The organism is Streptomyces sp. NPDC002577 (assembly GCF_053594815.1).
In genome coordinates this window covers 567,780-625,450 of sequence record NZ_JBSFWK010000001.1, presented here as the reverse complement: position 1 = coordinate 625,450, position 57,671 = coordinate 567,780, and the positions used below count along the sequence as shown (strand labels likewise).

Below are 57,671 nucleotides of genomic sequence, written 5' to 3'. Positions count from 1 at the left end.
AGGGTGAGCAGTCTCCGTGGGGAGAGTCATGCGGGGTTCCTCCCGGCCGTGCTTGCAGATGGGTTGTTCGTGGTCTGTGGGGTGTGCGGGGCCTGTCCCACGCTCTGCCCTGGTGGATCGCTCCGCGGGATGAACGTCGTGCAGACGCCGTCACCGTGGGCGATGGTGGCCAGCCGCTGGACGTGCGTCCCGAGCAGCTGCGAGAAGACCTCGGTCTCCGCCTCGCACAGCTGCGGGTACTGCTCCGCGACGTGGGCCACCGGGCAGTGGTGCTGGCACAGCTGCTCGCCGTTGGCCCGACCGGGTGCGCTCCGCGCCGTTGCAGCGTACCCGTCGACGCTCAGAGCCTTGGCCAGAGCCTCCGTGCGCTCCTCCGGGGCCGCCGCCTCGATCGCCTTGCGGTAGGCCTCGGCCTGCGCCGCGAGCCGGGCCCGGGCGAAGGCCACGACCGCCGCCTGACCTCCCGCGTTCCGCTCGATCCAGCGCAGCGCGTCCACCGCGAGCTTGTCGTACGACTGGTCGAAGGCGTCCCGGCCGCAGTCCGTCAGCGCGAACACCTTGGCCGGCCGCCCGCGCGTACGCGCGCCGTAGACCCGCTGCTCACGCGCCTCCACGACATCATCGGCGACGAGTGCGTCGAGGTGGCGGCGCACAGCCGCCTGGGTGAGGCCGAGCCGCCCGGCCAGGTCGGCCACGGTCGAGGGCCCGTGATCCAGGATGGACCGCGCGACCCGGTTGCGGGTGGACCGCTCCCCGGTCGCGAGCTCCTCCTGTGGAGCCTCAGTCGATCGCGTGCCGTTTTTCACAACGCCATTGTTGCGTAATTCCCGAGAGCCTGACAACCCACGTCCGGAACACTCGCGGTGCCGTGCGTCACTTAGGCATACCTAAACTGACCTGCGGAAATGATCATTGATCGATCAAACCGATGGCGGCGCGAGCGGCGGTCCTGCACACTCCCGGAGCATGACGAAACCCCCTCCGACCGGCCCACTCTGCCCATGTCACGGCGGCTTCCCCTGGCGGATCGCGGGTGGCGCCGACGTCTTCGGCGAGCCGGAACCGGGGTCGGACCGGGCAGACCCCGCCCGCCGGGTGCCCTCGGGTCACTCCCTAGACTTCCCGGCATGCGAGTAGAGCCCGTCGTGCAGGTCCATGGCCTGACCAAGCGGTACGGCACGAAGACCGCGGTCGACGGACTCGACCTGGCGGCCGGGCCGGGCATCACCGCCGTCCTCGGCCCCAACGGTGCCGGCAAGACCACCACCGTCGAGACCTGCGAGGGATACCGGAAGCCGGACTCGGGGACCGTGCGCGTCCTCGGCCTGGACCCCGTACGGCAGGCCGCCGCGCTGCGGCCGCGGATAGGCGTGATGCTCCAGTCCGGCGGCGTGTACTCGGGCGCCCGGGCCGACGAGATGCTGCGCCATGTCGCGAAGCTGCACGCGCAGCCGCTGGACGTGGACGCGCTCATCGAGCGCCTCGGACTCGGCTCTTGCGGCCGTACGACCTACCGCCGACTGTCCGGCGGCCAGCAGCAGCGTCTCGCACTCGCCATGGCCGTCGTCGGCCGCCCGGAACTGGTCTTCCTCGACGAGCCGACCGCGGGCCTCGACCCGCAGGCGCGCCGGGCCACCTGGGACCTCGTACGCGATCTCCGGGCGGACGGCGTCTCGGTGATCCTGACCACCCACTACATGGACGAGGCCGAGCAGCTGGCCGACGACGTCGCGATCATCGACGCCGGCAAGGTCATCGCGCAGGGCTCCCCCGAGGAGCTCTGCCGCGGCGGCGCCGAGAACACCCTGCGGTTCACCGGGCGCCCCGGCCTGGACGTCGCTTCGCTGCTCAAGGCCCTCCCGTCGGACTGCGCCGCGGCCGAGCTGACGCCGGGCGCCTACCGCGTGTCCGGCAAGGTCGACCCGCAGCTACTGGCCACCGTCACGTCCTGGTGCGCCCAGCACGGTGTGATGCCGGACAAGATCTCGGTCGAGCGGCACACCCTCGAAGACGTGTTCCTGGAATTGACCGGTAAGGAGCTGCGCGGATGAGCGCCGGAACCGAAGCGCGGCCGACGAGCGCCGGCACCTACACGCCGAGGCCGGGAGCGGCTCCGCTGTCGCGGATGATCGCGGCCCAGGCGGTGCTCGAGACGAAGATGCTGCTGCGCAACGGCGAGCAGCTGCTGCTCACCGTCGTCATTCCGACGCTGCTGCTGGTGCTCTTCAGCTCGGTCGACATCGTCGACACCGGGAGCGGCAAGGCCGTGGACTTCCTGGCTCCCGGCGTCCTCGCGCTCGCCGTGATGTCGACGGCGTTCACCGGGCAGGCCATCGCGACCGGCTTCGAGCGGCGGTACGGCGTCCTGAAGCGGCTCGGCATGTCTCCGTTGCCGCGCTGGGGCCTGATGACCGCGAAGACGCTGTCCGTGCTGGTCACCGAGGTACTGCAGGTGGTCCTGCTCACGGTGATCGCCTTCGCGCTGGGCTGGTCGCCGCAGGGCAACCCCCTCGCCGTACTGCTCCTGCTGATCCTGGGCACGGCCGCCTTCTCCGGCCTCGGCCTGCTGATGGCCGGCACGTTGAAGGCGGAGGCGACCCTGGCCGCCGCCAACCTGGTCTTCCTTCTGCTGTTGGTCGGCGGCGGCGTGATCGTCCCGCTCGACAGGTTCCCGGACGCGGCGCAGTCGGTGCTCGGCCTGCTGCCGATCTCGGCCCTGTCGGACGGGCTGCGGGACGTGCTGCAGCACGGGGCCGGGATGCCATGGGGCGACCTCGGGATCCTGGCGGTGTGGGCGGTCGTGGGGCTGGGGGCGGCGGGGAAGCTCTTCCGCTGGGAGTGACCCTATTTCCTCAGCCGTCTGGGGGCACCTCCCGGCGTTAGCTGGGGGAGTTCGCGAGCACGAAGGGCGACATCAGCCCCGGCGCGCCGGGATCGCCAGCAGCGCCACAGCACACACCAGCGCGGCCGCCGCGAACACGTAGAACACGGTGGTCGGCCCCATCGCGGCGTCCAGGATCCAGCCACCCAGCAGCGGCGCCACGATCGCACCGCCGCGCCCGAAGCCGGAGACACAGCCCAGCGCGGTGGCGCGGGCCGAGGCCGGGTAGCTGGACGCGACCCAGTCGTTGAGCATCGTCAGCGCCGACTGGGCGCCGACACCCGCGAGCGCCGTGACGCCGAGGATCACGGCCGTGCTGCCGCCCTGCGACAGGGCGAGGACGGCGAGCGCGGCGAGCACGGCGCTGCCTGCGGTGACCAGCCGCGGTCCGATCCGGTCGGCGAGGAGGGCGAGCGCGAACGAGCCGACGACGGCACCGAGGTTGAGGACCAGCGTGAAGCGCAGGGCCGAGCCGAGCGGATAGTCCATCTCGCGCATCAGCTGCGTGAGCCAGGTGTTCAGGCCGTACCAGGCCAGCAGGACCGCGAAGTTGCCGACGGTGAACAGGACGGTGTGGCGCGCGTACGCGCTGGAGAGCACGGTCCGGACACCGGCCGCCTCGCCGTCGGGAGAGACCTCGCGAACGGCAGCGGCCTCGCCGGCGGGCGCGGAGACAGGGCGGGAGCCCGGCAGCAGCAAGTAGGCGGTGGCGAACACGACCGCCGACAGGGCGCCGCCGACGCCGAAGAGGCCGCGCCAGCCCAGGGTCTCACCCCAGGTCGTGGCGGTCAGCGCGGCCAGGACGCCGCCGATGGGGATGCCGGCCAGCACCACGGTCGCCACCAGCGCGGAACGGCCGCGCGGCGCGTGCTCCTTGCTCAGCGCCACGCAGGACGGCATCACACCGCCCATGCCGATGCCCGCGAGCAGCCGGAACAGGCCGAACTGCCAGGGCTCGGCGGCCAGCGCGCAGGCCACCGTGAACACGGTGAAGACGCTGCCGGAGGCCAGCAGGAGACGGCGCCTGCCGAGGCGGTCGGCGAGCGGTCCGCAGACGACGGCGCCGATGAGCATGCCCGCGTAGGCGAGGCTGCCGAGGGTGCCTGCGAGGGATTTGTCAAGCCCCAGGGGGCCGTCGTCGAGCATCGCGGGCAGTGCCACGCCGTAGACGATGAGGTCGAAGCCCTCCACCGTGATCGCCGCCGTACACAGGGCGACCACGGCCCAGGTCAGTGCGGATGAGCGGGGTGGGGCGGTGGGGCGGGTGGCGGGAGCCTGAGCGTCGATGGTCATGCGGCCACGTCCTGTCGCGGGGGAGGCAGGTGAACCCTCGGGCCGCCTCTCGCGTGCGCCGGTGTCCCTCCGGCGGTGCGCGGGCGACCTGTCGGTGACCGGGATGGAACCAGCGCGGTTACGCAAGGAGCAACCACTCTCGACAGTCGGTTCCGCAGAGCGGAATTGCCTCCCGGCCGCCCTCCACCGCACGCACCGCACGTCACAGGGCGCCCTCCACCGCAGGTCAGAGGGCGGCCTCCATCCGCCGCACGGCCTCCAGCAGCACCCCCGCCGCCTCGTCCAGGTGTGCCCGGGTGAAGCGCAGCGAGGGCGCGGACACGGTGAGCGCGGCGACGGCGCGCCCGCCGGGCTCGCGGACGGCGGCGCCCACCGCGTTGACGCCCCGCTCGGTGCCGCCGATGTTGATCGCGTAGCCCCGGCGGCGCACCGCGGAGAGACTGCGGTGCAGGGTCTCGGGGTCCGTCTCCTCGCCCTGGTCGCCCTTCGCTCCGTAGATCTCGGCGAGTTCGGCCACGTTCAGATCGGCGAGCAGCGCCTTGCCGCCCGAGGCGAGATGCGCGGGCAGGACGGCACCCGCGCGGCTGCCGACGCGCAGCGCGTGTGTGCCCTCGATGCTGTGCATGAAGCGCGCCTCGGCCCCGGAACGCACCACGAGGTGCACCGTTTCACCCAGTTTGCCGTTGAGCCAGAGCATGTGGGGCCGGGCGGTCTCGACGAGTTCGTAGTCGGAGCGCTGCGACATGCCGAGGCGATAGAGGGCGGGCCCTGGCCGGTACGCCTTGTCGGCGCCCTGCACCGCGAAGCCGCGGCTGCGCAGGGTGGCGAGCAGCCGGTGGGCGGTGGAGCGGGCGACGCCGAGGTGGTCGGCGGCGTCGCTGAGCCGGAGGCGGCCGTTCTTGCGGAGCAGGAGAAGCAGCGTCAGGGCGTTGTCGACGGATTCCAGGCCGGGGCCGTGGCTCGCGCCGGAGGCCTTCGGCGCGCCGGTGGACGCGTCGGAAGCGTTCGGCTCGCCGGTGCCCGCGCCGGTCGCCGCGGCTGCTGCGCCCGCTGTTGTGCCGTTCGATGCGTCATTCGATGCGTCAGCGGATGTCCGAGAGTTCCTCACAGAGGAATTCTAACCCGCTATGTGTTCCGCAGAAGAAAACTCCCCCTATGGTCATCGACATGCGAGACGGCGCCGTCCACAACCCGGCGGCGCCCGTAGGAGAAAGGGACGTGCTCCTCATGTCCGGACAGGAAGCGGCCGCAGAGCCGCAGGACCCCAGACTCACCGAGCTCTACAAGGAGTTCGACGCCCTCGGGCTGATCCCGCTGTGGACCGAGCGCGAGGACCTGATGCCGCTTCACCCCAAGCCGGCCGCGGTCCCGCACCGCTGGCGCTGGGAGGAGCTGTACGCCACCGCAGTCAAGGCGGGCGAGCTGGTGCCGGTCGGCCGGGGCGGCGAGCGCCGTGCGATCTCCCTCTCCAACCCGGGGCTGCACGGCCTGCCGCACGCGACCCCGACACTGTGGGCCGCGATCCAGTACCTCGGCCCGAACGAGGTTGCACCGGTCCACCGCCACGCGCAGAACGCGTTCCGCTTCGTCCTGGAGGGCGAGGGCGTGTGGACGATCGTCGACGGCGACCCGGTCGCGATGCGCCGCGGCGACCTGCTGCTGACGCCGGGCTGGGCCTGGCACGGCCACCACAACACCACGGACAAGCCGATGGCGTGGCTGGACGGCCTCGACATCCCGCTGTCCTCGGCGCTGAACACTGAGTTCTTCGAGTTCGGCCCGAACACGCTGGAGGACCGCTCGACGCCCGAGCGCTCCAAGGCGGAGCGGATCTGGGGCCACCCGGGTCTGCGCCCGCTGTCCGGCCTCGCCGACACCCCGAAGTCGCCGCTCGCCGCCTACCGCTGGGAGCACACGGACGCCGCGCTGACCGGCCAGCTGGAGCTGGAGGCCGAGGGTCACGAGGGCGTCACCGCGCACCCGGGCCACGCGGCGATCCGCTTCTCCAACCCGACCACCGGCGCCGACGCGCTGCCCACGATCCGTACGGAGATGCACCGGCTGCGCGCCGGGGCGGCCGTCCCCGCATCACGCGAGGTCTCCTCGTCGGTGTGGCAGGTCTTCGAGGGCGAGGGCGCGTTCGTCGTGAACGGCGAGCGGTTCGACGTCACGCACGGCGACCTGGTCACCGTCCCGTCCTGGGCCGAGGTGTCCGTCGAGGCGGGCGCGGACCGGCAGCTCGACCTGTTCCGCTTCAGCGACGCCCCCGTCATGGAGCGCCTCCACTTCCACACCCTTCCCGCCTCGGTCGCCGAAAGGACCACCCACTGATGAAGCTCGCCACCATCCGCACCGCCGGAACCACCGCTGCCGTACGCATCGAGGGCGACACCGCGTTCGAGACCGGCCACGCCGACCTGGGCTCGCTGCTCGCCGACCCGAACTGGAAGGAGACCGCCGCCGCGGCCTCCGGCGCCGCGCACGCCGTCGACTCGCTCGACTACGCGCCGGTCGTCCCCAACCCGGGCAAGATCATCTGCGTCGGCCTCAACTACCGGAACCACATCCTCGAGATGGGCCGCGAGCTGCCGCAGTACCCGACGCTGTTCGCGAAGTACCCCGAGGCGCTCGTCGGCCCGTACGACGAGGTCGTGCTGCCCGCCGCGTCCGACGCGATCGACTGGGAGGCCGAGCTCGCCGTCGTCATCGGCACCACGGTCCGCCACGCCGACAAGGAGACCGCGGCCGCCGCGATCGCGGGCTACTCGGTCCTCAACGACGTGACCGCCCGCGACTGGCAGTACCGCTCCCCTATGTGGCTGCAGGGCAAGACCTTCGAGGCCACCACGCCCTTCGGCCCGGTCCTGGTCACGCCGGACGAGGCCGAGCCCGCCTCGGGTCTCACGCTCACCGGCGCGGTGGACGGCGAGACCGTGCAGCAGGCCGACACCTCCGACCTCGTCTTCGACGCGGCGACCCTCGTCTCGTACATCTCGACGATCCTCACCCTGAAGCCGGGCGACGTGATCGCCACCGGTACGCCGGGCGGTGTGGGCCACGCCCGCAAGCCGCAGCGGTACCTCGCGGACGGCCAGACCCTGACGACCTCGGTGTCCGGCATCGGCGAGCTGCGCAACGTGTGCCGTGCGGAGAAGACCGATGGCTGAGCGCGGCTTCGCGCGGACGCTCGGCTGGGTGCACGAGGGCTCGGCCCTGTTCCACAAGCGCCTGGACGAGCTGGGCGACGCGGCGGCCGAGGGGCCGTCGCTGCTGCCCGGCTGGTCCCGGGCGCACGTCCTGACGCATCTCGCCCGGAACGCGGACGCCCTGGTCAACCTGCTGACCTGGGCCCGCACCGGCGTCGAGACGCCGATGTACCCCAACCCGGAGTCGCGCCTGGACGACATCGAGCAGGGCGCCCGCCGCCCGGCCTCCGTGGTCCTCATGGACTTCCGGGACGCCGACGCCCGGCTGCTCGCCACCATCGACGCGCTGCCCGCCGGCTCCTGGGAGTCCATCGTCCGCAGCGCCCTGGGCCGCACCATCCCGGCGAGCGAGGTGCCCTGGATGCGGACCCGCGAGATCTGGGTGCACCTGGTGGACCTGGGCGCGGGCGACGACACCGACGCGTTCCCGGCGGACCTGGTCGACGCGCTGCTCGCCGAGGTGTCGGCGGCGGTCGGGGCCAAGGACGACTGCCCGGCGGTGCTGCTGCGGCCCACCGACCGGGACGGCGCCGAGTACCGGCTGGGCCCGGACGGCACCAAGCCGGAGGTCGTCGCCGCGCCCGCGGCCGGGCTGTGCGCCTGGCTGCTGGGCCGCGACACGGCGGGCGCCCGCGCGGCGCGGGGCTCCGCCCAGGCGGTACTGCCCCGCTGGCTCTGAACGAGCGCGCGAACGAGCCGAACAGCGAGGGCTCGTACCCCTCAAGAGCCGGCGAGCGTCAAGCTCGCGGACGAGCCCTCGCATGATCTTGCATAAGGAGCAAGCAATGAGCAGCCAAGACAAGCTCATCGTCATCGGCGGCGGCATCGGCGGCGTGGCGACGGCCCTCGCCGCCCGTCGCGCGGGCCACGAGGTGACCGTGCTCGAGCAGGCACCCGCCTTCACGGAGGTCGGAGCAGGCCTGCAGATGGCGCCGAACGCGACCCGCGTCCTGCGGGACCTCGGCGTACTCGACCAGGTCGTCGAGGCGGGCGTGCTGCCCGAGCACCTCGTCTTCCACAACGCGGTCGACGGCAAGGAGCTGACGCGGCTCCGCCTGGACGCCGCATACGTGGAGCACTTCGGCGGCCCGTATGTCGTCGTCCACCGCAGCGACCTGCTCGACATCCTGGTCCGGGCCGCCGGCGAGGCCGGCGTGGAGCTGCTGACCGGACAGCGTGTCGAGGACGTCGAGCAGCAGCCGGGCTCGGTCATGGTCCGCACGGCCGACGGGACCGAGTACACGGGCGCCGCGCTCATCGCCGCCGACGGTCTGCACTCGCGCACCCGCGCGCTGTTCAGCGACGACGAGCCGATCCAGTCCGGCTACGTCGCCTACCGCGGCACGATCCCCATCGAGGACGTCAAGGGCGGCGAGAACCTGCGCGACGTACTGGTGTGGATGGGCCCCAAGCTGCACCTGGTCCAGTACCCGCTGCGCTCCGGTGCCCTCTACAACCAGGTCGCCGTCTTCCGCAGCCCCGGCTTCGACCGCGGCGAGGAGAAGTGGGGCGGCCCGGAGGAGATGGAGCAGGTCTTCGCGGCCGCGTGCGAGCCGGTGCGCCGCGCCCTGCCCGGCCTCGGCCGGCAGCGCTGGTGGCCGATGGCCGACCGCGAGCCGATCTCCTGCTGGACGAAGGACCGGATCGCCCTGCTCGGCGACTCCGCCCACCCGATGCTGCAGTACCTGGCGCAGGGCGCCTGCCAGGCCCTGGAGGACGCGGCCACGCTGGCCGCCACCGCCACCCGGCACACCGCCGGCAACGGCACGGTCGCCTGGCCGTCCGCCCTGGAGGAGTACGCCGCGGTGCGCGCGCCGCGCACCGCCCGCGTGCAGTCCACCGCCCGTGTCTGGGGTGAGATGTGGCACGTCGAGGGCGTCGCCGCGCTGCTGCGCGACGAGGTGTTCCGCGGCCGCGCCGACGACGATCTCAGCCCGGCCGAGTGGCTGTGGGGCCACCGAGCTGCGTGAACTCGGCCCCGAGCGGGGTCCGGCGTCTGCCGGGCCCCGCATTCCGCTGCCCGCAGGCGGTCTGTCCCGACATGCACACCCGCGTGAATTCATGCACAAGCTCGGCTCTAGCATGGTGCGCGTGCCAAAAGTGACCCGAGCCGATGCCGCCCGAGCCGTGCGCAACCCGCTGGCCTTCATCGCCGACCGCTGGACCCCGCAGCCCCGGACCGTTCAGCGTGCAGCCCTGTCCACCGTCGTCATGATGGCGGTCATCGTGGTCACCGGCGGTGCGGTGCGGCTGACCGGTTCGGGCCTCGGCTGCCCGACCTGGCCCAAGTGCACCGACGACTCGCTCACCGCGACCAGCGCCATGGGCGTCCACGGCGCCATCGAGTTCGGCAACCGCATGCTCACCTACGTCCTGTGTGCCGCGGTCGGCTGGGCGATCATCGCGGCACGCTCGCAGAAGCCGTGGCGGCGGAGCCTCACGCGGCTCGGCTGGGCGCAGTTCTGGCTGGTCATGAGCAATGCGATCCTCGGCGGCATCGTCGTACTCGTGGGCCTCAACCCGTACACGGTCGCGGCGCACTTCCTGCTCTCCTCCGCACTGATCGCCGTCGCCACGGTGATGTGGCAGCGCACCCGCGAGGGCGACGCGGCGCCCCGCCCCCTGGTCGGCAAGCCGGTCCGGCAGATGGTGTGGATCCTGGTCGCCGCCTCCGTACTGCTGATCATGGTCGGCACGGTGGTCACCGGCGCGGGCCCGCACGCGGGCGACTCGAGCGACGTGGAGCGCATGCCGGTCGACTGGGAGTCCGTCGCCAAGCTGCACGCCGTGCTCGCCTGGATCGTGGTGACCCTCACCTTCGCCCTGTGGTTCGTCCTCAAGGCGGTCGACGCCCCCAAGGGCCCGCTGCACCGCACCCGCGATCTGTTCCTGGTCCTGCTCGCCCAGGGTGTGATCGGCTACGTCCAGTACTTCATGGACCTCCCCGAGGCCCTGGTGGGGCTGCACATGCTCGGCTCGGCCGTCATGTGGATCGCGGTCCTGCGTGTCCTGCTGTCGGTGCGGGAGCGGCCGGTCGATGAGCCGGCGGCCGTGGCGCCGCCGCAGCGGCACGCGGTGGCGTCGCCCGCCTCCTGACAGGTCCGGTCCGAGGCCGGGCCGCCGGGAGCATCCCGGATCGGCTCCGGTGACGATCAACCCACCCCGTACACCCGCCGCGCATTGCCCGCCGCGATGAGCCCCGCCACGCGCTGCGCATCGGCCAGCGACCACGCCCCGTCGGCGACCCACCCGCCGAGCACCCTGCTCAGCGCCTCCCGGAAAAGGCGTGCTCCCACCACATGCAGTTCGGGCAGGGCACCTGCGCCGCTGGAGAACAGGAGCTTGCCGAAGGGGGCGAGTTCCAGGATCTCGGCGAGTACGGTCGCAGCCCGCGCCCCGGTGCGGACGAGAGCCGCGCCCAGGTCGGCGTAGACGTGCGGGAAGACCGCGGCGAGGTGGGCCGTGTGCCGGTGGTACGGGTAGCCGTGCAGCAGCACCAGGTCGGTGCCGAGCCCGGCCGTCGCCCGGACGAAATCCGTGAGCAGGGCGGGATCGGTGCGGTCGACGCGCAGGCCCGGCTCGGCGAGCCCGGCGTGCAGCTGCAGCGGGCGGCCCGAGGCGACGGCCATCCACAGCAGATGCCGCAGCAGCACCTGGTCGGTGAGGCTGCCGCCCGCCCGGCGGCCGGCGAGCCACCGGCCGGCGGCGCCCCGCACCTCTCCGGGGCCGGGCGGTTCGGGCGCGAGCGCCAGGCCGTCGCGTACGCCCGCGACCGAGGTGAACGCGACGGCGTGCGCGGCGGCCGCGTGCACCGACTCGGCGAGATTGGCGAGGAACGACGCCACGCTGCCGGAGGTGTCCGCGACCTGCTCGGCGAGCAGCTCCAGGCGGATGATCTCGTGTGCTTCGGCGTCCCCGGCCGTGGCCATCTCGCGCGGGCCGCTCAGATCGCCCGGCAGCCCGGTGTCGACGAGGTACGTCGTGATGCCGCTGCCCCGCAGCAGCCTGCGCCCCGACTCGAGCACACCCAGCTCACGCCGGCGCGCGAGATAGCGGGCCGGGGCGCAGTGCGGTTCCAGGCCGAGCAGCGGCGGACACCAGCGGCGTACGGCGAACCCGGTCTGGGTGTCGAAGAAGGTGGTCCCGGCGGCGGGCGGCCCCTCGCCCCGGCCCAGCTGGGCCTCGAAGGTGCCGAGCCCCAGCTCCGTACGCAGCACTCCATGGCAGTACTGGTCCACCAGCGACGGCGTTTCGATCATCCGGATCCCCCCGAGGAATAGACCGCGCCTCCACGGTCCTAACGGGTGAACCGGCCGCCAGGTGTTGCCCTGATCCCGACCAGTTGAGCCCCGACCAGTTGAGCCGCAACCAGTCGAGCCCTGGGACAGTCTTCGGCCGCGGCGGGGGCGCCGCCGCGGCCGGAATGTCACACGGGTCCCGGACGCTCAGCCGTTGCTGCGGCCGCCGACCTGGATCCCCGCCATGCGCGTCCATTCGTAGGGGCCGGTCTTCACCTTCGCCGCGAACTCGCCGTCGAAGGCCTCGTGGCGGGTGATCCCGGACTTCTCCACGGCCTGCTCGGCGATCTGGTACGTGGGGGCCACGAGGTCGCCCCAGCCGCCGTCCTCGCCGACGAGGACGATGCGGGCGCCCTTCTGCCCGATGTAGGCGATCTGTCCCTCGGCGCCGCCGTGCGCCTTGGCGAAGGCGCCGATCTCCTTGGCGAGCCTGGCCGTCCTGCGCTGGGCCCTCGCCGCCGCCTTGCGGTCGCCGCCGGCGGTCTCGCTGCTCTCGTCAACCTGCTGGGTCTCTGCCATGGCCCGATGCTACCCACGGGTAGATCAACTGGCGACGGGCGGACCACGTGGCCTTGGCCACGCAGCCCGCCCGTCGGACGAAAAGCTGCAAGCGCGCTGCGGCTACCGCAGGAAGGGGTCCACCGCGACCGCGACGAACAGCAGCGACACATAGGTGATCGACCAGTGGAACAGGCGCATCTCCTTGAGCTTGGCGCCCGTGACCTCGGCGTGGGCGCGCGCCTGCAGAGCGTGGGCCTCCCACAGCCACCAGCCGCCCGTCACCAGGGCCACCACCGTGTAGAACCAGCCGGTGTAGCCGAGCGGCTGCAGCAGCAGCGACGCGCCGACCATCACCCAGCTGTAGAGGACGATCTGCCGGGCGACCACCTTGTTCGAGGCGATGACCGGAAGCATCGGCACGCCCACGCGCGCGTAGTCGTCCTTCACTTTCATCGACAGCGGCCAGTAGTGCGGCGGCGTCCAGAAGAAGATGACGAGGAACAGGATGACGGCGGCGTACGACAGGGAGTTCGTGACCGACGACCAGCCGATGAGGACCGGCATACAGCCGGCGATGCCGCCCCACACGATGTTCTGCGACGTACGCCGCTTCAGGATCATCGTGTAGACGACGACGTAGAACAGCAGGGCGCCGAGCGACAGCCACGCGGACAGCCAGTTGACGAGCAGGCCGAACCAGAGCGTGGAGACGACGGCGAGGGTGATGCCGAAGACGAGGCCCTCGCGCGGGGAGACCATGCCGGTGACCAACGGCCGCTGCGAGGTGCGGTCCATGAGCGCGTCGATGTCGCGGTCGATGTACATGTTCAGCGCGTTGGCGCCGCCGGCGGACAGATAGCCGCCGAGGCAGGTCGCGAGCACCAGCCATAGGTCCGGCACTCCCTGCTCGGCAAGGAACATCACCGGGACCGTGGTGATGAGCAGAAGCTCGATGATCCGTGGCTTGGTCAGCGCCACGAACGCCTTGACACGGGCCCCGAACGGCCGGTGGGTAGGGCTCGTCCCGGTTACTCCCGCAGGACGGGATTCAACGGCCGTCACGCACACCCCTGACAGAGACATCCCAGCGAGCCTTGGCGTGAAGGCCGAGTAAGGGCTCGCGCGTACCACGCCACTTTAGACGTTGCCCGTCCTGGCCCTCCGCGGGGGGTGGGCCGTGTTGGTCATGGGGCGCTGCAACGTGCACGGATGTTCTCGAATGAGCATTCAAATGAGCGGCCTCGTATTCACCTGCTGAATAGGGAAAACGGCCCCGGCGATGCGGATATCGTCGGAGCCCTGCAACCTGGAATGGCCCGGAAAAACACGCCTACTCACAGCGGTAGTCTCGACACCGGCCGGCGAGCCCAGAGAACGCCGGCATTCGAACATGTGGAGAGGAGCCCTGACCCAGGGTGAGCACCGAGCCGACCACTACAGACCTCGAGTGGACCGAGTTGGACCAGCGGGCCGTCGACACCGCCCGCATCCTGGCCGCCGACGCCGTACAGAAGGTCGGAAACGGCCATCCCGGTACGGCGATGAGCCTGGCCCCCGCCGCGTACACCCTTTTCCAGAAGGTGATGCGGCACGACCCGGCGGACACCGACTGGACGGGCCGTGACCGGTTCGTCCTCTCCGCGGGTCACTCGTCCCTGACCCTCTACACCCAGCTCTACCTCGGCGGCTTCGGCCTGGAGCTGGACGATCTGAAGGCGTTCCGCACCTGGGGTTCCAAGACCCCCGGCCACCCCGAGTACGGCCACACCAAGGGTGTCGAGACGACGACAGGACCGCTCGGCCAGGGTGTCGCCAACGCGGTGGGCATGGCGATGGCCGCCCGCTACGAGCGCGGCCTGTTCGACCCGGACGCGGCCGCCGGCACGTCGCCGTTCGACCACTTCATCTACTGCATCGCCGGTGACGGCTGCCTCCAGGAGGGCATCTCCGCCGAGGCGTCCTCGCTGGCCGGGCACCAGAAGCTCGGCAACCTGATCCTGCTGTGGGACGACAACCACATCTCGATCGAGGGCGACACCGAGACCGCCGTCTCCGAGGACACCGTCAAGCGCTACGAGGCGTACGGCTGGCACGTGCAGCGCATCGCCCCGAAGCCGGACGGCGACCTCGACCCGCACGCGATCTACAACGCCGTCGAGGCCGCGAAGAAGGTGACGGACAGGCCGTCGTTCATCGCGATGCGCTCGATCATCGCCTGGCCGGCCCCGAACGCGCAGAACACCGAGGCCGCGCACGGCTCGGCGCTGGGCGACGACGAGGTCGCCGCCACCAAGCGCGTCCTCGGCTTCGACCCGGAGCAGTCCTTCGAGGTCACGGGCGAGGTCCTGGCCCACACCCGCCAGGCCCTCGACCGAGGCCGCGAGGCCAAGGCGAAGTGGGAGAAGTCGTTCCAGGAGTGGCGCAGCGCCAATCCGGAGCGGGCCGCGGAGTTCGACCGCATCGCCGCGGGCGAGCTGCCCGACGGCTGGGAGGAGAAGCTCCCGGTCTTCGAGGAGGGCAAGGCCGTCGCCACCCGTGCCGCGTCCGGCAAGGTGCTGCAGGCCCTCGGTGGCGTGATCCCGGAGCTGTGGGGCGGCTCGGCCGACCTCGCCGGGTCCAACAACACCACCATCGACAAGAACTCCTCGTTCCTGCCCGCGGACAACCCGCTGCCGGAGGCCGATCCGTACGGCCGCACCATCCACTTCGGCATCCGCGAGCACTCCATGGCCGCGGAGATGAACGGCATCGCGCTGCACGGCAACACGCGCATCTACGGCGGCACCTTCCTGGTGTTCTCCGACTACATGCGCAACGCGGTCCGCCTGTCCGCGCTGATGCACGTGCCGGTGACGTACGTGTGGACGCACGACTCCATCGGTCTCGGTGAGGACGGCCCCACGCACCAGCCGGTCGAGCACCTGGCCTCGCTGCGCGCCATCCCGGGGCTCAACGTCGTCCGTCCCGCCGACGCCAACGAGACCGCGATCGCGTGGCGGGAGATCCTGCGCCGCTGGACGAAGGAGTTCGGCAAGGGCGCCCCGCACGGTCTGGCGCTGACCCGCCAGGGCGTGCCGGTCTACGAGCCCAACGAGGACACCGCACGCGGCGGCTACGTCCTGTTCGACGCCGAAGGCGGCGAGGCGCAGGTCGTGCTGATCGCCACCGGCTCCGAGGTGCACGTGGCCGTCGAGGCCCGTGAGCAGCTGCAGGCCGCCGGTGTCCCCACCCGTGTGGTGTCGATGCCGTGCGTGGAGTGGTTCGAGCAGCAGGACCAGGGGTACCGGGACAGCGTCCTGCCGCCTTCTGTGAAGGCGCGCGTCGCAGTCGAGGCCGGCATCGGCCTGACCTGGCACCGGTACGTCGGTGACGCCGGGCGCATTGTTTCGCTGGAGCACTTCGGCGCGTCGGCCGACGGAAAGGTCCTCTTCCGCGAGTTCGGCTTCACTCCCGAGAACGTGGCTGCCGCCGCGCGGGAATCCATCGACGCCGCTCAGCGCTGACGCATTCAGACAACCAAGTAGGAGATGCATTTTCCATGACAGACGCACTCAAGCGCCTCTCCGATGAAGGCGTCGCGATCTGGCTGGACGACCTGTCGCGCAAGCGGATCACGTCCGGCAACCTCGCCGAGCTGATCGACCAGCAGCACGTCGTGGGCGTCACGACCAACCCGTCGATCTTCCAGAAGGCGATCTCGTCGGGTGACGGCTACGAGCAGCAGGTCGCCGACCTCGCCGCCCGCAAGGTCACCGTCGACGAGGCCATCCGCATGATCACCACCGCGGATGTCCGGGACGCCGCCGACATCCTGCGGCCCGTCTTCGACGAGACCGGCGGCCAGGACGGCCGGGTCTCGATCGAGGTCGACCCGCGCCTGGCGCACAACACCGCGGCGACCATCGCCGAGGCCAAGCAGCTCGCATGGCTGGTGGACCGCCCCAACACGCTGATCAAGATCCCGGCCACCAAGGCGGGTCTGCCGGCCATCACCGAGGTGATCGGCCTGGGCATCAGCGTCAACGTCACGCTGATCTTCTCGCTCGAGCGCTACCGCGAGGTCATGGACGCTTACCTGGCCGGCCTGGAGAAGGCCAAGGAGCGCGGCCTCGACCTGTCCAAGATCCGCTCGGTCGCGTCGTTCTTCGTGTCCCGCGTGGACACCGAGATCGACAAGCGCCTCGACGCCCTCGGCACCCCGGAGGCCAAGGAGGCGCGCGGCAAGGCGGCGCTCGCCAACGCCCGCCTGGCCTTCGAGGCGTACGAGGAGGTCTTCGCCTCGGACCGCTGGGCCGCGCTGGACAAGGCCGGCGCCAACAGGCAGCGCCCGCTGTGGGCCTCCACCGGCGTGAAGGACCCGGCGTACAAGGACACCCTGTACGTCGACGATCTGGTCGCCCCGGGCACGGTCAACACCATGCCGGAGGCCACGCTCGACGCGACCGCCGACCACGGTGAGATCACCGGCAACACCATCGCCGGCACCTACGAGCAGGCCCGCGCCGACCTCGATGCCGTCGAGCGGCTCGGCATCTCGTACGACGACGTGGTGCAGCTTCTCGAGGACGAGGGTGTCGAGAAGTTCGAGTCGGCCTGGAACGACCTGTTGAAGTCGACCGAGGCGGAGCTGCAGCGCCTCGCCCCCTCGGAGGGCTGACGCCTTGACCGCAGTACACGGAGCGAATCCGCTTCGTGACCCCGCAGACCGACGGCTCCCGCGTATCGCGGGGCCGTCGGGCCTGGTCATCTTCGGGGTCACGGGCGATTTGTCACGCAAAAAGCTGATGCCCGCCGTCTACGACCTCGCGAACCGAGGTCTGCTGCCCCCGGGCTTCTCGCTCGTCGGCTTCGCCCGCCGCGAGTGGCAGGACGAGGACTTCGCGGAGATCGTCCACGACGCGGTCAAGCAGCACTCCCGCACCCCCTTCCGTGAGGAGGTGTGGCAGCAGCTCATACAGGGGATGCGCTTCGTCCAGGGCGACTTCGACGACGACACCGCGTTCGAGCAGCTGCGCGCCACGATCCAGGAGCTGGACAAGGCGCAGGGGACGGGCGGCAACTTCGCCTTCTACCTCTCCGTACCTCCCAAGTTCTTCCCGCAGGTCGTCCAGCAGCTGAAGAAGCACGGACTGGCCGACCAGAACAACGGCTCCTGGCGCCGCGCGGTCATCGAGAAGCCCTTCGGGCACGATCTGGCCTCCGCCAAGGAGCTCAACTCGATCGTCCACGAGGTGTTCGCCCCGGAGCAGGTCTTCCGGATCGACCACTACCTGGGCAAGGAGACCGTCCAGAACATCCTGGCGCTGCGCTTCGCCAACACGATGTTCGAGCCGCTCTGGAACCGGTCGTACGTCGACCATGTGCAGATCACGATGGCCGAGGACATCGGCATCGGCGGCCGCGCGGGCTACTACGACGGCATCGGCGCCGCCCGCGACGTCATCCAGAACCACCTGCTCCAGCTCCTCGCGCTGACCGCGATGGAGGAGCCCGCCTCCTTCGACGCGGACGCGCTGGCGGCGGAGAAGACCAAGGTGCTGGGCGCCGTGCGGCTGCCCAAGGACCTCGGCGAGGACACCGTGCGCGCCCAGTACGCGGCCGGCTGGCAGGGCGGCGAGAAGGTCATCGGCTATCTGCAGGAAGACGGCATCGACCCGCAGTCGAAGACCGACACGTATGCGGCGATCAAGCTCGGGGTCGACAACCGCCGCTGGGCGGGCGTCCCCTTCTACCTGCGCACGGGCAAGCGCCTGGGCCGTCGCGTCACCGAGATCGCGGTCGTGTTCCAGCGCGCCCCGCACTCCCCCTTCGACCACACGGCGACGGAGGAGCTCGGGCAGAACGCCCTGGTCATCCGCGTCCAGCCGGACGAGGGCGTGACGGTGCGGTTCGGCTCCAAGGTGCCGGGCACCTCGATGGAGGTCCGGGACGTGTCGATGGACTTCGCGTACGGCGAGTCCTTCACGGAGTCCAGCCCCGAAGCGTACGAGCGGCTCATCCTCGACGTCCTGCTCGGCGACGCCAACCTCTTCCCGCGTACGGAGGAGGTCGAGCTGTCCTGGAAGATCCTCGACCCGATCGAGAAGTACTGGGACACCAACGGCAAGCCCGCGCAGTACCCGGCGGGCACGTGGGGACCCGTCGAGGCGGACGAAATGCTCGAACGAGACGGACGGAGCTGGCGTCGGCCATGAACATCGACCTCACGAACACCACCGCCAGCAAGATCAACAAGGCGCTCATCAAGGGCCGCCGCGCCATCGGCACCCCCGCCGTCGGCATGGTGCTCACCCTCGTCATCGTCACCGACGAGGAGAACGCCTACGACGCGCTCAAGGCCGCGAACGACGCCTCCCGCGAGCACCCCTCGCGCACCCTGGTCGTCATCAAGCGCGGCTCGCGCTCGCCCCGCGACCGCACGAGCTCGCGCCTCGACGCCGATGTGCGCGTGGGCGCGGACGCGGGCACCGGCGAGACGGTGGTGCTGCGGCTGTACGGCGAGGTCGTGCACCACGCCCAGTCCGTGGTGCTGCCGCTGCTCCTGCCGGATGCCCCGGTGGTCGTCTGGTGGCCGGTCAACGCGCCGCTCGACCCCGCGAACGACCCGCTCGGTGCGCTGGCCCAGCGGCGGGTCACCGACACCTACGCCGCCGAGCAGCCCGTCAAGGAGCTGAGCGCCCGCGCCGAGGCGTACACGCCGGGCGACACGGACCTGTCGTGGACCCGCATCACCCCGTGGCGGTCGATGCTGGCCGCGGCCCTGGACCAGGTGACCTGCGAGGTCACGTCGGTCGAGGTCGAGGGCGAGGAGTTCAACCCGAGCTGCGAGCTGCTCGCCATGTGGCTTGCGGACCGGCTGGACGTGCCGGTACAGCGGTCGGTGTCGGCCGGACCCGGCCTGACGGCCGTACGGCTGGCCACGAGCTGCGGCCCGGTCGTGCTGGACCGCGCGGACGGTGCGCTCGCGACTCTGTCCATCCAGGGCCAGCCCGACCGTGCGGTGGCGCTGCAGCGGCGCGACACGGCCGAGCTCATCGCGGAGGAGCTCCGCCGGCTCGACCCGGACGACACCTACGCGTCGGCTCTGAAGTACGGCGTGGACCGGCTGGCCGGTCCGTCGTCGGCGCCGACCGAGGGCGAGGACGTCCTCCCGTCGGCTGCCGGGGCGGACGGGTCCGCTGAGCCCGCCGAGTCGGCCGCCGGCGCGGAGGCACCCGCGAAGGCCGAGGCGCCCGCCAAGAGCCCGGCGAAGAAGACGACGGGCAGGGCACCGGCGAAGAAGGCGGCGGCGAAGTGACCATGGCACCGCAGCTCGTCGTGCACCGCGACAAGGAGCTGATGGCACAGGCCGCGGCGGCCCGGCTGATCACGAAGATCGTGGACGCCCAGGCCGCCCGCGGCTTCGCCTCGGTGGTCCTCACCGGCGGGCGCAACGGCAACGGCCTGCTGGCCGCGCTGGCCGACGCGCCCGCCCGGGACGCCGTCGACTGGGGCCGCCTGGACCTGTGGTGGGGCGACGAGCGGTTCCTGCCCGACGGCGACCCGGACCGCAACGTCACCCAGGCCCGCGAGGCCCTCCTCGACGCGGTCCCGCTGGACCCCAAGCGCGTCCACGCCATGCCGGCCTCGGACGGTCCGTACGGCAACGACGCGGACGCGGCAGCTGCGGCCTACACGGCCGAACTCGCCGCCGCGGCAGGCCCGGAGGACCACGGTCCGGTCCCGTCCTTCGACGTCCTGATGCTCGGCGTCGGCCCGGACACCCATGTCGCGTCGCTCTTCCCGGAGCTTCCGGCGGTGCGGGAGACGGAACGCACGGTCGTCGGTGTCCATGGCGCCCCGAAGCCCCCGCCGACCCGTATCACCCTCACGCTGCCCGCGATTCGTGCGGCCCGTGAGGTGTGGCTGCTGGCGGCGGGCGCGGACAAGGCGAACGCGGCGGCCATCGCTCTGTCGGGCGCGGGCGAGATCCAGGCTCCCGCGGCGGGCGCGTACGGCAGGTCCCGGACCCTGTGGCTGCTGGACGCCGCTGCGGCCTCGCAGCTGCCGCGCGACCTGTATCCGCCGGCCTCGCCCTGAGCCTCGGCTCTCTGCCCTGAGGCCGCGAGCCGGCCGCACGCGCACAGCCGGCTCCGGTCAACCGAACCACGAAGCCCCAGGTCGAAGACCTGGGGCTGACGTGTCGGCCGGGACGCCCGTCGCGCCGTGCGGTCGGCGTCAGGACCGCGGCAGGAACGCCGTCCAGGTGGTGCCGGGGAGGCGGTGCGGTGTCCAGCCGCGGGCATAGCGCGGCCGGTGGGCGCTGCGGCGGATGAGGAGGGCGTCCGCATACCGACCCCGCGTCTGAGGTGAGCCGCACCCCGCGTCGTACGCCGGGGCGAGCGCGAACGTGCCCCCGACCAGACACGGCGGACGGACGCCAAGACCGCGCAGGTCGCGGCCCACCGTCGCGTAGAGAGCGGCGACCCGCGCGGTCTGCGCTGTCGTGTGCGGCAGAACGAGTCCCTGACCGACGAGTTGCAGGGCGACGGCGGCAGCGACGAGGGCTCCGGCCAGGACCGGACTGCGGGCGGCGCGTACCCCGCGGCAGGCGAGGGCGGCGACCGGGAGCGACAGCAGCGCGTAGGCGGGCAGCAGGAAGCGGGGAGCGGAGTACGTGATGAGCAGGAGGTACGGGAAGGCGGTCGCGGCCGCACAGGCGATGGGTACGGCTGCGGCCTCGCCACGGCCGCGACGGACTGCGACGGCGAGCGCGGCCGCGGCGAGCAGGGGCAACGCGAGCCACCACAGCCCGAGTTCGGGGTGGCTGAGGTAGGCGTGGCAGGGACGGCACAACTGCGGGCCGTCCAGACTGCGCCAGGCGTTGCCGAAGTTGAGGTGCAGGCCGATGCCGCCCTCATTGGCGGACGACTGCTGCAGCCGTTCACCGACGCCGCCGAAGCGTACGTACGCCTCGGCGACCCACTCCGCGGCGCCCGCCGCCACGCCACCGATGATCCACGGCAGCGTGCGCCGCCTGTGCCGTACCAGCGCGGCGGCCGTCAGCAGCGGCAGCGCGAGCCAGACGCCGTCGGAGAAGCGGAAGAGCACGGCGGCGGCGAGGCAGCCGGCCAGCCACCAGTGGGCCCGGCGTTCGGCGGGAGCGCGCAGGAACCATCCGGCGGCGCCGACCGCGCTGAGCGCCACCCACAGGTTGGGCATGGCCTGCGGACCGTTGGCCAGGGTCACCCACAGACCGGCGAACAGCAGCGCGGCGAGTGCCGTCGTCCGGCGCCCCGCCAGCGGAGTCCACACCCGGTAGGCCGCCCAGAGCGCGGTCGAGGAGAACAGCGCGAGCACCACCCGCAGTGCGGCGACAGAGCCGGTGATCGCGACGACCGGGGCGACGAGGAGGCTGGTGCCGCGCGAGCGGGGTGCGCTGAAGTAGGCGGCCGGGTGGCGCGGGTCGGCCTGCGAGACGTAGACCGCCTCGTCCCAGCCGAGGGCGTGCCCGAGGCGCGGGACGACGAACAGCACTTGGGCGGCGCAATAGCCGACGGCGACCAGGACCAGCCAGGGAAAGGGACGAGCGATCCGGTGCGGCACGGTCGGTGCGGTCGGTGCGATGGCGGTCATGGTGTCGTGGTCCTGCTCACGTGAAGGACAAGGCGGCCTGGGCGGTACGGGCACGGGCCGTCAGCGCTGCATCACCATCGGCCCGTACCCGTCCTGCCGGTACCGCCCGTCCCGGTCCCGGGCCGCGCCGGTCGGGTCCGGACCTCCGGCCTCGGCAGGGCGGGGTACGGGCACCCGGAGGCGGGCATCGGCCGGCCCCGCCGGCGTGGGGCTCTCCTGGCCCAGCAGCACGTGGCGCACCACTCGCTCGGAGGCGTTCCCGTCGTCGTAGTGGCAGAAGCGCCTGCGGAACGCGGCGCGCAGCTCGGTCGTGCGCTCGTCGTCCCAGGATCCGTCGCGCAGCAGCTCGATCAGCTCGTCCTCGGTGGTGGCGATGGCGCCCGGCGTCTCGCCGGGCTTGCCGGAGAGCAGGTCGAAGGTGACGCCGCGGGACCTGACGTACGTCTCCCAGTCGTCGGCGTAGGTGATGATCGGCCGGTCCAGGCAGGCGTAGTCGAACTGGATCGAGGAGTAGTCGGTGATCAGGGCGTCCGAGGCCAGGCAGAGCTCCTCCACGCTCGGGTGACGGGAGACGTCCAGCAGCAGGCCCTGCTCCTGGAGTTGGGCGAGCCGGGGGTCCTGGGCGTAGAAGTAGTGCGTACGGACCATGAGGAGGAAGCCGGGGCCGAGAGCGCGTGCGACCTTCGCCAGGTCCATCGCCGCCACGTACCCGGTCTGGTAGTCGCGGACGGTGGGGGCGTAGAGCAGCGCCGTCGTGCCGGGGGCGATGCCGAGCCGTTGGCGGGCCCGGGCGACGTCCCGCGCCGTCGACGTGTAGTAGACGTCGTTGCGCGGATAGCCGTAGTCGAGCGAGGTGAAGGCGCACGGGTAGACGCGCTCCCAGTGCTCGGTGGACAGCTGGTTGGAGGACAGGCTGTAGTCCCAGCGGTCCGCGCGCTCCAGGAGCCGGCGGAAGTTCATCCCCTTGGCGGCCGCGGGGAAACGCTGCTGGTCCAGCCCCATGCGCTTGAGCGGGGTGCCGTGATGGGTCATCAGGTGCGTCTGGCCGGGCCGCTTGACGATGTCGTCCGGGAAGTTGACGTTGTTGATGAGGAACCTGGCCCGGGCCATCACCCGCCGGTAGCGGCGGCTGCCCAGGACGACGTGGTCCATGCCCTCGGGTATCTCCCGCACCGCATCGGGCCTGACGACCCACACCCCGTGCACACCCGGCGCGATGTCCTGCGCCTTGCGGTAGATGGCGAGCGGGTTGCAGGAGGGCCCGCGGCCCCAGTACGCCGAGTAGACGGCGAGGTGCTCGTCGATGGGCAGTTGCCGCTGTATCCAGTAGTGGGCCGCCTGGAGGCGCTTGCCGACCGCACGTCTGGCCTTCTTGACCGCCTTCCTCGCCTTCACCCGCGTGTAGTTGACTGCCTTGGCGCTCTGGAACGCGGTGTACGACCCCAGGTTCAGCGCCCTGAACTTGGCTCCGAGCAGTCCGTCGGGCACCTGGAAACCGCTGGGCAGATGGGCGTTGTACATCGCCGAGGCGAGCTTGAAGTACTCCCTGCGGTCGGAGGGGAGGACCCGGGCGGAGCGGGCGAGGGTGTAGAGGAAGTGGCTGGCCATCCGCTGGAAGAGAACGGGCCGCAATGCGTCCAGCTCACGGTGGGCGTCCAGGAAGTCGAACAGCCTCTGGTACTGCTCGAAGATGGTGAAGTGCTCGCGTCCGGGCGTCTTCATCGAGTTGCCCTGCCTGCGCTGCCGGTATTCCACGCAGACACGGTCCAGGCAGGCGCCGGTTTCGGCGGTGAGCATCGCCAGATAGACGACCAGCGCGTCTTCGTACAGTCCGTCGGTGAAGGTCAGGCCGCTGCCGGTGAAGAACTCCCGGCGGAACAGCCGGTTCCACACCACCGCGAAGAGGTTGAACAGTTCGGGCCGGTCGGCAGGCCGGAAGACCTCGTCGCGCGATTCTTCGAGCAGCTGTGCGGTGGCACTCGGCTGCACCATGTTCCACCAGTACGTCCGCACGTGGTCGAAGAGGAGGAGATCCGGGTCGCCGGACTCCGCCAGCCGCTGCTCCATGAAGTGCAGGGCGTTGGCGGTCAGGGTGTCGTCGCTGTCGAGAAAGAGCAGGTACTCGCCCCGGGCGAGCTCGACGCCCAGGTTGCGGGCGTTGCCGATGCCGCCGTTGCTGTCCAGGTGGACGGGCACCACGCGCGGGTCGCGGGCCGCGTACACGTCCAGGATCGCGCCGGAGGTGTCAGGGGAGCAGTCGTCGACAGCGATCACCTCGAAGTCGGTGAAGCTCTGAGTCAGCACGGAGTCCAGGCATTCGCGCAGATAGCCCTGCACCTTGTAGACGGGTATCACGATGCTGAATCGCGGCGTGCCGTGGGCGCTGTTCCGGGTCATGCGTGGTTCTCTCTCCAGGTGGTTTCGGTCGCTCTTGCCGCCGGAGGTTCGGGGGCGGGTCACTCGAAATAGCCGCGCAGCGTCTCTCGGAGGGAAGCCGCGTCGTCGTCTTCCTCCTCGAAGTCCTCCGTAGGACGAACCGTGTCCTCGCCCTCGTTCTCGTCGTCGTTCTCGGGCAGGGCGTCGGTGAGGTCGCTCAGGGCGTCGTCGGAGGCCTCTCCGTCGTGGAACGGGCGGAAGACTCCGGCGAGGAGGCGGAGCCCGCGACGCGGCATCGGCGGCAGAACGGGGCTCGCCGGCACCAGGGGTATCCCAGGCGTGGTCATCGCGCTGATCTCCGTTCCTTACCGGTGGCCGGGTGGCCGCGGTGCGCGACACACGCTGGCGCAGCGAGGTAAGCCGTCCTCGTGACGGGAGTAAGAGCGGAGTGTGGAACTCTTGCCGGGCGCGCTCACCGCCCGGCTTGCCGGCCCTTGTGTACGGGCGGCATGGGGCGAGGCACGACTTCGCCCCGCCGGACGATGTCGTCCGACGGGGCGAAGATGATCTGACCGGGAGCTCGGGCGACCACGAATTCAGGCGGCCAGGGACTCAGCCGGGCGATCGGGAACGCACCCGGGCGGCGGCCTATGCCGCCACCCTCCGGTAGCTGCTGCCGTCGCGTTCCCGGACGAGCAGGCCGTTCTCCACGCAGTACCGCCGCAGCGCCGAGGTGTCGTCGTGGACCGTGCCGAACGCGTCGTTGATCTCGCGCTCGGTATAGCTGCGGTCGACGGTGAAGAGGGTCACCGTCAGGTGGGCGAGCAGTTCACGGCGTACGACAGGACGTACCGGGATCGTGGTCAGCCGCCCCTGCGCGAAGAACCCGGTCAGGCGCCGCGGCACACCGGCCGGGGCCGACTCCGCGGGGCGCTCGCGGCGGAACACGGACGGGTCCGCGCGCAGGGAGCCGTCCGGCAGCCGCTCGACCAGTCCTGCGGCGAGCAGCCGCCCCAGGTGCCTGCGCGCAGCGGCGGAGTCCTCGTCGCGCGGCGGCAGGTCGCCGAGGACGATCCGGGCGTACAGCCGCAGCCGTTCGGGATCGGCGAGTGCGGCCAGAAGCTGGTCCATGGGGGGCCTCCCGGCAGGTGACGGAGCCGGAGCAGTGTCACCTGCCGGGCGGTACCCGCGCATCCGATTAACGGCCGCGCAGCTCGCGGTACTTGGCGACCAGTGCCTTGGTGGACTCGTCGAGCCCCGGCACGTCAGCGCCCTCGGTGAGGGCAGGCTCGACGCGCTTGGCGAGGACCTTGCCGAGCTCGACACCCCACTGGTCGAAGGAGTCGATGTTCCACACGGCGCCCTGCACGAACACCTTGTGCTCGTAGAGCGCGACGAGCTGTCCGAGCACGGAGGGCGTGAGCTCGCGCGCGAGGATCGTGGTCGTCGGGCGGTTGCCCTTGAACGTCTTGTGCGGCACGAGCTCCTCCGGCACGCCCTCGGCCCGCACCTCCTCCGGCGTCTTGCCGAACGCCAGCGCCTGCGTCTGCGCGAAGAAGTTGGCCATCAGCAGGTCGTGCTGGGCGACCAGGCCCGGCTGCAGATCGGCGACGGGGTCGGCGAAGCCGATGAAGTCGGCCGGGATCAGCTTCGTGCCCTGGTGGATCAGCTGGTAGTACGCGTGCTGTCCGTTGGTGCCCGGCGTGCCCCAGACGACCGGCCCGGTCTCCCACCCCACCGGTGTGCCGTCACGGGTCACCGACTTGCCGTTGGACTCCATGTCCAGCTGCTGCAGATACGCGGTGAACTTGGACAGGTAGTGCGAGTAGGGCAGCACCGCATGCGTCTGCGCGCCGTGGAAGTTGCCGTACCAGATGCCCAGCAGACCGAGCAGCAGCGGCACGTTGGACTCGGCCGGTGCGGTGCGGAAGTGCTCGTCGACCAGGTGGAAGCCGTCGAGCATCTCGCGGAAGCGGTCCGGACCGATGGCGATCACCAGCGACAGGCCGATCGCAGAGTCGTACGAGTAGCGGCCGCCGACCCAGTCCCAGAACTCGAACATGTTGGCCACGTCGATGCCGAACTCCGCCACCTTCCCGGCGTTCGTGGACAGCGCCACGAAGTGCTTGGCGACGGCCTCCTGACCGGCCCCCAGCTCGCTCAGCAGCCAGGTGCGCGCGGAGGTCGCGTTGGTGATCGTCTCGATCGTGGTGAAGGTCTTCGACGCGATGATGAACAGCGTCTCGGCCGCGTCCAGGTCATGCACGGCCTCGTGCAGGTCGGCGCCGTCGACGTTCGAGACGAAGCGCACGGTCAGGTCCCGGTCGGTGTAGGCGCGCAGCGCCTCGTACGCCATGGCCGGGCCGAGGTCGGAGCCGCCGATGCCGACGTTGACGACGTTCTTGATGCGCTTGCCGGTGTGGCCGGTCCACTCGCCGGAACGGATCCGCTCGGCGAACGCGCTCATCTTGTCGAGGACGGCGTGGACGCCGGGCACGACGTTCTGCCCGTCGACCTCGATGACCGCGTCGCGCGGGGCGCGCAGCGCGAGGTGCAGCACGGCACGGTCCTCGGTCGTGTTGATCTTCTCGCCCCGGAACATGGCGTCCCGCAGCCCGAAGACGTCGGTGGCGGCGGCCAGGTCACGCAGCAGGGCCAGCGTCTCGTCGGTGACCAGGTGCTTGGAGTAGTCGACGTACAGATCGCCGACCTGGAGCGTGTAGCCCGCGCCGCGCTCCGGATCCGCGGCGAACAGCTCGCGCAGCTGCACCTCCCCCAGCTGCTCCCGGTGCTTGGCCAGAGCGGTCCACTCGGGCGTCTGGTTGAGCCTGGTACGGCCTTCTGCATTCATCTGGGACTTCAGCCTTCTCTTGTACCTGCGTACGTCCTGCGTACCTTGCCCCGCAACACCTCCCAACCTAATTGATCAGGTATCGCCATGAGCGGTCTGCCGGCCGTTGGCGGGTTGAAGGGCAGGCAACAGGGCGGTGACGGACAGGACGAACAGCGCGGCCGCGAGCAGCGCGGGCGTGTTCAGCCCCCAGGCCGTGGCCACGGCACCGCCCAGCAGGGCCCCGAGCGGCGCGCCCGCGACCGCCAGGGTGCGGAAGGCCGAACTGATGCGGCCGAGCATCTCCGCGGGCCCCCGCTCCTGCAGCAGCGTCGTCGTGTTGACGTTCCACACCATGCCCATGAGACCGAAGACCGCCAGACTCACGATCACCGCGCCGAGGCTGCGCACCGTGCCCATCACCACCAGGGCGCCTATCTGCGCCGATCCCGCGATGACGACGCCGCGTATCCGCCCCACCCGGGCCACGAGCCTGCCCTGCACCCATCCCCCGGTCAGGCTGCCGACCGCGTACACCGTCATCGCGGCCGCGTATCCGCCGTTGCCCGCGTCGAGCCAGCCCGTCACGAGGAGCACCATCGTGGCGATCAGTGCGCCCATGCCGATGTTGCAGAGGGCCGTCGCGGCGCACAGCCCTCGCAGTGCCCGGTCGCGCCACAGCGCCCGCAGCCCGGCGGCGATGTCCCCGCGCAGGGTGCTTCCGGCCGGTCTGGGATCACGCTGAGGGACAGAGGTCCGCAAGCCGGCCACGAGCGCCGCCGCCACCAGATAGGTCAGGGCGTCCGCCGCGAACGGGACGGCCATCCCCGCGAGGATCAGCAGGGGCACCACGGGCGCCGCCAGCAGACCGCCGGCGATCTGCTGGCCCGTGAGCAGGCGCGCGTTCGCGCTGCCCAGCGCCTTCTCGTCCACCAGTGTGGGAAGCAGCGCCGTGGCGGCGTTGTCGAAGAGCGTCTGGAGGGTGGTGAGCGCGAAGGCGAGGGCGATGAGCAGCCCTATGGTCGCGTGCCCGAGCGCCACGGCCGCCGCGAAGCCCGCCACCAACAGGCCCCGCACCACGTCCACGCTCCACATGGCGCGCCGCTGGTCCACGCGGTCTGCGACCGCCCCGCCCAGTAGCCCGAAGACGATCCACGGCAGATAGCCGCAGGCCGTCACGGACGCGATCAGCATCGGCTCGTCCGTCAGCGAGGCGGCGAGCAGCGGTAAGGCCGCCGTCCGCAGCGCATCGCCGAATCTCGACAGCACGGCAGCCGTCCACAGGCGTCCGAACCCCCCGCGCCACGTGGGCACCGAGGCACCCACAGCTTCGGTCGTCGTCACAACATCCCCCCTCCTGGTCCCGTGATTCAGAACCGTAGAGGGCACCACTGACAATCGACCGCGAGCGAGGGCGGATCCGAAGCCGCCGGAAGACGACTCCGGCCGGACACCGCACGTGGGTGCCCGGCCGGACCGCAACTCCTAGATCTCGCCCCGCAGTTTGGCGAGCGCCTCGGCGAGGATCGCCTCGCCGTCCGCATCGCTGCGCCGCTCCCGTACATACGCGAGATGCGTCTTGTACGGCTCGGTGCGCGGCGGGTCCGGCGGGTTGTCCCGGTCCTGCCCGGCGGGGAAGCCGCAGCGCGGGCAGTCCCAGGTCTCGGGAACCTGCGCGTCGCTTGCGAAGCTCGGCTGCGTCTCGTGCCCGTTCGAGCACCAGAAGGAGATGCGCAGCCGCGGCGCGGACTCACCGCGCTCGGCCTCGCCCATCGGCCCCGCCCCGACCCGGCTTCCCCGGATCGCGTTGCCACTTGCCACGGTCGTAACTCCCTGCGTGATGGTGCCGCGAAGCACATGGCCTGTCGCTTCGCTGCGGGCGCCTCAGTCTACGTAAGGCCCAACGCGCGTCCAGTGACCGGAGTTACACCCCGGCCAAGACGCAAGCCCCATGATAAGCCGCGTATAAAGAACGCGTACCGAGCATGGGGCCTTACGTGAGCTGTGTTCAGTTGTGACGTGCCGTCGTACCACCGTGGCGTCGTCAGCCCTTGACCTTCATCAGCACGCCAAGTACGACAATGCACGCAAACCACAGCAGACCGATCACCACGGTGATGCGGTCGAGGTTGCGCTCGGCGACCGAGGAGCCGCCGACGGACGACTGCATGCCGCCACCGAACATGTCGGAGAGGCCGCCGCCCTTCCCCTTGTGCATCAGCACCAGCAGCATCAGCAGCAGGCTGAAGACGATCAGGGCGATCGAGAACCCCAAAACCACAGCTGGACCAACTTCCTCGGATTCGGATGAACGACGGGGGCACAGCGACAGCGCTGTGCCCCGCAAGCGTACGACGGATCGCCGCTACCGCATACTCACTGGTCGCGGAGGCGCACTACTCACTGATGGCGGAAGCGCACTACTCACTGGTCGCGGAAGCGCACGATCTTGACGAACTCGTCCGCGTCCAGCGAGGCGCCGCCGATCAGGGCGCCGTCGATGTCGGGCTTCGCCATGATCTCGGCGACGTTGCCCGACTTCACGGAGCCGCCGTACTGGATGCGGACCTGGTCGGCCAGCTCCTGCGTGTACAGCTCGGCGAGCTTGCCGCGGATGGCTCCGCAGACCTCCTGGGCGTCGTCGGCGCCGCAGACCTTGCCGGTGCCGATGGCCCAGACGGGCTCGTAGGCGATCACGATGGACTCGGCCTGCTCGGCCGGGAGGTCCTTCAGGCCGCCCTCGACCTGGCTGAGCGTGTGCGTGACGTGGTTGCCCGCGTCGCGGACGTCCAGCTCCTCGCCGACGCACAGGATCGGGGTCAGGCCGTGCTTGTAGGCGGCCTTGACCTTGGCGTTGACGATCTCGTCGGTTTCGTTGTGGTACTGGCGGCGCTCGGAGTGGCCGATCGCCACGTACGTGCACTTCAGCTTGGCCAGCATCGAGCCGGAGATCTCGCCGGTGTAGGCGCCGGCGTCGTGCGCCGAGACGTCCTGGGCGCCGTACTTGATCTTCAGCTTGTCGCCGTCGACCAGGGTCTGCACGGAGCGCAGGTCCGTGAAGGGCGGCAGGACGGCGACCTCGACGGCCTCGTAGTCCTTGTCGGCCAGGGCGAAGGCGAGCTTCTGGACGTGCGCGATGGCCTCGAGGTGGTTGAGGTTCATCTTCCAGTTGCCCGCCATCAGCGGGGTGCGGGAGCTCACGGGTGTTCAGTCCTCCAGTGCGGCGAGGCCGGGGAGCGTCTTGCCCTCGAGGTATTCGAGGGAGGCGCCGCCGCCGGTCGAGATGTGGCCGAATGCGTTCTCGTCGAATCCCAGGATGCGGACGGCCGCGGCGGAGTCTCCGCCGCCGACGACCGTGAAGGCCTTGGAGTCGAGGAGGGCCTGGGCGACCGCCTTGGTGCCCTCGGCGTAGTCGGGGTGCTCGAAGACGCCCATCGGACCGTTCCAGAAGACGGTGGCCGCGTCGGCGAGCTTCGAGGCGTAGAGATTGCCGGTCTCCGGGCCGATGTCGAGACCCATCGAGTCGGCCGGAATGGCATCGGCGGGGACCGCGGCGGGGTTGGCCGGGGCCTTGGTCTTCAGGTCCGGGAACTCGGGCGCGACCAGCGCGTCGACGGGCAGGACCAGCTCGACGCCGGTCTTCTCCGCGCGCTCGATGTACTCGGTGACGGCCTGGAGCTGGTCCTCCTGGACGAGGGACTTGCCGATCTCGTAGCCCTTGGCCTTGAGGAACGTGAACACCATGCCGCCGCCGATCAGCAGGCGGTCGGCCTTGCCGAGCAGCTGGTCGATGACGGCGAGCTTGTCGGAGACCTTGGCGCCGCCGAGCACGACGACGTACGGGCGCTTCACGTCCTCGGTGAGCTTCTTCAGGACGCCGACCTCGGTGGCGATGAGGTAGCCCGCGTAGTGCGGCAAGCGCGCCGGGAGGTCGTAGACCGAGGCGTGCCCCCGGTGGACGGCACCGAAGCCGTCGCCCACGTACACATCGGCGAGGGCCGCGAGCTGGTCGGCGAACTGGCCGCGCTCGGCGTCGTCCTTGCTGGTCTCGCCGGCGTTGAAGCGCAGGTTCTCGATGACGGCGACCTGGCCGGGCTGGAGGCCGTCCACCGCGCCGTGCGCGGCGGTGCCGACGGTGTCCTGCGCGAAGGCGACGGGCGCGCCGAGCAGTTCACCGAGCCGCTCGGCGGCCGGCAGCAGCGAGAACGCCGGGTCCGGGGCGCCCTTGGGGCGGCCGAGGTGGGAGGCGACGACGACCTTGGCGCCCGCGTCGGCGAGCGCCTTCACGGTCGGCAGGACGGCCCGGATACGGCCGTCGTCGGTGATCCGGCCGTCGGCCAGCGGCACGTTGAGGTCGGCGCGGACGAAGACCCGCTTGCCGTCGACGCCTTCGGCGAGAAGTTCGTCGATCGTCTTCATGGAGTGACTCCTTAGGGATGCTCTGAGGGAAGCTCTGGACGTGCGGCAGGGCCCGGATGCCGCGTCGCGCGTCACCCGAGCCCTGCCGCTCACATCGGAGTGCCTGCCGTGTCAGATACGTATCAGAGCTGGCCGCCGACGAAGACCGTGAGGTCGACGAGACGGTTGGAGTAGCCCCACTCGTTGTCGTACCAGCCGAGGATCTTCACCGAGTTGCCCTCCTGGACCATGGTCAGGGAGGAGTCGAAGGTGCAGGAGGCCGGGTCGCTGACGATGTCCGAGGAGACGATCGGGTCCTCGGTGTAGGCCAGGTAGCCCTTGAGGTCGCCGTCCTCGGAGGCCTTCTTGAACGCGGCGTTGACCTCGTCCTTGGTGACCTCGCGCTGCAGGGTCACGACCAGGTCGGTGGCCGAGCCGGTCGGGACCGGGACGCGCATGGCGATGCCGTCCAGCTTGCCCTTGAGCTGCGGCAGGACCAGCGCGGTGGCCTTGGCGGCACCGGTGGTGGTCGGGATGATGTTCTCGGCGGCGGCGCGGGCGCGACGCAGGTCCGAGTGCGGGAAGTCCAGGATGCGCTGGTCGTTGGTGTACGCGTGGACCGTCGTCATCAGGCCCTTGACGATGCCGAAGTTCTCGTCGAGGACCTTCGCCATCGGCGCCACACAGTTGGTGGTGCAGGAGGCGTTGGAGATGACGTGGTGGTTCGCCGGGTCGTACTTGTCCTGGTTGACGCCCATCACGATGGTGATGTCCTCGTCCTTGGCCGGAGCCGAGATGAGGACCTTCTTGGCGCCGCCGGCGATGTGCTTCTCGGCGTCGGCCTTCTTCGTGAAGATGCCGGTCGACTCGACGACGATGTCGACGCCCAGCTCGCCCCACGGGATGTCGGCCGGGTTGCGCTCGGACAGCACCTTGATGGTGTGGCCGTCGACCGTGATGGTGTCCTCGGTGTGCGACACCTCGGCCTTGAGGCGGCCCAGGATGGTGTCGTACTTGAGCAGGTGAGCGGTGGTCGCGGTGTCACCCAGGTCGTTGACAGCCACGATCTCGATGTCAGCACCCTGCTCCAGCAGCGCGCGGAAGTAGTTACGACCGATGCGGCCAAAGCCGTTGATGCCTACGCGGATCGTCACGAACCGATCTCCTCGTTAGGTACGCCGGTTTTCGACGCCGGCGAGTTTTATTAGGGATGTCCCCGACCGCCTATGACCCTACCTCTCCCAGGCCCCCGAAGTGACATCGAGAGGGCCCCGACGCGGCACGTGCGATGCGTACCAGCCAGTAGGGGTATGGGCCCCTGTTTCAAGGGGATACGGCCGAGAGTCGGGCCGCTCCGATGAGCGGAATCCACTCCTTTATCCGCTCCTCGGCGACCGCGCTCCGGAGCGCCTTGACGACACCGCCACAGGGCCTGAAGTGCACCCGCGCCGCGGTCAAGGCGTCAGGGTCTGACCGTCGTCCGCATTACCGGATACGGCGCCGCGCGTCAACGGCGCCCGCGATGACGGGCGACGCACGGCGCCCGCGCCCCAAATGGGCGCAGCAACCGGAGCGTTGCGTTCAGCGCGACGGACGCCGAAGGGCGGCGGTCAGCCCGCGAGGTTGTCCGCGAGCTCCTCGGAGAGGTTGGACTCCGTCCCCGGGATGCCCAGGTCCTGAGCCCGCTTGTCGGCCATGGCCAGCAGGCGACGGATGCGGCCCGCCACGGCGTCCTTGGTCAGCGGCGGATCGGCGAGCGCGCCCAGCTCCTCCAGGGACGCCTGCTTGTGCTCCATGCGCAGCCGGCCGGCGGCCGCGAGGTGCTCGGGCACCTCCTCGCCGAGGATCTCCAGGGCGCGCTGGACGCGGGCCCCGGCGGCCACGGCGGCGCGGGCCGAGCGGCGCAGATTGGCGTCGTCGAAGTTGGCGAGGCGGTTGGCGGTGGCGCGGACCTCGCGGCGCATCCGCCGCTCCTCCCAGGCCAGCACCGACTCATGGGCGCCGAGCCGGGTGAGCAGCGCGCCGATCGCGTCGCCGTCGCGCACGACGACGCGGTCCACGCCCCGTACCTCACGGGCCTTGGCGGCGATCGAGAGCCGGCGAGCCGCGCCGACCAGCGCGAGTGCCGCCTCGGGACCCGGGCAGGTCACCTCGAGGGAGGAGGAGCGGCCGGGCTCGGTGAGCGAACCGTGGGCGAGGAACGCACCCCGCCAGGCGGCCTCAGCGTCACAGGTGGCCCCCGAGACCACCTGCGGGGGCAGCCCGCGGATGGGCCGGCCGCGGCCGTCCACCAGACCCGTCTGGCGGGCCAGCTGGTCGCCGCCCGCGACCACGCGTACGACATAACGGGAGCCGCGCCGCAGCCCACCGGGAGCCATCACGATCAGCTCGGAACTGTGTCCGAAGATCTCCAGGATGTCCCGCTTCAGCCGGCGCGCCGCCATCGCGGTGTCCAGCTCCGCCTCGATCACGATGCGGCCGCTCACCAGGTGCAGACCGCCCGCGAACCGCAGGATCGCCGAGACCTCCGCCTTTCTGCAGCAGGTCCGGGTGACGGGTAGCCGGGAGATCTCGTCCTTCACCGCTGCCGTCATCGCCATGGGCCGATCCTTCCATGCATCCGAAAAATACGGTCGTACGCGGCAGCCAGCAGCTCCGCGTCGTGCCGGGGGCTGCCGTCGGTCCGGGCGACCGGCGCCAGCTCGACCGCGGCGCCGAACCTCAGGGCGGCCTCGGTCAGCGACTCGCGGTCGGGCACGGCGGCCTCGTCGGCCAGCACCACGTCCAGGGCGAGTTTAGGGGCGTGTCGTCCCAAAACCTCCAAATGACGCTGCGGGGAGAAGCCGGAGGTTTCGCCGGGCTGCGGGGCCAGGTTCAGTGAGAGGACCCGGCGGGCCTTGGTCTCCATGAGGGCGTCGAGCAGCTCGGGCACGAGCAGGTGCGGGATCACGGAGGAGAACCACGAGCCGGGGCCGAGCACCACCCAGTCCGCGTCGAGGACGGCCGCGACGGCCTCGGGGACGGCGGGCGGGTCGTTCGGCACGAGGTGGACGGACTGCACCTCGCCCGGGGTGAGCGCGACGGTGGCCTGGCCACGGACCGTCTCGACCTCGTCGGGCCGCTCCGGATCGTGGCCTCGTACGAGCGCCTGGAGCTCCAGCGGCACCGCGGACATCGGCAGGACGCGGCCGTGCGCGCCCAGCAGCTTGCCGACCAGGTCCAGGGCCTGGACATGGTCGCCGAGCTGCTCCCACAGGGCCACGATCAGCAGATTGCCGACGGCGTGCTCGTGCAGGTCCCCCTTGGACTGGAAGCGGTGCTGGATGACGCGGGCCCAGGTCTGGCCCCACTCGTCGTCGCCGCACAGCGCCGCGAGGGCCTTGCGCAGGTCGCCGGGCGGCAGCACGCCGAGTTCGTCGCGCAGCCGTCCGCTGGAGCCGCCGTCGTCGGCGACCGTGACGACGGCGGTGAGGTCGCCGGTGATCCGGCGCAGCGCGGCAAGCGAGGCGGACAGGCCCATGCCGCCGCCGAGGGCGACGACCTTGGGCTGGGCGCCGCGGCGGCGCCTCCCGGCGCCACCTGTGATCCGGCGGAGCCTGCGGAGCCGGAGATTGGGTTCGCTCATTCGCGGCCCATGTCCCGGTGGACGACGACGGTCTCCACTCCCTCGGAGGCGAGTCGCTTGGCGAGCTTCTCCGACATGGCGACGGAGCGGTGCTTGCCACCGGTGCAGCCGACCGCGATGGTCACATAGCGCTTGCCCTCGCGGCGGTACCCGGCGGCGATGAGCTGGAGCAGCTCGGAGTACTGGTTGAGGAACTCCTTGGCGCCGGGCTGGTTGAAGACGTAGCCGGAGACCTCTTCGTTGAGGCCGGTGTACGGGCGCAGCTCCGGGATCCAGTGCGGGTTCGGCAGGAAGCGGCAGTCGACGACGAGGTCGGCGTCGACCGGCAGGCCGTACTTGTAGCCGAAGGACATCACCGTGGCGCGCAGCTCCGGCTCCTCGTCGCCGGCGAACTGGGCGTCCATCTTGGCGCGCAGCTCGTGGACGTTGAGGCTGGAGGTGTCGATCACCAGGTCGGCGTCGCCGCGCAGCTCGCGCAGCAGATCGCGCTCGGCTGCGATGCCGTCGACGATGCGGCCGTCGCCCTGCAGCGGGTGCGGCCGGCGCACGGACTCGAAGCGGCGGACCAGGGCGTCGTCGGAGGACTCCAGGAAAACGATGCGCCGGGTGACGTTCCTGGCCTCCAGGTCGGCGAGGGACTCGCGGAGGTTGTCGAAGAAGCGGCGGCCGCGGACGTCGACGACGACCGCGATCCGGGCGACGTTGCCCTGCGAGCGGGCGCCGAGCTCCACCATGGTGGGGATCAGCGCGGGCGGCAGGTTGTCGACGACGAACCAGCCGAGGTCCTCGAGACACTTGGCCGCCGTGGACCGGCCGGCGCCGGACATTCCCGAGATGATCACCAGCTCGGGGATCGCGGAGTCGGGAACTCCGTTCCCCTCGGTGGTTGTGCCCGTACTCACCTGTGCTCCATGTTCGGCTTGTGCGCTGGGTGCGCCGGGTGCGTTCTGTGCGCTGCCCGGGCCCGGTGCGCTCGGTTCGTTGCTCGCACTCGGTTCGCTGACTGCGTTCGGTACGTGCTGTTCGCTCTGCGGCCGATGGTCGCTCTCGTTACTGTGTGCGCCCTGTCCGTGTGCGTCGTGCTCGTTCATGTCTCCTGCCCCCGTCTTTCGTCCGAGGCCCCCGCGGCCCCGGCCTCTTGCCCGGAATCCGCGGATGCGGGCTCCTCGTCCTCAATGATCTCTCCTGTGGCCGTGTTCACGGCGGGAGCGGCGGGCGCCGTACGGGCGAGGGCCCCGAGGATCGTCTCGGCCGTCTTGCGGCCCACGCCCGGAACCTCGCAGATCTGCTCGACGGTCGCGGCCCGCAGTTTCTTCACCGATCCGAAGTACCTGATCAGGGCCTGTTTCCGGGCGTCGCCGAGGCCCGGCACGTCGTCCAGGGGGCCCGCCTTGAAGCGCTTGGCCCGCTTGGTGCGCTGATAGGTGATCGCAAATCGGTGCGCCTCGTCGCGTACGCGCTGCAGCAGGTACAGGCCCTCGCTCGTGCGCGGCAGGACCAGCGGGTCGCCCTCGTCGGGCACCCACACCTCTTCGAGGCGCTTGGCAAGGCCGCATACGGCGATGTCGTCGATGCCGAGCTCGTCGAGGGCCTTCTTGGCCGCGGCGACCTGCGGCTGACCGCCGTCGACGACGACGAGCTGCGGGGGGTAGGCGAACCGCTTGGGCCGGCCGGTGTCGTCGATGAGACGGGCGCGGGCATCATCGCCCTCGGTCTCCGCGAAAGACCCGTCCACAGTCGGTTCCGGCGAGGAGCCGCCGACGGCCGGTTGCGCCGAAAAGCCGTCGACGACCTGATCCGCCGGCGTACTGTCCGCGGCCGGTCCGTCCGAGGAGCCGTCCCCGGCCCACTCCCCCGTCTTCTCCTGCTCGGCCAGATACCGCTTGAAGCGACGGGTGATCACCTCATGCATGGACCGCACATCGTCCTGTCCAGCGAAGCCCTTGATCTGGAACCGCCGGTACTCGCTCTTTCGAGCCAGACCGTCCTCGAAGACGACCATGGACGCGACGACGTCGTCGCCCTGCAGATGCGAGATGTCGTAGCACTCGATCCGCAGTGGGGCGCTGTCCAGGTCGAGGGCCTCGGCGATCTCCTCCAAGGCGCGCGAACGCGTGGTGAGGTCCGACGCGCGCTTGGTCTTGTGCAGCGCGAGCGCCTGCTGGGCGTTGCGCTGCACGGTCTCCATGAGCGCCTTCTTGTCGCCGCGCTGCGGTATGCGCAGCGAGACGTTCGACCCGCGGCGGCCGGTGAGCCACTCCTGCACGGGTTCGACGGGGTCGGGCAGCGCCGGGACCAGGACCTCCTTGGGCACCGAGTCGCCGGTCTCCTCGCCGTACAACTGCTGGAGCGCGTGCTCGACCAGGTCACTCGTCGTGACGGCCTCCACCTTGTCGGTGACCCAGCCGCGCTGACCGCGCACCCGGCCGCCGCGGACGTGGAAGATCTGGACCGCTGCCTCGAGCTCGTCCTCGGCGACCGCCATCAGGTCGGCGTCGGTCGCGTCCGCGAGTACGACGGCGTTCTTCTCCATCGCCTTCTTCAGCGCGCCTATGTCGTCGCGCAGGCGTGCCGCCTTCTCGTACTCCATCTCCTCGGCGGCGTCCATCATCTGCTTCTCCAGACGACGGAGGTACGTGCCCGTGCGTCCGGCCATGAAGTCGCAGAACTCCTCGGCGAGTTCGCGGTGCTCGTCGACGGAGACGCGGGTGACGCAGGGGGCGGAGCACTTGCCGATGTAGCCGAGGAGGCAGGGGCGGCCGGTGCGGGCCGCGTTCTTGAAGACGCCCGCGGAGCAGGTACGCACCGGGAAGACGCGCAGCAGGAGGTCCACGGTGTCGCGGATCGCCCACGCGTGCGCGTACGGACCGAAGTAGCGCACGCCCTTCTTCTTGTGGCCGCGCATGACCTGGACCCGCGGGAACTCCTCGTTCATGGTCACCGCGAGATACGGATAGCTCTTGTCGTCGCGGTACTTGACGTTGAACCGGGGGTCGAACTCCTTGATCCAGGAGTACTCCAGCTGCAGCGCCTCGACCTCCGTCGACACCACCGTCCACTCCACGGACGCGGCCGTGGTGACCATGGTGCGCGTGCGCGGGTGCAGGCCCGCGAGGTCCTGGAAGTAGTTCGCCAGGCGCTGGCGCAGGCTTTTCGCCTTGCCGACGTAGATCACGCGGCGGTGCTCGTCGCGGAACCTGTAGACCCCCGGCGAGTCGGGGATCTGTCCCGGCTTGGGGCGGTAGCTGGAGGGGTCTGCCATGCCTCACACCCTACTGGCGGGGACTGACAGCGGGGCGTGCCCGCGGACCTCTCACCCGCGGGATGGAACGGCGGTCCGGCGTGGACCACCGGGGAACGATCCGCCCCAGAACTCCGGGCAATACATGCACCAGCGTGTACGGGGTTCACGTGGGCGTTTAGGCTCGGTCGCAGATACCCACCTTTGATCACGATCACTGCGCTCGTGAGGGTGCGCCGAGAAAGGAACCGTCTCGTGATCGTCGTCGCCGGCGAGGCCCTGATCGACCTCGTTCCGCAGCCGGTACCGAATGACGGCGGCGTGCTGCCGGACCTCGCCCCTCGACTGGGCGGCGGCCCCTACAACACCGCTGTGGCACTGGGCCGGCTCGGTTCCCCCACGGCCTTCTGCTCCCGGGTGTCGGCCGACGCGTTCGGCGAGGCACTGCTGGACGGGCTGCGTGCGGCCGGTGTGGACGTGTCGTACGTCCAGCGCGGCCCGGAGCCGACGACGCTCGCCGTCGCCTCGATCGGCGCGGACGGTTCGGCCGGGTACTCCTTCTATGTCGAGGGGACGGCCGACAGGCTGTTCGCCGTGCCGGACCGACTGCCGCCCGGCACGCGCGCGGTGTCGTTCGGAACCTGCTCGCTGGTTCTGGAGCCGGGCGCGACCGCGTACGAGCAGCTGATGCGGACCGCTGCCGGGCAGGGTGTGTTCACGGCACTGGACCCGAACATCCGGCCGGGGTTGATCCCGGACGCGGACGCCTATCGTGCGCGGTTCCGTTCCTGGCTGCCGCACACCGGCCTGGTGAAGCTGTCGGAGGAGGACGCCGAGTGGCTCGGCGGCGCGCCGAAGGAGTGGCTGGCGGCCGGGCCCGCCGCGGTCGTGCTGACCCGTGGCGGCGACGGCCTCACGGTCCTGACCAGGGACGGCGGGGAGTTCGCGGTGCCGGGCGAGCGCGTCGACGTCGTCGACACGATCGGCGCGGGTGACACGGTGAACGCCGCACTGCTGCACCGGCTCGCCGCGCACGCCACGCTCTCCGTGGAGAGCGTGGCGGCGCTCGGCGAGGACGACTGGCACGACATCCTCGGCTTCGCGGCCCACGCCGCGGCGATCACCTGCTCCCGCCCGGGAGCACAGCCGCCGTACGCCGCCGAACTGGGCGAATAGGTCGACCGGCCGCTGACGACGCGTCGTTCGAACGGGCTGTGCCCCACGGGGAGTTCCCGTGGGGCACAGCACGTCTGGGGCACAGCACGTCTCCAGGGCGGCGTGTGTCCAGGAGCGTCCGCCGGCGGCGGCGTGCGCCGGGCGGTTTACGCCTTCCGGGACGCCGCCGCCTTCTTGGCCGCGGTCTTGGCCGCGGTCTTGGCCGTGGCCGTCTTCCGCGGCGTGGAGTTGACCGCGACGGTCTTCTTGGCCGCCGCCCTGCGCGGTGCCTTGGTCGACGACGCGTCGCTGATGCGGTCGGCGCCGAGGATCTCGCGCAGGAACTTGCCGGTGTGGCTCGTCGGCACCCCGGCGACCTGCTCCGGTGTGCCCTCCGCGACGACGAGGCCGCCGCCGTTGCCGCCCTCGGGGCCCATGTCGACGATCCAGTCGGCCGTCTTGATCACGTCGAGGTTGTGCTCGATGACGATGACCGTGTTGCCCTTGTCGACCAGGTCGGACAGGACCGAGATCAGCTTGCTGATGTCCTCGAAGTGCAGACCGGTGGTCGGCTCGTCCAGGACGTAGACCGTGCGTCCCGTGGAACGCTTCTGCAGCTCGCTCGCGAGCTTCACGCGCTGCGCCTCACCGCCGGAGAGCGTGGGCGCGGACTGGCCGAGCCGGACGTAGCCGAGGCCGACGTCGTTGAGCGTCTTCAGGTGTCGGGCGATCGCGGGCACGGCCTCGAAGAAGCCGAGGGCCTCCTCGATCGGCATGTCCAGCACCTCGGCGATGGACTTGCCCTTGTAGTGGACCTCCAGGGTCTCCCGGTTGTAGCGCGCGCCGTGGCAGACCTCGCACGGCACGTACACGTCCGGCAGGAAGTTCATCTCGATCTTGATGGTGCCGTCGCCGGAGCAGTTCTCGCAGCGGCCGCCCTTGACGTTGAAGGAGAAGCGGCCCGGCAGATAGCCGCGCACCTTCGCCTCTGTCGTCTCCGCGAACAGCTTGCGGACGTGGTCGAAGACGCCGGTGTACGTCGCGGGGTTCGAGCGCGGCGTACGGCCGATGGGCGACTGGTCGACGTGCACGACCTTGTCGACGAGGTCGTCGCCGTCCACGCGCGTGTGCCGCCCCGGAACGTTCCGGGCGCCGTTCAGCTCACGCGCCAGGTGCGTGTACAGGATGTCGTTGACCAGCGTGGACTTGCCCGATCCGGACACACCCGTGACGGCCGTGAGGACGCCGAGCGGGAACGACACGTCGATGTCCTGCAGGTTGTTCTCACGGGCGCCGTGCACCGTGAGCTGCCGCGTCGGGTCGACGGGCCGGCGGATGTCGGGCAGGACGATGGACCTCTTGCCCGACAGATACTGACCGGTCATCGACTCGCTGTTGGTCAGCAGCTCCGCGAGCGGGCCGCTGTGTACGACCTTGCCGCCGTGCTCACCGGCGCCGGGGCCGATGTCGACGACCCAGTCGGCGACCTTGATGGTGTCCTCGTCGTGCTCGACGACGATGAGCGTGTTGCCCATGTCGCGCAGCCGGACCAGGGTCTCGATGAGGCGGTGGTTGTCGCGCTGGTGCAGGCCGATGGACGGCTCGTCGAGGACGTAGAGCACGCCGACGAGACCGGAGCCGATCTGGGTGGCCAGACGGATGCGCTGGGCCTCGCCGCCGGACAGCGTGCCGGCCGCGCGGTTCAGCGACAGGTAGTCGAGGCCCACGTCGACCAGGAAGCGCAGCCGCTCGTTGACCTCCTTCAGGACCCGCTCGGCGATCTTCTTGTCACGGGCGTTGAGCTTGAGCTCGCCCAGGAATTCCGCACAGTCGCTGATCGACATGGCGGAGACCTCGGCGATGGACTTGTCCATGACCGTGACGGCGAGCACGATCGGCTTGAGTCGCGTGCCCTCACAGGTGGGGCAGGGCACCTCGCGCATGTAGCCCTCGAAGCGCTCCCGGCTCGCGTCGCTCTCGGCCTCGCTGTGGCGCCGCTTCACGAAGGGGACGGCGCCCTCGAACGGGGTCGTGTACCGCCGCTCGCGGCCGTACCGGTTGCGGTACCGCACCTCGATCTGCGTCTTGTGCCCGTACAGCACGGCCTTCCTGGCGCGCTGCGGCAGCCCGGCGAACGGGATGTCCGTACGGAACCCGAGGGCCTCGGCGAGCGCGCCGACGAGCCGCCCGAAGTAGTCCTTGGTGTGGCCGTGCGACCAGGGGTGGATGGCTCCCTCGTCGAGGGACTTGTCCTCGTCGGGGACGATCAGCTCGGGGTCGACCTCCATGCGCGTACCGATGCCGGTGCAGTCCGGGCAGGCGCCGAAGGGCGAGTTGAAGGAGAACGAGCGGGGCTCGAGCTCCTCGAAGGACAGGTCGTCGTACGGGCAGTAGAGGTGCTCCGAGTACATGCGCTCGCGCTCGGGGTCGTCCTCGGGGAGGTCGACGAAGTCGAGCACGACCATGCCGCCGGAGAGGCCGAGGGCCGTCTCGACGGAGTCGGTCAGCCGGCGCTTGGCACTGTCCTTGACCGTGAGGCGGTCGACGACCACCTCGATGGTGTGCTTCTCCTGCTTCTTCAGCATCGGCGGCTCGCTGAGCTGAATCGTCTCGCCGTCGACGCGGGCACGGCTGTACCCCTTCGTCTGAAGGTCGCTGAAGAGGTCGACGAACTCGCCCTTGCGCTCGCGCACGAGCGGCGAGAGGACCTGGAAGCGGCTGCCCTCGGGCAGCTCGAGGACCTTGTCGACGATCGCCTGCGGCGACTGGCGGGAGATGGGGCGGCCGCACTCGGGGCAGTGCGGCTTGCCGATGCGCGCGAACAGCAGGCGCAGGTAGTCGTAGACCTCGGTGATCGTGCCGACCGTCGAGCGCGGGTTGCGCGAGGTCGACTTCTGGTCGATCGAGACGGCCGGGGAGAGACCCTCGATGAAGTCGACGTCCGGCTTGTCCATCTGCCCGAGGAACTGCCGGGCGTACGAGGAGAGCGACTCGACGTACCGCCGCTGGCCCTCGGCGAAGATCGTGTCGAAGGCGAGCGACGACTTGCCCGACCCGGACAGACCCGTGAAGACGATGAGGGAGTCGCGCGGAAGGTCGAGCGAGACGTTCTTCAGGTTGTGCTCGCGCGCTCCACGGACGATGAGACGGTCGGCCACGCCGGTCCGCACCTTTCTTGAGAGAAGCGACAGGGGCGGGGCCCCCGTCTCTCACAGACTAGGGGGAGCCACCGACAGCGCCGGATGGGTTTCGCTGGTTGGTAACAATTCCGGACCTTCCAGCATGCCCGACGCCTCGCTCGAGCCTATAGCACGCACATTCGATTTTGGTCGGTGCTCCACCACCTTCACCCGATCGTGTGGCGGGGCTATCGTCGGCCTCATGAACGATCATGTGCGCGACCTGGCGTCTGTACGTGACGCGACCGACCGGCTGCTGACCGCAGCCGCCGAACTGGACAACGCGTCCGTCGCCGAGCCGTCACGGCTTCCCGGCTGGACTCGCGGCCACGTTCTCGCCCATCTCGCGCGCAACGCGGACGCGCTCGTGAACGTCCTCGCCGGGCACCCCATGTACGCGACCCCCGAGCAGCGGGATGCCGACATCGAGCGGGACGCCCCGCGCCGGCTCGGGGAACAGCTCGCGGACATACGCGAGAGCGCCGCCCGCTTCCAGGAGGCGGGCGCGGCGCCCGCGGACTGGTCCCGCACGGTGGAGCTGCGGGGCGGCGTGACGGATGCGGCGTCCCGGGTGCCGTTCCGGCGGTGGATCGAGGTCGAGCTGCACCACGTGGATCTGGGGATCGGCTACGAGCTGGAGGATCTGTCAGAGGAGTTCACGCAGCGCGAGATCAACTTCCTCGCCCGTCGATTCCACCACCATCCCGGCGTGCCCGCGCTGCTGATCAAGCAGGACGACGGCCGTGCGCTGGCCACCGGGGCCGTCGAGAGCCTCAGTCTGGAAGAGATCGAGCGTGGCCGTGAGCCCCGGTTCGATCTCACGGTCAGCGGCCGCCGGGCCGATCTGCTCGGCTGGCTCGCCGGGCGCCGCGACGGTTCGGGCCTTACGGCGACGGGCGGGTCCTCCCTGCCCGTACTGCCACCGCTGTGACCCCCTGAGTAGGCTGACTGCCATGACGTACAGCGGAGCGGTGAAGGTCGGCGGACCTGCGGACGTGCACGAGTTGCAGGACCTGATGATCTCCAAGGTCGCGGTCGGCCCGATGAACAACAACGCCTATGTGCTGCGCTGCCGGGCCACGGACGAGCAGCTGCTGATCGACGCGGCCGCCGAGCCGGAGACGTTGCTGACGCTGATCGGTGCCGACGGCATCGCGTCCGTCGTCACCACCCACCGCCACGGCGACCACTGGCAGGCGCTGGCGCAGGTGGTGGAGACCACGGGCGCACGCACCTACGCCGGGCGGTACGACGCGGAGGGCATCCCCGTCCCGACCGACGTGCTGGTCGAGGACGGCGACACGATCCGCGTGGGCCGCGTCGAGCTCACCGCCCGCCACCTGGTGGGCCACACCCCCGGCTCGATCGCCCTCGTCTACGACGACCCGCACGGGCACCCGCACGTGTTCACGGGCGACTGCCTGTTCCCGGGCGGCGTCGGCAACACATGGAAGGACCCGAAGGCCTTCGCCAGCCTCCTGCACGACGTGGAGACGAAGATCTTCGACCCGCTGCCGGACGAGGCGTGGGTGTACCCGGGGCACGGCAACGACACGACGCTGGGCGCGGAGCGCCCGCATCTGCCGGAGTGGCGCGCGCGGGGCTGGTGACCGCGCACCGCATGCCCCGGCGCTCGTCCCGTCGCGGTCCTCACCCGTGTCGGCGGCCTCGCCGCAGGAACTGCCGCGGGCGCGTCCGTGCGCCCTAGTGCACCGCGTCCAGCCGGGCACGCTGATCCCCCGACAGTTCCAGGTCCACCGCGGCCAGGTTCTCCTCCAACTGCGCCACCGAGGACACCCCGGCCAACGGGATGACCGGCAGGCCGCCCCCGATCTGCCAGGCGAGGACGACCTGGTTCACGGTCGCCCCGGTCTCCCGCGCGACCTCGCGCAGCACCGCGAGGCGGTCGGGTGTCCCCGGGTGGTCGTAGTCCGGCGGCAGCCTGTCCTCCTTGGCGTAGGCGCCCTTGAGCAGGGGCGAGTAGGCGACCAGGGTCAGGCCGGGCTCGGCCCGCAGGTAGCTCAGCAGCTCGGCTCCGGCATGGCCGAGGCTGCCGTCCGGGAAGATCGCCTCGGGCACGTCGGTGCGCGGCCTGAGGTGGCTGTGCTGGTACTGCAGGACCTCGTAGCCGGGCAGCCCGGCCGCCGCGGCGAGAGCGCGGGCCCGCTCCACCCGCCAGATCGCGTGGTTGCTCACCCCGAGTATCCCCACCGTGCCCTCCGCCACCAGCTCGGCGAAGCCCTCGACGGTCTCGCGCAGCGGGACGGTCCGGTCCTCGATGTGCGCGTAGAGAAGATCGATCCTGTCCACACCGAGCCGCTCCCTGCTGCGCTCCGCGGACTCCCGGATCACCTTCGGGGACAGCCCCTCCGGATTGTCGACGTAGCCGGTGCCCGGCGCGAGCGGCCGCGCGCCGAGCTTCGTGGCGATGACGATCTCGTCGCCGACGCCGCGGCTGCGCCGCCAGCGCCCGAGCAGCTCCTCGCTCTGCCCGCCCTGGCTGCCGTCGATCCAGAACGCGTAGTTGTCGGAGGTGTCGATGAACGTCCCGCCGGCCTCGGCATAGCGGTCCAGGATGGCGAAGGAGGTCTTCTCGTCGGTCACCGAACCGAGGAGCATCGCGCCGAGAGCGAGCACGCTGACCTCGCGGCGGGTGTTCGGATCGGTGCCTATGGTGCGGTACTTCACGGGGTCCCCTCCCGTTCGGGCCCGTCGTCCCGGGCTTCGAACGGGAGTCTGCGACTTGGAGCGCACGCGAGGGCAAGGCCTCGGGGCGGACGGAAGAACGTGATGACGGGTCGACAGACAGGAGCCGCGGGAGCCCAAGAAGCTTGCCGACACGGTGCGTTCACACGGCCGCAACGCCCGTTCCCACTATGCGGAACGTTGCCGATGCGATCTCGACAGACTGCTGCGCGGAGGGTAATTCTCCCGCCATGTACCTCGCTCACCGCGCCCTGCGCGTTTCCGCCTGCTCCGCCGTCCTTCTGCTCTCGGCGGCCGCGGGCTGTGCCCCGCAGCCCACGGAGAACGCCGCGGACAAGCCCTCCGCCAAGGAGACCGAGGAGACCTGCGCCAAGGACGGACTGCCCACGCAGACGTCCGGGAAGCTGACCGTCGGCACCGACAAGCCCGCGTACGCGCCGTGGTTCCAGGACGACGATCCAGCCAACAGCAAGGGCTACGAGTCGGCTGTGGCATACGCCGTGGCGAAGCAGCTCGGCTACGGCAAGAGCGCTGTCGTCTGGCAGAGCGTGCCGTTCAACAGTTCGTTCGCGCCCGGTGAGAAGAAGTTCGACTTCGACATCAACCAGGTGTCGATCAGCAACGCCCGCAAGAAGGCCGTCGACTTCTCTTCCGGTTACTACACCGTGCGTCAGGCCGTCATCGCGCTGAAGTCGTCCAAGGCCGCCGGCGCCAAGAGTGTGGCCGATCTGAAGGGCTTCAAGCTCGGCGCCCAGGTGGGCACCACGAGCCTGGACTACATCAACGACGTCGTGCATCCGAAGCAGAAGCCGGCCGTCTACCAGAAGAACGACTTCGCCAAGGCGGCGCTGAAGAACGGTCAGGTCGACGCCATCGTCGTCGACCTGCCGACCGCGTTCTACATCACCGGCGCGGAAGTGACGGACGCCGAGGTGGTCGGGCAGTTCGAGAACTCCGGTGGTGAGCCGGAGCAGTTCGGGCTCGTCCTGGCCAAGGGCAGCGCGCTCACCTCGTGCGTGTCCGGTGCGGTGGACGCCCTGCGCAAGGACGGCACGCTCGCGGCGCTGGAGCAGAAGTGGCTCTCGGACGTCGTCGACGCGCCGGTGCTCAAGTGACCGTGAGCGAGGGGCTGTCGAAGGACGACGGCACCCGGCGCGACCGGGCCGGGGACGGTGGCGGACCGGCCGGGACCGGGGGCGGCCCGGTCGGCGAGGCGACGGCGACGCAGACCGATGCGTACGTCCCCTCGCAGCGCCGTATCGAGCGGGAGCGCTACAAGCGCTCCCGCACCCGTCGCGCGACCGCCGTCGCCGCGCTCAGCACCCTGGTCACCGCGGCCGCCCTCTACCTCGTCGTCACCAACTCGCCGGGCTGGCCGACCACGAAGGAGACGTTCTTCAGCGCCCACTACGCGCGCGTGGCGCTCCCCCAGGTGCTGGAGGGGCTGTGGCTGAATCTGCGGCTGCTGGTCGTGTGTGGCGCGTCGGTGCTGGTCATCGGGTTGCTGCTGGCGGTCGCGCGTACGCTGCGTGGCCCGGTGTTCTTCCCGCTGCGGGTCCTGGCGGCCGCGTACACGGACTTCTTCCGCGGCCTTCCGCTGATCATCTGCCTGCTGATGGTGATCTTCGGTTTGCCGGCGCTGCGACTGCAGGGAACGCCCAGTGATCCGGTGGTGCTCGGCGGCATCGGGCTGGTGCTGACGTACTCCGCGTACGTCGCCGAGGTGTTCCGCGCCGGTATCGAGTCCGTGCATCCCTCGCAGCGCGCCGCCGCCCGCTCGCTGGGGCTCAGCAACGGGCAGGCACTGCGGTACGTGGTGCTGCCGCAGGCGGTGCGGCGCGTGGTGCCTCCGCTGCTGAACGATCTGGTGTCCCTGCAGAAGGACACCGGACTCGTCTCGATCGGGGGCGCTGTCGACGCCGTGTACGCGGCCCAGATCATCGTCGGCAAGGACTGGAACTTCACTCCGTACGTCGTCGCCGGACTGCTGTTCGTCGCGCTGACCATCCCCATGACGCGCTTCACGGACTGGATGACGGCCCGCATGGACCGGCGCCGGGCACAGGGAGGGATCGTATGACGGCCGGGACACCGGTGCTGCGTATGGAGTCGGTGCGCAAGACGTTCGGGCGCTCGGTGGTGCTCCGTGACGTGGACCTGGAGGTCGCTCCGCACACCGTGACGGCGTTGATCGGCGCCTCCGGGTCGGGGAAGTCGACGCTGCTGCGCTGCGCGAACCTGCTCGAGGAGATCGACGACGGAGCGATCTTCCTGGACGGCGACGAGATCACCGACCCCCGCACCGACCATGACGCGGTCCGCAGGCGCATCGGTGTGGTCTTCCAGGCCTACAACCTCTTTCCGCACATGACGGTGCTCGACAACGTGACGCTCGCCCCGCGCCGGGTGCACAGCGTGGACCGCGCGGCGGCCGAGGAGCGGGCACATGAGCTGCTGGAGCGGCTGGGTCTGGGTGCGAAGGCCGGTGAGTACCCGGACCGGCTGAGCGGCGGACAGCAGCAGCGGGCCGCGATCGTACGGGCGTTGGCGGTCCGGCCCCGGCTGCTGCTGCTCGACGAGATCACCGCGGCCCTCGATCCGGAACTGGTGGGTGAGGTCCTGAGCGTGGTCCGGGACCTGAAGGACGACGGGATGACGATGGTCATCGCCACCCATGAGATGGGTTTCGCACGGGACGTCGCGGACCAGGTCTGCTTCCTGGACGGTGGGGTGGTTCTGGAGCGAGGCACGGCGGACGAGGTCTTCGGCGACCCGCAGCAGGAGCGTACGAGACGGTTCCTGCGGCGGATCGTCGAGGCGGGCCGGCTGTGACGACGCCTGTGCCCGTGGGGCCGCACACCTCGCGCGGGCGCGGTTGCTACGCCTCGCGCTGCGCGACCAGCGTGGCCACCCGTTCGACAGCGAACGCGTACCCCTGGATGCCGCATCCCGCGATGACGCCGTCCGCACGCAGCGAGACGTAGGAGTGGTGCCGGAACTCCTCGCGCTGGTGGATGTTGGAGATGTGGACCTCCAACACCGGCATACCGTCGCACGTGTTGAGGGCATCCAGGATCGCCACGGAGGTGTGGGAGTAGGCCGCCGGGTTGATCACGATGCCGACGTGGTTCTGCCGGGCCTCGTGGATCCAGTCGACCAGCTCGCCCTCGTGGTTCGACTGCCGGAAGTCGACGGTGCCGCCGTGCGCGGCCGCCGCCTTGGCGCACAGCGCCTCGATGTCGGCGAGGGTGTCGGAGCCGTAGATCTCCGGCTGCCGCTGGCCGAGGAGGTTCAGGTTGGGCCCGTTGAGAACCATGACGGGGGCGCTGGCGAGGGTACGGGGCACGGGTCCTCCTGTGTCGATCGGCGGCTGCAATTCGGCCCGGGTCCTGCGGCTTCGTGCAGCGGCCGCCTGCGGTGCCTGGCGGCGGAGCTGTCGAGACCCGGTCTATCACGGTGCACGCGCGCCGCGATCCGCGGATGGAGCGCCGCTTGCGACACAGGGTGGCAGCCGGCTCTACGGGGTGATCGCCAGTTCCAAGTACGCCGCGAACAGCACCAAGTGGACACCACCCTGCAGCGGGGTGGCACGGCCCGGCACCACGGTGAGGATGCTGACCCCGATCGTGAGGGCGAGCAGCACCAGGTGGACGGCGCCGAGCCCCAGGACGAGCGGCCCCGACAGCCAGATGGATGCGAGCGCCACGGCGGGAATGGTCAGGCCGATGCTGGCCATCGCCGAGCCCAGGGCCAGGTTCAAACTGGTCTGCACGCGGTCGCGGCGGGCTGCACGCAACGCGGCGATGGTCTCGGGCAGCAGCACGAGCATCGCGATGATGACACCGACCACGGAGTGCGGCATTCCGGCCGCCTGCACGCCGGACTCGATCGTCGGTGACACGCCCTTCGCGAGGCCGACGACGCCGACCAGTGCGCAGGCCAGGAGAAGAAGGCTGATGAGGGCGGTCCGGGCGGATGGGGCCTCGGCGTGCTGGTCCGCGTCGATCACCTCGCCCTTTCTGGTCATCGGTAGGAAGTAGTCGCGGTGCCGGATGGTCTGCGTGGCCACGAACAGGCCGTAGAGCACCACCGAGGCCAGCGCGGCGAAGACGAGCTGGGCCGTCGAGAACTCAGGCCCGGGCTTGCTCCTCGTGAAGGTCGGCAGCACCAGGCTGAGCGTGGCCAGCGTGGCCACGGTCGCAAGCGCCGCACCCGTTCCCTCCGGGTTGAACACCGCCACGCGATGGCGCAGCGCGCCCACGAGGAGGGTCAGGCCCACGATGCCGTTGCAGGTGATCATCACAGCGGCGAAAACGGTGTCCCGGGCGAGGGTTGCGCTCTTGGCGCCACCGTCCGCCATGAGCGCGACGATCAGTGCGACTTCGATGACCGTCACCGCGACGGCGAGGACGAGCGAGCCGAAGGGTTCGCCGACCCGGTGTGCGACCACCTCGGCGTGGTGCACCGCGGCAAGCACCGCGGCGGCGAGCACCAGCGTCATGAGTACGACGACGGCTCCGGGAACGGAGCGTCCCCAGGTGGAGAACAGAAGGAGCACTGCGAACAAGGGCACAACGGTCGTCCAGTGCGCCGCCAATTCCCGGAGCCGTACGGTCATGATCCCGATGCTTTCAGACGAGTACAGATGGTGCATTCCAGGCATGCGGGGCGAGCCGCAGGCGCTCTGGTGTCGAGCGCCTGCGGCCGCGCGCCTGGACGGTCGGCCGCAGCCGCCGTCAGCTGCTGACGCTGTCCTTCGAGGTCTCCCCCGTCGCTTCGGCGGCGTCCGCCGCCTCCGCGGACTCGGCCTGCTTCCTGGACGCCATCAGGCTGGTGATGGTCGTGACGATCAGGACGGCGCAGATGACGCCCAGCGAGACCGGAATGGAGATCTCCGGGACGTGCACGCCCGACTCGTGCAGGGCGTGCAGCACCAGCTTGACGCCGATGAAGCCGAGGATGACCGACAGCCCGTAGCTGAGGTGGACCAGCTTCCTGAGCAGTCCGCCGATGAGGAAGTACAGCTGCCGAAGACCCATCAGGGCAAAGGCGTTGGCGGTGAAGACGATGTACGGGTCCTCGGTGAGACCGAAGATCGCGGGTATCGAGTCCAGCGCGAAGAGCACGTCCGTGGTGCCGATCGCCAGCATCACGACCAGCATCGGCGTCATGACGCGCTTGCCGTTCTGCTGTATCCACAGCTTGGTGCCGTGGTAGCGGTCGGCCACCCCGAAGCGCTTCTCTGCGGCCTTCAGCAGCCGGTTCTCCTCGTACTCCTCGTCCTCCTCATCGGCCCTGGCCTCCTGGATCAGCTTCCAGGCGGTGTAGATCAGGAACGCGCCGAATATGTAGAAGACCCAGGAGAAGCTCGCGATGATCGCGGCGCCCGCGGCGATGAACACCGCCCGCAGGACCAGGGCGATCAGTACACCGACGAGCAGCACACGCTGCTGGTACTGGGACGGCACCGCGAACTTCGCCATGATCAGGACGAAGACGAAGAGGTTGTCGACGCTCAGCGACTTCTCGGTGATGAAGCCCGCGAAGAACTCTCCGGCGGGCTGTCCGCCCCCGAAGACCAGCAGGCCGAGCCCGAACAGGGCCGCCAGGGCGATCCAGACGACCGTCCAGATCCCGGCTTCCTTGATCGACACGTCATGGGGTTTGCGGCCGATGAAGAAGTCGACCGCGATCAGGGCACTCAGGCCCAGGATCGTGAGGACCCACAGGGTCAGGGAAACATCCACTGCGCCTCCGGCAGTACGTAACGTCATCTCTCAGCGCGTCGCTGCCGGAGGTCTCTTCCACCCAGAGGGCCTTTGTCGCGCGTGACGCGCGGGCACCTCGGGCCGGCGCCCCGGGACCTGGCCTGGTCCGTATTGACGGGTACGCCGCAGTAGGGAGTACTCCCCTCCGCGGGACTCACAGTACTTGAATTACCAAGGAAAGGTAAAGAGTGAGGTAAAGCACAGACCAAAACTGCAGGTCAGGGGCGCACCTCAGTCTCGTTTGGGGTGCAGCTCGGTCGCGGAGTTGACGTAGCAGGGGCCGAGGCAGGAGGGGCGACCGCCGACGCGGCAAGCCGACCCGCAGCGGGGGCCGCAGGAGCCCTCAGCAGCTCTCGGGGAGTCCTCAGCGGTTCCACGGGCCGCGCGCGGCGGCGACCTGGTTCAGCACATGGTGCAGGACCTGGCTGCCGGGCGGGACGAGCGGCGGTTCGTACGTCCAGGCGTGACCGACCCAGGGGTCGGCCAGGTGATCGCCGGGGACCGCTGTCAGGCGCAGCATCGACCGCCACAGCGGGTCGAGCAACGGACCGTACGCCGCGGCGTCCTCGCGGTCCGCCACCAGCATCAGGTGTACGCCGACGTCCGGGCCCTCGTCCGCGAGATAGCGCAGCTGCGTCACCGCTCGGTCGTCGAAGCCGTGCGGGAAGTCGTTGACGATCAGCAGCTGTTGCGCGGTGTCCAGGTCGGGCGGCAGGGCATCCGTGGCGCCGCTGCGGATCGCCATCTGCACGAGGTCCACGCGCTGGGTGAGCTTGGCGAGCACGCCGGAGACGCCCGCCGGCCCGACGGCCGGCGGCCCGGCCAGCACACCGGCCGCCACGAGTGGGGCGAGCGGCCCTGCACCGGAACCGGCGGCGTCGATGACGTGCACGGTGAACTCGCCCGCCGGATAGGCGGCGAGCAGGCGCGCGGCATGGGCGACGGCCACGTCCATGGCGAGGCGGCGCGGCTGCCCGGAGTCGGCGAAGGCACCGGTGGCCGAGGAGGAGCGACCGCTGTCGATCCACAGACCGCGCTCCAGCGGCAGCCGCACGAGCATCGGAATCCGCAGATCGGTGCACTCGGGGAGTTGGAGGTCGCCCAGGCGCAGGGCCATCGGCATCTCCGCCGGCGCGCGGTAGGCATGCCAGACCGGGTTGTCCCAGCGGGCGTAGGCAGGGGGCAGGGCGGGCTCGACGACATCGGCCTCGGCTCGGAGCTGGGCGAGGTCGCGGTCGAGTACCTGCCGAGCCTGGTCCACGAGTTGGGCGTGTCGGGCATGGGCGGCTTCGCGCGCTGCGTCACCGGGGCCGCCGATGCGGTTGCGCGGGTCGGAGAGGACCTTGTCGAGCTCCTCCTCCATGCGGGAGTCGGCGAAGTCGACGGCGCTGCGGTAGGCGGCGGTCGTGCGGGCGAGATCCTCGAACATGCCCCACACCTGGTTGTACAGGCGCTCCTCCATGGACCAGCCCGTGGCGTCGCCCGCGACCGGCTGGGCGGGCTGTCCGGGTCCGGCGGGGGCCGCGGTGGGCGGTGGCGGCGGAGGCGCGGTGGTCCGGCGGCTCGGATGCGTGTAGTCGATGGGGCCTTGGGCGGACAGCGCCGTATCCGGAGAGCCCACGGGGTCCGCGGGGATGCCGGGTCCGCTCTGGGCACTCGCCTGCGCACCCGTTGCATCTGCTGCGCCTGCACCAGGTGATGCCGCACGCACCCGTGTCTCGTCCGACGTGCGCGGTGGCGGCGCGACCGAACGGGCGATGCCGTGCGTCACCGTGTCGTTGATCGCTTGTGCGAGTTGCGGTGCGGCTTCCGCGAGACCGTGGTCGGTCAGCAGCGAGGCGAGGCCGCCCGCGTAGCCCTGGCCGATGGCGCGCACCTTCCAGGCGCCCTGTCGGCGGTAGAGCTCCAGGGCGACCACGGCGGACTCGGCGTCCAGTCCCGTGATGGTGTAGTTGGCGACCTCGCTGCCGTCGAGGCCGGTGACCGCCACGTGAGGGGCGGCGACGGCTCCGAAGTGGACGGGGCCTCCGACGCCCACGGGCAGCGCGAGCAGCACACTGACCCGGTGCACCGACTCCGGCAGCATGCCCAGGTCCACCGCGAGACGGTGCTCGGCCGCCGCCTGCTCGGAGACCTCGAGTCCGGGCAGGACGGGGGATCCGGGATGGACCACCCATTCCGCGCCCGGCACCCTGCCCTGCTCGTCGCTCAGCGTGGCGCCCGCCACGACCGGTTCGCCGGCCGAGACCCGTATTTCCAGACGGGTCTGGGTGAGGGGGTGGTTCTGCCCCCGGACCAGCTCGGCCGTCATCGCCTTCGTCCCCCTCTTCGAGCAGCTACGGCTGCCCCCTGCTGCGTACTCTCCGTACTGATGTGCCAGGTGGTGCCAGTGGTGATCGTGACGCGGGTACTCGAACGCGGGTACTCCAGTCGGCCTCTGTCGTCCGAGCTGGAGATCCCGCGCTTGCGGGCGCCCGCCCCAGTAGTGCTCGTGTTGTTCCGCCGGCGCTCTGGTTTCGTGCCGTAGGTGCTCGTTTTCGTGCCGTCGGGGCTCGTGCGGGTGGTGCCCGCACGCGCTGTCGCTACAGGTGCGGCAGGATCGCCGGCATCAGGTCCTGGAACGTGCGGCCGTTGGCCGGTGTGCCCAGCGCGGTCATCTGCCAGCCGGAGCCGGCGCGGTGCACCTTCGCCATGATCTGTGCCGTGTACGCGCCGCCGCCGTTGAGCGTGTAGCGGGCGAGCTCCTGGCCGTTGGTCTCGTCGACCAGGCGGCAGAACGCGTTCTGCACCTCCTGGAACGTCTGGCCGGTGAACGAGTTCACCGTGAAGACGATCTGGTCGATGTGGACCGGGATGCGCTGCAGGTCGACGAGGATCGCCTCGTCGTCCCCGCCCTGGCCCACGCCGCCGACGAGGTTGTCACCGGTGTGCCGCACGGAGCCGTCGTCGCTGACGAGGTGGCGGAAGAACACGACGTCCACCGGCTGCTTGTCCGCGAACAGCACAGCCGAGGCGTCGAGGTCGATCTCCCGGGTGCGCGAACCGAACAGTCCACGCCTCGGGGCCGCCTGCCAGCCGAGACCCATACGCACCGCGGTCAGGGTGCCCCCGTCGTGCTTCTGCAGACTGATGGCCTGACCCTTGGTCATGTTGACCGTCACGTGCTGTTCCCCTCTCGAACTCTCCCCTGAACCGCAGTGAGTGCGGTTGCTCAGCACCCTATGCACGGCCACGGACCGTGCCGCCCAGCGGGTACCGCTTTGTGTCGGTCTTGCAACACATCGAACGTCCGGCAGGACCTGGCGGTTCGGTCTCAGGCCAGGCCCGCCTCCTTCATCTGCCGCAGCTCCTTCTTCATCTCCGAAACCTCGTCGCGCAGCCGTGCGGCAATCTCGAACTGCAGATCGGCGGCAGCGGCACGCATCCGCTCGGTCAACTCCTCGATCTGCCCGGTGAGTTCGGCCGCGGGACGGTCGGTGGCCGCGGTCTCCTTCGCCTTGCCCTTGGCGGACTTGGCCGGTTTGGCGGGCTTGGCGCCACCCTTGCCGGCCGCGGCCGCCGCGCCGCCGCGCGAGGGCACGGGCACCTTGCCGCCCTTGCCGTCCTTCGCCTGGCGATACCCCGTGCCCAGCAGCTGCTCGGTGTCGACCTCCTCGCGGGCGATGGTCGCCACGATGTCGTTGATCTTCTTGCGGAGCGGCTGCGGGTCGATGCCGTTCGCCGTGTTGTACGCGATCTGCTTCTCCCGGCGGCGGTTGGTCTCATCGATGGCCTTCTCCATCGCCGGGGTGATCTTGTCGGCGTACATATGGACCTGGCCGGAGACGTTGCGCGCCGCTCGGCCGATGGTCTGGATCAGGGAGGTGCCCGAGCGCAGGAAGCCCTCCTTGTCGGCGTCGAGGATCGATACCAGGGAGACCTCGGGGAGGTCGAGGCCCTCACGCAGCAGGTTGATGCCGACCAGCACGTCGAACTCGCCGGAGCGCAGCTCGCGAAGGAGCTCGACGCGGCGCAGCGTGTCGACGTCGCTGTGCAGATAGCGGACCTGGATGCCCAGTTCCAGGAAATAGTCCGTGAGGTCTTCGGCCATCTTCTTGGTGAGCGTGGTGACCAGGACGCGCTCGTCCTTCTCGGTGCGCTGCCGGATCTCGTGCACGAGGTCGTCGATCTGCCCCTTGGTGGGCTTGACCACGACCTGCGGGTCGACAAGACCGGTGGGCCGGATGATCTGCTCGACCTGGCCGTCCGAACGCGAGAGTTCGTACGTGCCGGGGGTCGCCGAGAGATAGACGGTCTGGCCGATGCGCTCCTGGAACTCCTCCCACTTCAGCGGGCGGTTGTCCAGTGCGGACGGCAGCCGGAAACCGTGCTCGACGAGGGTGCGCTTGCGGGAGGCGTCGCCCTCATACATGGCGCCGATCTGCGGCACCGTGACGTGCGACTCGTCGATGACGAGCAGGAAGTCGTCCGGGAAGTAGTCCAGGAGGGTGTTGGGCGGGGAGCCGGGCTCGCGGCCGTCGAAGTGCATCGAGTAGTTCTCGACGCCGGAGCAGGAGCCGATCTGGCGGAGCATCTCCAGGTCGTAGGTGGTGCGCATGCGCAGCCGCTGGGCCTCCAGGAGCTTGCCCTGCTTCTCCAGCTCGGCGAGGCGCCCCTCGAGCTCCTTCTCGATGCCGTTGACGGCCTTCTCCATGCGCTCCGGACCCGCCACGTAGTGGGAGGCCGGGAAGACGTAGAGCTGCTCGTCGTCGCTGATGATCTCGCCGGTGAGCGGATGCAGCGTGGAGAGCGCCTCGATCTCGTCGCCGAACATCTCGATGCGGACGGCCAGCTCCTCGTAGACCGGGAAGATCTCGATGGTGTCGCCGCGGACCCGGAAGGTGCCTCGGGTGAAGGCCATGTCGTTGCGCGTGTACTGGATGTCGACGAAGCGGCGCAGCAGCTCGTCCCGGTCGATCTCGTCGCCGACCTTGAGCGGCACCATGCGGTCCACGTACTCCTGCGGGGTGCCGAGGCCGTAGATGCAGGAGACCGAGGCGACCACGACGACGTCGCGACGGGTGAGCAGCGAGTTCGTCGCGGAGTGGCGGAGGCGCTCGACCTCTTCGTTGATCGAGGAGTCCTTCTCGATATAGGTGTCCGACTGCGGGACATACGCCTCGGGCTGGTAGTAGTCGTAGTACGAGACGAAGTACTCGACGGCGTTGTTCGGCAGCAGCTCGCGGAACTCGTTCGCCAGCTGAGCGGCCAGCGTCTTGTTCGGCGCCATCACGAGTGTGGGGCGCTGGAGCTTCTCGATCATCCACGCGGTGGTCGCGGACTTGCCGGTACCGGTCGCACCGAGCAGGACGACATCCTTCTCACCTGCGCTGACGCGCCGCTCCAGCTCGGCGATGGCCGCCGGCTGGTCGCCGCTGGGCTGATAGGAGCTGACGACCTCGAAGGGCGCCACCGTGCGTTCGATCTTGGATACGGGCCGCATGGAATCCACCGTACGACCCCCCACTGACAACGCGGGCGGATCAGCGGATATGCGCAGGTCAGGCCCTGGTCACCAGCTCTGAGGGGTACGTGCGCGGCCGGAGCGCGGCGGACGATGACCGGCGCGCACGGACGGCTGGGCCGTGGGGACCGATGCGTCGGCGGCCTGCCGGCCCGTCCGGTGTCCACGGTCATCAGGGACGTCTCGACGGGATGGAGCGGCGGGCCTGCCCGTCACCAGCAGCGGGTCGAAGATCACGACCGCGCCTGCCACGAGGAGGATGACCAGCGGGCCGACCATCATGGGCGCAAGCATCTCGGCCGATGAGTGGCCGACCTGAGATCCGGTCGAACCGTCCAGCCTGACGCGGAGGGCCGCCATACCGGTGTAGTGCATACCGCTGACGGCCAGACCCATGACCAGGCTCGCGCCCAGGCTCCAGCGGAATCCCCTGACCTGGCCGGCGGCCCACAGGGACGCGGTGGCGGCCGCCATGGCGATCACCACGGAGACGGCGACCATGACGGTGTTGTACTCCAGCACCCCGGGCAGACGCATGCTGGCCATTCCCAGGTAGTGCATGGAGGCGATCCCCAGCCCTGTGATGGTGCCCCCGGTGAAGAGGGCCCTGCCCTTGGCGCCCCGGTAGCCGACGATGAAGATCCCGATGCCGACCATGACGACCGCGAACCCCAGGGACGCGAAGGTCGTCGGCTTGTCGTAGTGGATCGGGGCCCCTTCGACGGTGAAGCCCATCATCGCGACGAAGTGCATGGTCCAGATTCCGGCCCCGATCGCCGCCGAGCCGAGTGCGAGCCAACCCGGCCGCCAGGACGGCGTGCGGAGCGCTCTGGTCGTGCACCGCAGGCCGAGCGCGCCGCCAAGACAGGCCATCACATACGCCACCACCGGGGTGACGAGTCCATAGCTGAATCCGTCGACCGTGCCCTGCATGCTCAACCCTTCCACCCTTTGTGCCCTGCGATCTCTGTGGGGCGTCTGCCCCATGGTCGCCTGAGCGGGCGTACTCGAGGCCGAGAGTATGGCGCGCCCGGAACGAGCGAGCGATTTTCCTGCAAAGAATTGGTAGCCATCGCGCGCGTACGAGCGCACAACT

At 70.3% G+C, this 57,671-nt stretch carries 49 protein-coding genes (1 of these 49 only partly in view); 18 read left to right on the top strand and 31 right to left on the bottom strand.

From position 1 onward, the window contains the following. Positions 1–30: the 5' portion of a Fe-S cluster assembly protein SufB gene (gene sufB, locus ACWD4J_RS02805; protein WP_451393444.1), read on the bottom strand. It extends 1,392 nt beyond the left edge of the window; the window shows 30 of its 1,422 coding nt (coding positions 1–30); the start codon lies at positions 28–30; its stop codon lies off the left edge, out of view. Then, positions 27–842 carry a helix-turn-helix transcriptional regulator gene (locus ACWD4J_RS02800; protein WP_451393443.1) on the bottom strand — a complete coding sequence of 272 codons (816 nt, stop codon included), beginning with the start codon at positions 840–842 and terminating at the stop codon, positions 27–29. Before ACWD4J_RS02800 ends, sufB begins: the two co-directional genes overlap by 4 nt. A gap of 285 nt (positions 843–1,127) precedes the next feature. On the opposite strand from ACWD4J_RS02800, the gene ACWD4J_RS02795 reads away from it, so the two are divergent. Together ACWD4J_RS02795 and ACWD4J_RS02790 are read left to right on the top strand one after the other, a co-directional pair. Then, complete coding sequence (locus tag ACWD4J_RS02795) at positions 1,128–2,051, top strand: ABC transporter ATP-binding protein (protein WP_451393442.1); 924 nt, start codon at positions 1,128–1,130, stop codon at positions 2,049–2,051. Continuing rightward, positions 2,048–2,842 (top strand): ABC transporter permease, encoded by a 795-nt coding sequence (locus tag ACWD4J_RS02790; RefSeq protein WP_451393441.1) that lies wholly within the window; start codon positions 2,048–2,050, stop codon positions 2,840–2,842. The genes ACWD4J_RS02795 and ACWD4J_RS02790 overlap by 4 nt, the downstream gene beginning before the upstream one ends. A 72-nt stretch (positions 2,843–2,914) precedes the next feature. Here the strand turns inward: ACWD4J_RS02790 and ACWD4J_RS02785 are convergent, their stop codons facing one another. Further along, the gene (locus ACWD4J_RS02785; protein ID WP_451393440.1) at positions 2,915–4,174 is read right to left on the bottom strand and encodes an MFS transporter; all 1,260 of its coding nucleotides are present in this window, start codon (positions 4,172–4,174) and stop codon (positions 2,915–2,917) included. A 226-nt stretch (positions 4,175–4,400) separates the two neighbouring features. Next, positions 4,401–5,282, bottom strand: coding sequence for an IclR family transcriptional regulator (locus ACWD4J_RS02780; protein ID WP_451393439.1), 882 nt, complete (start codon positions 5,280–5,282; stop codon positions 4,401–4,403). 119 nt (positions 5,283–5,401) lie between these two features. Between ACWD4J_RS02780 and ACWD4J_RS02775 the strand changes: the two genes are divergently transcribed. From ACWD4J_RS02775 to ACWD4J_RS02755, 5 genes are all read left to right on the top strand, one after another. Further along, complete coding sequence (locus tag ACWD4J_RS02775; RefSeq protein WP_451393438.1) at positions 5,402–6,505, top strand: cupin domain-containing protein; 1,104 nt, start codon at positions 5,402–5,404, stop codon at positions 6,503–6,505. Next, positions 6,505–7,341 carry a fumarylacetoacetate hydrolase family protein gene (locus ACWD4J_RS02770; protein ID WP_451393437.1) on the top strand — a complete coding sequence of 279 codons (837 nt, stop codon included), beginning with the start codon at positions 6,505–6,507 and terminating at the stop codon, positions 7,339–7,341. The genes ACWD4J_RS02775 and ACWD4J_RS02770 overlap by 1 nt, the downstream gene beginning before the upstream one ends. After that, positions 7,334–8,059, top strand: a complete 726-nt coding sequence (locus ACWD4J_RS02765) for a maleylpyruvate isomerase family mycothiol-dependent enzyme (protein WP_451393436.1) — start codon at positions 7,334–7,336, stop codon at positions 8,057–8,059. The genes ACWD4J_RS02770 and ACWD4J_RS02765 overlap by 8 nt, the downstream gene beginning before the upstream one ends. Before the next feature lie 106 nt (positions 8,060–8,165). Then, the gene (locus ACWD4J_RS02760; RefSeq protein ID WP_451393435.1) at positions 8,166–9,350 is read left to right on the top strand and encodes an FAD-dependent monooxygenase; all 1,185 of its coding nucleotides are present in this window, start codon (positions 8,166–8,168) and stop codon (positions 9,348–9,350) included. 112 nt (positions 9,351–9,462) lie between these two features. Then, positions 9,463–10,476 carry a COX15/CtaA family protein gene (locus ACWD4J_RS02755; protein WP_451393434.1) on the top strand — a complete coding sequence of 338 codons (1,014 nt, stop codon included), beginning with the start codon at positions 9,463–9,465 and terminating at the stop codon, positions 10,474–10,476. A gap of 56 nt (positions 10,477–10,532) precedes the next feature. On the opposite strand, the gene ACWD4J_RS02750 is transcribed toward ACWD4J_RS02755, so the two are convergent. From ACWD4J_RS02750 to ACWD4J_RS02740, 3 genes are all read right to left on the bottom strand, one after another. Then, positions 10,533–11,639 carry an amidohydrolase family protein gene (locus ACWD4J_RS02750; RefSeq protein WP_451393433.1) on the bottom strand — a complete coding sequence of 369 codons (1,107 nt, stop codon included), beginning with the start codon at positions 11,637–11,639 and terminating at the stop codon, positions 10,533–10,535. A 186-nt stretch (positions 11,640–11,825) separates the two neighbouring features. Then, the gene (locus ACWD4J_RS02745) at positions 11,826–12,197 is read right to left on the bottom strand and encodes a hypothetical protein (protein WP_451393432.1); all 372 of its coding nucleotides are present in this window, start codon (positions 12,195–12,197) and stop codon (positions 11,826–11,828) included. A 102-nt stretch (positions 12,198–12,299) separates the two neighbouring features. Continuing rightward, a complete protein-coding gene (locus tag ACWD4J_RS02740) occupies positions 12,300–13,241 on the bottom strand; it encodes a heme o synthase (protein WP_451393431.1) in 942 nt (313 codons plus the stop codon). Between the two features lie 353 nt (positions 13,242–13,594). Between ACWD4J_RS02740 and tkt the strand changes: the two genes are divergently transcribed. The 5 genes from tkt to pgl are packed head-to-tail and all read left to right on the top strand — an operon-like array spanning position 13,595 to position 20,258. Continuing rightward, positions 13,595–15,682 (top strand): transketolase, encoded by a 2,088-nt coding sequence (gene tkt / locus ACWD4J_RS02735; RefSeq protein WP_451393430.1) that lies wholly within the window; start codon positions 13,595–13,597, stop codon positions 15,680–15,682. 35 nt (positions 15,683–15,717) lie between these two features. Further along, the gene (gene tal / locus ACWD4J_RS02730; RefSeq protein WP_451393429.1) at positions 15,718–16,836 is read left to right on the top strand and encodes a transaldolase; all 1,119 of its coding nucleotides are present in this window, start codon (positions 15,718–15,720) and stop codon (positions 16,834–16,836) included. Positions 16,837–16,840: 4 nt separating this feature from the next. Then, positions 16,841–18,373, top strand: a complete 1,533-nt coding sequence (gene zwf / locus ACWD4J_RS02725) for a glucose-6-phosphate dehydrogenase (RefSeq protein ID WP_451393428.1) — start codon at positions 16,841–16,843, stop codon at positions 18,371–18,373. After that, on the top strand, positions 18,370–19,476 hold the full coding sequence (gene opcA / locus ACWD4J_RS02720; RefSeq protein ID WP_451393427.1) for a glucose-6-phosphate dehydrogenase assembly protein OpcA: 1,107 nt from the start codon (positions 18,370–18,372) through the stop codon (positions 19,474–19,476). Before zwf ends, opcA begins: the two co-directional genes overlap by 4 nt. 2 nt (positions 19,477–19,478) lie before the next feature. Continuing rightward, complete coding sequence (pgl, locus tag ACWD4J_RS02715; protein WP_451393620.1) at positions 19,479–20,258, top strand: 6-phosphogluconolactonase; 780 nt, start codon at positions 19,479–19,481, stop codon at positions 20,256–20,258. A gap of 138 nt (positions 20,259–20,396) precedes the next feature. Here the strand turns inward: pgl and ACWD4J_RS02710 are convergent, their stop codons facing one another. The 15 genes from ACWD4J_RS02710 to uvrC form a co-directional block, all read right to left on the bottom strand. Continuing rightward, positions 20,397–21,794: a hypothetical protein gene (locus ACWD4J_RS02710; RefSeq protein WP_451393426.1), complete on the bottom strand. Its 1,398-nt coding sequence runs from the start codon at positions 21,792–21,794 to the stop codon at positions 20,397–20,399. 60 nt (positions 21,795–21,854) lie between these two features. Next, complete coding sequence (locus ACWD4J_RS02705) at positions 21,855–24,191, bottom strand: bifunctional glycosyltransferase/CDP-glycerol:glycerophosphate glycerophosphotransferase (RefSeq protein ID WP_451393425.1); 2,337 nt, start codon at positions 24,189–24,191, stop codon at positions 21,855–21,857. A 59-nt stretch (positions 24,192–24,250) separates the two neighbouring features. After that, complete coding sequence (locus ACWD4J_RS02700; protein ID WP_451393424.1) at positions 24,251–24,517, bottom strand: hypothetical protein; 267 nt, start codon at positions 24,515–24,517, stop codon at positions 24,251–24,253. Positions 24,518–24,818: 301 nt separating this feature from the next. Then, a complete protein-coding gene (locus ACWD4J_RS02695; RefSeq protein ID WP_451393619.1) occupies positions 24,819–25,076 on the bottom strand; it encodes a DUF2087 domain-containing protein in 258 nt (85 codons plus the stop codon). A 292-nt stretch (positions 25,077–25,368) separates the two neighbouring features. After that, complete coding sequence (pgi, locus tag ACWD4J_RS02690; protein WP_451393423.1) at positions 25,369–27,021, bottom strand: glucose-6-phosphate isomerase; 1,653 nt, start codon at positions 27,019–27,021, stop codon at positions 25,369–25,371. A gap of 75 nt (positions 27,022–27,096) precedes the next feature. After that, positions 27,097–28,344: an MFS transporter gene (locus ACWD4J_RS02685; RefSeq protein ID WP_451393422.1), complete on the bottom strand. Its 1,248-nt coding sequence runs from the start codon at positions 28,342–28,344 to the stop codon at positions 27,097–27,099. 141 nt (positions 28,345–28,485) lie between these two features. Beyond that, positions 28,486–28,821, bottom strand: coding sequence for an RNA polymerase-binding protein RbpA (locus ACWD4J_RS02680; RefSeq protein ID WP_003976875.1), 336 nt, complete (start codon positions 28,819–28,821; stop codon positions 28,486–28,488). Positions 28,822–29,044: 223 nt separating this feature from the next. Further along, on the bottom strand, positions 29,045–29,275 hold the full coding sequence (gene secG / locus ACWD4J_RS02675) for a preprotein translocase subunit SecG (RefSeq protein ID WP_451393618.1): 231 nt from the start codon (positions 29,273–29,275) through the stop codon (positions 29,045–29,047). A 149-nt stretch (positions 29,276–29,424) separates the two neighbouring features. After that, the gene (gene tpiA, locus ACWD4J_RS02670) at positions 29,425–30,201 is read right to left on the bottom strand and encodes a triose-phosphate isomerase (RefSeq protein ID WP_451393421.1); all 777 of its coding nucleotides are present in this window, start codon (positions 30,199–30,201) and stop codon (positions 29,425–29,427) included. Between the two features lie 6 nt (positions 30,202–30,207). Continuing rightward, positions 30,208–31,419, bottom strand: coding sequence for a phosphoglycerate kinase (locus tag ACWD4J_RS02665; protein ID WP_451393420.1), 1,212 nt, complete (start codon positions 31,417–31,419; stop codon positions 30,208–30,210). A 122-nt stretch (positions 31,420–31,541) separates the two neighbouring features. Then, complete coding sequence (gap, locus tag ACWD4J_RS02660) at positions 31,542–32,552, bottom strand: type I glyceraldehyde-3-phosphate dehydrogenase (RefSeq protein ID WP_451393419.1); 1,011 nt, start codon at positions 32,550–32,552, stop codon at positions 31,542–31,544. A 456-nt stretch (positions 32,553–33,008) separates the two neighbouring features. Next, on the bottom strand, positions 33,009–33,998 hold the full coding sequence (whiA, locus tag ACWD4J_RS02655) for a DNA-binding protein WhiA (protein ID WP_351296384.1): 990 nt from the start codon (positions 33,996–33,998) through the stop codon (positions 33,009–33,011). After that, positions 33,989–35,023 carry a gluconeogenesis factor YvcK family protein gene (locus ACWD4J_RS02650; protein ID WP_451393418.1) on the bottom strand — a complete coding sequence of 345 codons (1,035 nt, stop codon included), beginning with the start codon at positions 35,021–35,023 and terminating at the stop codon, positions 33,989–33,991. Before ACWD4J_RS02650 ends, whiA begins: the two co-directional genes overlap by 10 nt. Then, complete coding sequence (rapZ, locus tag ACWD4J_RS02645) at positions 35,020–36,114, bottom strand: RNase adapter RapZ (protein ID WP_451393417.1); 1,095 nt, start codon at positions 36,112–36,114, stop codon at positions 35,020–35,022. The genes ACWD4J_RS02650 and rapZ overlap by 4 nt, the downstream gene beginning before the upstream one ends. Continuing rightward, the gene (uvrC, locus tag ACWD4J_RS02640) at positions 36,111–38,285 is read right to left on the bottom strand and encodes an excinuclease ABC subunit UvrC (protein WP_451393416.1); all 2,175 of its coding nucleotides are present in this window, start codon (positions 38,283–38,285) and stop codon (positions 36,111–36,113) included. The genes rapZ and uvrC overlap by 4 nt, the downstream gene beginning before the upstream one ends. A 234-nt stretch (positions 38,286–38,519) precedes the next feature. Here uvrC and ACWD4J_RS02635 point away from each other — a divergent pair, with 234 nt between their 5' ends. Further along, positions 38,520–39,440: a carbohydrate kinase family protein gene (locus tag ACWD4J_RS02635; protein WP_451393415.1), complete on the top strand. Its 921-nt coding sequence runs from the start codon at positions 38,520–38,522 to the stop codon at positions 39,438–39,440. A gap of 146 nt (positions 39,441–39,586) precedes the next feature. Here ACWD4J_RS02635 and uvrA read toward each other — a convergent pair whose 3' ends face one another. Further along, positions 39,587–42,577, bottom strand: a complete 2,991-nt coding sequence (gene uvrA / locus ACWD4J_RS02630) for an excinuclease ABC subunit UvrA (protein ID WP_451393414.1) — start codon at positions 42,575–42,577, stop codon at positions 39,587–39,589. 223 nt (positions 42,578–42,800) lie between these two features. Between uvrA and ACWD4J_RS02625 the strand changes: the two genes are divergently transcribed. Together ACWD4J_RS02625 and ACWD4J_RS02620 are read left to right on the top strand one after the other, a co-directional pair. Then, entirely contained in the window at positions 42,801–43,529 is a 729-nt protein-coding gene (locus ACWD4J_RS02625) for a maleylpyruvate isomerase family mycothiol-dependent enzyme (protein ID WP_451393413.1), read from the top strand. 22 nt (positions 43,530–43,551) lie between these two features. After that, positions 43,552–44,208: an MBL fold metallo-hydrolase gene (locus tag ACWD4J_RS02620; protein ID WP_451393412.1), complete on the top strand. Its 657-nt coding sequence runs from the start codon at positions 43,552–43,554 to the stop codon at positions 44,206–44,208. 94 nt (positions 44,209–44,302) lie between these two features. Here ACWD4J_RS02620 and ACWD4J_RS02615 read toward each other — a convergent pair whose 3' ends face one another. Then, on the bottom strand, positions 44,303–45,286 hold the full coding sequence (locus ACWD4J_RS02615) for an aldo/keto reductase (RefSeq protein WP_451393411.1): 984 nt from the start codon (positions 45,284–45,286) through the stop codon (positions 44,303–44,305). Between the two features lie 248 nt (positions 45,287–45,534). Here ACWD4J_RS02615 and ACWD4J_RS02610 point away from each other — a divergent pair, with 248 nt between their 5' ends. Genes ACWD4J_RS02610 through ACWD4J_RS02600 form a run of 3 tightly spaced genes read left to right on the top strand, consistent with a single transcriptional unit; the run spans position 45,535 to position 48,136 of the window. After that, positions 45,535–46,419 (top strand): ABC transporter substrate-binding protein, encoded by an 885-nt coding sequence (locus tag ACWD4J_RS02610; RefSeq protein ID WP_451393410.1) that lies wholly within the window; start codon positions 45,535–45,537, stop codon positions 46,417–46,419. Next, positions 46,416–47,384: an amino acid ABC transporter permease gene (locus ACWD4J_RS02605; RefSeq protein WP_451393409.1), complete on the top strand. Its 969-nt coding sequence runs from the start codon at positions 46,416–46,418 to the stop codon at positions 47,382–47,384. Before ACWD4J_RS02610 ends, ACWD4J_RS02605 begins: the two co-directional genes overlap by 4 nt. Then, positions 47,381–48,136 carry an amino acid ABC transporter ATP-binding protein gene (locus ACWD4J_RS02600; protein ID WP_451393408.1) on the top strand — a complete coding sequence of 252 codons (756 nt, stop codon included), beginning with the start codon at positions 47,381–47,383 and terminating at the stop codon, positions 48,134–48,136. Before ACWD4J_RS02605 ends, ACWD4J_RS02600 begins: the two co-directional genes overlap by 4 nt. Positions 48,137–48,182: 46 nt before the next feature. Here the strand turns inward: ACWD4J_RS02600 and aroQ are convergent, their stop codons facing one another. The 7 genes from aroQ to ACWD4J_RS02565 all read right to left on the bottom strand — a co-directional run bounded on the left by aroQ (position 48,183) and on the right by ACWD4J_RS02565 (position 57,508). Next, the gene (gene aroQ / locus ACWD4J_RS02595) at positions 48,183–48,650 is read right to left on the bottom strand and encodes a type II 3-dehydroquinate dehydratase (RefSeq protein ID WP_451393407.1); all 468 of its coding nucleotides are present in this window, start codon (positions 48,648–48,650) and stop codon (positions 48,183–48,185) included. Between the two features lie 171 nt (positions 48,651–48,821). Further along, positions 48,822–49,922 carry a calcium:proton antiporter gene (locus tag ACWD4J_RS02590; RefSeq protein WP_451393406.1) on the bottom strand — a complete coding sequence of 367 codons (1,101 nt, stop codon included), beginning with the start codon at positions 49,920–49,922 and terminating at the stop codon, positions 48,822–48,824. Positions 49,923–50,040: 118 nt separating this feature from the next. Then, a complete protein-coding gene (locus ACWD4J_RS02585) occupies positions 50,041–51,051 on the bottom strand; it encodes a TerC/Alx family metal homeostasis membrane protein (protein WP_451393405.1) in 1,011 nt (336 codons plus the stop codon). A 385-nt stretch (positions 51,052–51,436) separates the two neighbouring features. Further along, positions 51,437–53,383 (bottom strand): TerD family protein, encoded by a 1,947-nt coding sequence (locus ACWD4J_RS02580; RefSeq protein WP_451393404.1) that lies wholly within the window; start codon positions 53,381–53,383, stop codon positions 51,437–51,439. A 271-nt stretch (positions 53,384–53,654) separates the two neighbouring features. Then, positions 53,655–54,233: a TerD family protein gene (locus ACWD4J_RS02575; RefSeq protein WP_451393403.1), complete on the bottom strand. Its 579-nt coding sequence runs from the start codon at positions 54,231–54,233 to the stop codon at positions 53,655–53,657. Positions 54,234–54,385: 152 nt separating this feature from the next. Beyond that, complete coding sequence (gene uvrB, locus ACWD4J_RS02570; protein ID WP_451393402.1) at positions 54,386–56,554, bottom strand: excinuclease ABC subunit UvrB; 2,169 nt, start codon at positions 56,552–56,554, stop codon at positions 54,386–54,388. Between the two features lie 69 nt (positions 56,555–56,623). Continuing rightward, the gene (locus ACWD4J_RS02565; protein WP_451393401.1) at positions 56,624–57,508 is read right to left on the bottom strand and encodes an MHYT domain-containing protein; all 885 of its coding nucleotides are present in this window, start codon (positions 57,506–57,508) and stop codon (positions 56,624–56,626) included. Between the last annotated feature and the right edge of the window lie 163 nt (positions 57,509–57,671).

Coding starts and splice junctions, on each gene's coding strand:
- ACWD4J_RS02755 (WP_451393434.1), top strand. CDS start 9,463: ATGGTGCGCGTGCCAAAAGTGACCCGAGCCGATGCCGCCCGAGCCGTG.
- ACWD4J_RS02760 (WP_451393435.1), top strand. CDS start 8,166: ATGAGCAGCCAAGACAAGCTCATCGTCATCGGCGGCGGCATCGGCGGC.
- uvrC (WP_451393416.1), bottom strand. CDS start 38,285: ATGGCAGACCCCTCCAGCTACCGCCCCAAGCCGGGACAGATCCCCGAC.
- ACWD4J_RS02750 (WP_451393433.1), bottom strand. CDS start 11,639: ATGATCGAAACGCCGTCGCTGGTGGACCAGTACTGCCATGGAGTGCTG.
- ACWD4J_RS02765 (WP_451393436.1), top strand. CDS start 7,334: ATGGCTGAGCGCGGCTTCGCGCGGACGCTCGGCTGGGTGCACGAGGGC.
- ACWD4J_RS02705 (WP_451393425.1), bottom strand. CDS start 24,191: ATGACCCGGAACAGCGCCCACGGCACGCCGCGATTCAGCATCGTGATA.
- ACWD4J_RS02565 (WP_451393401.1), bottom strand. CDS start 57,508: ATGCAGGGCACGGTCGACGGATTCAGCTATGGACTCGTCACCCCGGTG.
- rapZ (WP_451393417.1), bottom strand. CDS start 36,114: ATGAACGAGCACGACGCACACGGACAGGGCGCACACAGTAACGAGAGC.
- ACWD4J_RS02785 (WP_451393440.1), bottom strand. CDS start 4,174: ATGACCATCGACGCTCAGGCTCCCGCCACCCGCCCCACCGCCCCACCC.
- ACWD4J_RS02650 (WP_451393418.1), bottom strand. CDS start 35,023: ATGAGCGAACCCAATCTCCGGCTCCGCAGGCTCCGCCGGATCACAGGT.
- tal (WP_451393429.1), top strand. CDS start 15,718: ATGACAGACGCACTCAAGCGCCTCTCCGATGAAGGCGTCGCGATCTGG.
- ACWD4J_RS02745 (WP_451393432.1), bottom strand. CDS start 12,197: ATGGCAGAGACCCAGCAGGTTGACGAGAGCAGCGAGACCGCCGGCGGC.
- ACWD4J_RS02620 (WP_451393412.1), top strand. CDS start 43,552: ATGACGTACAGCGGAGCGGTGAAGGTCGGCGGACCTGCGGACGTGCAC.
- ACWD4J_RS02710 (WP_451393426.1), bottom strand. CDS start 21,794: ATGACCGCCATCGCACCGACCGCACCGACCGTGCCGCACCGGATCGCT.
- ACWD4J_RS02795 (WP_451393442.1), top strand. CDS start 1,128: ATGCGAGTAGAGCCCGTCGTGCAGGTCCATGGCCTGACCAAGCGGTAC.
- pgi (WP_451393423.1), bottom strand. CDS start 27,021: ATGAATGCAGAAGGCCGTACCAGGCTCAACCAGACGCCCGAGTGGACC.
- ACWD4J_RS02700 (WP_451393424.1), bottom strand. CDS start 24,517: ATGACCACGCCTGGGATACCCCTGGTGCCGGCGAGCCCCGTTCTGCCG.
- ACWD4J_RS02625 (WP_451393413.1), top strand. CDS start 42,801: ATGAACGATCATGTGCGCGACCTGGCGTCTGTACGTGACGCGACCGAC.
- ACWD4J_RS02775 (WP_451393438.1), top strand. CDS start 5,402: ATGTCCGGACAGGAAGCGGCCGCAGAGCCGCAGGACCCCAGACTCACC.
- ACWD4J_RS02590 (WP_451393406.1), bottom strand. CDS start 49,922: ATGACCGTACGGCTCCGGGAATTGGCGGCGCACTGGACGACCGTTGTG.
- ACWD4J_RS02770 (WP_451393437.1), top strand. CDS start 6,505: ATGAAGCTCGCCACCATCCGCACCGCCGGAACCACCGCTGCCGTACGC.
- opcA (WP_451393427.1), top strand. CDS start 18,370: ATGAACATCGACCTCACGAACACCACCGCCAGCAAGATCAACAAGGCG.
- uvrB (WP_451393402.1), bottom strand. CDS start 56,554: ATGCGGCCCGTATCCAAGATCGAACGCACGGTGGCGCCCTTCGAGGTC.
- ACWD4J_RS02600 (WP_451393408.1), top strand. CDS start 47,381: ATGACGGCCGGGACACCGGTGCTGCGTATGGAGTCGGTGCGCAAGACG.
- ACWD4J_RS02580 (WP_451393404.1), bottom strand. CDS start 53,383: ATGACGGCCGAGCTGGTCCGGGGGCAGAACCACCCCCTCACCCAGACC.
- ACWD4J_RS02665 (WP_451393420.1), bottom strand. CDS start 31,419: ATGAAGACGATCGACGAACTTCTCGCCGAAGGCGTCGACGGCAAGCGG.
- ACWD4J_RS02790 (WP_451393441.1), top strand. CDS start 2,048: ATGAGCGCCGGAACCGAAGCGCGGCCGACGAGCGCCGGCACCTACACG.
- pgl (WP_451393620.1), top strand. CDS start 19,479: ATGGCACCGCAGCTCGTCGTGCACCGCGACAAGGAGCTGATGGCACAG.
- ACWD4J_RS02610 (WP_451393410.1), top strand. CDS start 45,535: ATGTACCTCGCTCACCGCGCCCTGCGCGTTTCCGCCTGCTCCGCCGTC.
- whiA (WP_351296384.1), bottom strand. CDS start 33,998: ATGGCGATGACGGCAGCGGTGAAGGACGAGATCTCCCGGCTACCCGTC.